At 59.8% G+C, this 57,126-nt stretch carries 54 protein-coding genes and 3 pseudogenes (1 of these 57 only partly in view); 3 read left to right on the top strand and 54 right to left on the bottom strand.

Annotated elements, in window-relative coordinates:
- The 8 genes from AC0ZWN_RS25015 to flhA form a co-directional block, all read right to left on the bottom strand.
- Positions 1–444, bottom strand: the start of a protein-coding gene (locus AC0ZWN_RS25015; protein WP_093439790.1) for a protein-glutamate methylesterase/protein-glutamine glutaminase. The gene continues 705 nt to the left of window position 1, outside the view; 444 of the gene's 1,149 nt are visible here — the first part of the coding sequence; the start codon lies at positions 442–444; its stop codon lies off the left edge, out of view.
- 49 nt (positions 445–493) lie between these two features.
- A complete protein-coding gene (locus tag AC0ZWN_RS25010; RefSeq protein ID WP_476337004.1) occupies positions 494–2,743 on the bottom strand; it encodes a chemotaxis protein CheA in 2,250 nt (749 codons plus the stop codon).
- Positions 2,744–2,797: 54 nt separating this feature from the next.
- The gene (locus AC0ZWN_RS25005) at positions 2,798–3,586 is read right to left on the bottom strand and encodes a protein phosphatase CheZ (protein WP_007920000.1); all 789 of its coding nucleotides are present in this window, start codon (positions 3,584–3,586) and stop codon (positions 2,798–2,800) included.
- A gap of 18 nt (positions 3,587–3,604) precedes the next feature.
- Positions 3,605–3,976 (bottom strand): chemotaxis response regulator CheY, encoded by a 372-nt coding sequence (locus AC0ZWN_RS25000; protein ID WP_161986607.1) that lies wholly within the window; start codon positions 3,974–3,976, stop codon positions 3,605–3,607.
- 166 nt (positions 3,977–4,142) lie between these two features.
- Positions 4,143–4,883 carry an RNA polymerase sigma factor FliA gene (gene fliA / locus AC0ZWN_RS24995; protein ID WP_093439777.1) on the bottom strand — a complete coding sequence of 247 codons (741 nt, stop codon included), beginning with the start codon at positions 4,881–4,883 and terminating at the stop codon, positions 4,143–4,145.
- The gene (gene fleN / locus AC0ZWN_RS24990) at positions 4,880–5,710 is read right to left on the bottom strand and encodes a flagellar synthesis regulator FleN (protein WP_003222917.1); all 831 of its coding nucleotides are present in this window, start codon (positions 5,708–5,710) and stop codon (positions 4,880–4,882) included. The genes fliA and fleN overlap by 4 nt, the downstream gene beginning before the upstream one ends.
- A gap of 116 nt (positions 5,711–5,826) precedes the next feature.
- Positions 5,827–7,167, bottom strand: coding sequence for a flagellar biosynthesis protein FlhF (flhF, locus tag AC0ZWN_RS24985; RefSeq protein ID WP_476337002.1), 1,341 nt, complete (start codon positions 7,165–7,167; stop codon positions 5,827–5,829).
- 11 nt (positions 7,168–7,178) lie between these two features.
- Complete coding sequence (flhA, locus tag AC0ZWN_RS24980) at positions 7,179–9,308, bottom strand: flagellar biosynthesis protein FlhA (RefSeq protein WP_093439768.1); 2,130 nt, start codon at positions 9,306–9,308, stop codon at positions 7,179–7,181.
- A 589-nt stretch (positions 9,309–9,897) separates the two neighbouring features.
- Between flhA and AC0ZWN_RS24975 the strand changes: the two are divergent.
- A pseudogene (locus AC0ZWN_RS24975) lies at positions 9,898–10,257 on the top strand (DUF6124 family protein).
- A gap of 228 nt (positions 10,258–10,485) precedes the next feature.
- Here the strand turns inward: AC0ZWN_RS24975 and AC0ZWN_RS24970 are convergent.
- On the bottom strand, positions 10,486–11,154 hold the full coding sequence (locus tag AC0ZWN_RS24970) for a hypothetical protein (protein ID WP_476337000.1): 669 nt from the start codon (positions 11,152–11,154) through the stop codon (positions 10,486–10,488).
- A gap of 264 nt (positions 11,155–11,418) precedes the next feature.
- Between AC0ZWN_RS24970 and AC0ZWN_RS24965 the strand changes: the two genes are divergently transcribed.
- Positions 11,419–12,531 (top strand): hypothetical protein, encoded by a 1,113-nt coding sequence (locus AC0ZWN_RS24965; protein WP_175559664.1) that lies wholly within the window; start codon positions 11,419–11,421, stop codon positions 12,529–12,531.
- 34 nt (positions 12,532–12,565) lie between these two features.
- Here the strand turns inward: AC0ZWN_RS24965 and AC0ZWN_RS24960 are convergent.
- A pseudogene (locus AC0ZWN_RS24960) lies at positions 12,566–12,649 on the bottom strand (hypothetical protein); the annotation flags it as partial.
- Positions 12,650–13,192: 543 nt separating this feature from the next.
- Here AC0ZWN_RS24960 and AC0ZWN_RS24955 point away from each other — a divergent pair.
- A pseudogene (locus tag AC0ZWN_RS24955) lies at positions 13,193–13,551 on the top strand (DUF6124 family protein).
- A 200-nt stretch (positions 13,552–13,751) separates the two neighbouring features.
- Here the strand turns inward: AC0ZWN_RS24955 and AC0ZWN_RS24950 are convergent.
- The 44 genes from AC0ZWN_RS24950 to rfbF all read right to left on the bottom strand — a co-directional run bounded on the left by AC0ZWN_RS24950 (position 13,752) and on the right by rfbF (position 56,428).
- Complete coding sequence (locus AC0ZWN_RS24950) at positions 13,752–13,988, bottom strand: hypothetical protein (protein ID WP_476336998.1); 237 nt, start codon at positions 13,986–13,988, stop codon at positions 13,752–13,754.
- Between the two features lie 139 nt (positions 13,989–14,127).
- Positions 14,128–15,267 carry a flagellar biosynthesis protein FlhB gene (flhB, locus tag AC0ZWN_RS24945; protein WP_093439755.1) on the bottom strand — a complete coding sequence of 380 codons (1,140 nt, stop codon included), beginning with the start codon at positions 15,265–15,267 and terminating at the stop codon, positions 14,128–14,130.
- A gap of 3 nt (positions 15,268–15,270) precedes the next feature.
- Positions 15,271–16,056 (bottom strand): flagellar biosynthetic protein FliR, encoded by a 786-nt coding sequence (fliR, locus tag AC0ZWN_RS24940; RefSeq protein WP_093439752.1) that lies wholly within the window; start codon positions 16,054–16,056, stop codon positions 15,271–15,273.
- A gap of 3 nt (positions 16,057–16,059) precedes the next feature.
- Positions 16,060–16,329 carry a flagellar biosynthesis protein FliQ gene (gene fliQ, locus AC0ZWN_RS24935; protein ID WP_038363854.1) on the bottom strand — a complete coding sequence of 90 codons (270 nt, stop codon included), beginning with the start codon at positions 16,327–16,329 and terminating at the stop codon, positions 16,060–16,062.
- Positions 16,326–17,084, bottom strand: coding sequence for a flagellar type III secretion system pore protein FliP (fliP, locus tag AC0ZWN_RS24930; RefSeq protein ID WP_095050183.1), 759 nt, complete (start codon positions 17,082–17,084; stop codon positions 16,326–16,328). Before fliP ends, fliQ begins: the two co-directional genes overlap by 4 nt.
- A complete protein-coding gene (gene fliO / locus AC0ZWN_RS24925) occupies positions 17,084–17,536 on the bottom strand; it encodes a flagellar biosynthetic protein FliO (RefSeq protein WP_093439747.1) in 453 nt (150 codons plus the stop codon). Before fliO ends, fliP begins: the two co-directional genes overlap by 1 nt.
- The gene (fliN, locus tag AC0ZWN_RS24920) at positions 17,537–17,986 is read right to left on the bottom strand and encodes a flagellar motor switch protein FliN (RefSeq protein WP_008077656.1); all 450 of its coding nucleotides are present in this window, start codon (positions 17,984–17,986) and stop codon (positions 17,537–17,539) included. It lies immediately after the preceding gene.
- A gap of 55 nt (positions 17,987–18,041) precedes the next feature.
- Positions 18,042–19,010, bottom strand: a complete 969-nt coding sequence (gene fliM, locus AC0ZWN_RS24915) for a flagellar motor switch protein FliM (RefSeq protein WP_003222890.1) — start codon at positions 19,008–19,010, stop codon at positions 18,042–18,044.
- Positions 19,011–19,019: 9 nt separating this feature from the next.
- A complete protein-coding gene (fliL, locus tag AC0ZWN_RS24910; RefSeq protein ID WP_007920033.1) occupies positions 19,020–19,523 on the bottom strand; it encodes a flagellar basal body-associated protein FliL in 504 nt (167 codons plus the stop codon).
- 621 nt (positions 19,524–20,144) lie between these two features.
- Positions 20,145–21,515 carry a flagellar hook-length control protein FliK gene (locus AC0ZWN_RS24905; RefSeq protein ID WP_476336993.1) on the bottom strand — a complete coding sequence of 457 codons (1,371 nt, stop codon included), beginning with the start codon at positions 21,513–21,515 and terminating at the stop codon, positions 20,145–20,147.
- Positions 21,516–21,619: 104 nt separating this feature from the next.
- Positions 21,620–21,967 (bottom strand): Hpt domain-containing protein, encoded by a 348-nt coding sequence (locus tag AC0ZWN_RS24900; RefSeq protein ID WP_093439737.1) that lies wholly within the window; start codon positions 21,965–21,967, stop codon positions 21,620–21,622.
- Between the two features lie 31 nt (positions 21,968–21,998).
- Positions 21,999–23,702, bottom strand: coding sequence for an ATP-binding SpoIIE family protein phosphatase (locus AC0ZWN_RS24895; protein ID WP_476336990.1), 1,704 nt, complete (start codon positions 23,700–23,702; stop codon positions 21,999–22,001).
- Positions 23,703–23,707: 5 nt separating this feature from the next.
- Positions 23,708–24,013 (bottom strand): STAS domain-containing protein, encoded by a 306-nt coding sequence (locus tag AC0ZWN_RS24890; RefSeq protein WP_095050179.1) that lies wholly within the window; start codon positions 24,011–24,013, stop codon positions 23,708–23,710.
- 158 nt (positions 24,014–24,171) lie between these two features.
- Entirely contained in the window at positions 24,172–24,621 is a 450-nt protein-coding gene (gene fliJ, locus AC0ZWN_RS24885; RefSeq protein ID WP_093439724.1) for a flagellar export protein FliJ, read from the bottom strand.
- Positions 24,622–24,627: 6 nt separating this feature from the next.
- On the bottom strand, positions 24,628–25,986 hold the full coding sequence (gene fliI, locus AC0ZWN_RS24880) for a flagellar protein export ATPase FliI (protein ID WP_093439720.1): 1,359 nt from the start codon (positions 25,984–25,986) through the stop codon (positions 24,628–24,630).
- The gene (fliH, locus tag AC0ZWN_RS24875; RefSeq protein ID WP_476336987.1) at positions 25,976–26,782 is read right to left on the bottom strand and encodes a flagellar assembly protein FliH; all 807 of its coding nucleotides are present in this window, start codon (positions 26,780–26,782) and stop codon (positions 25,976–25,978) included. Before fliH ends, fliI begins: the two co-directional genes overlap by 11 nt.
- Positions 26,783–26,786: 4 nt before the next feature.
- A complete protein-coding gene (gene fliG, locus AC0ZWN_RS24870; RefSeq protein WP_016771079.1) occupies positions 26,787–27,806 on the bottom strand; it encodes a flagellar motor switch protein FliG in 1,020 nt (339 codons plus the stop codon).
- Positions 27,799–29,586 (bottom strand): flagellar basal-body MS-ring/collar protein FliF, encoded by a 1,788-nt coding sequence (gene fliF, locus AC0ZWN_RS24865; RefSeq protein ID WP_095050177.1) that lies wholly within the window; start codon positions 29,584–29,586, stop codon positions 27,799–27,801. Before fliF ends, fliG begins: the two co-directional genes overlap by 8 nt.
- 15 nt (positions 29,587–29,601) lie before the next feature.
- A complete protein-coding gene (fliE, locus tag AC0ZWN_RS24860; RefSeq protein ID WP_007920044.1) occupies positions 29,602–29,931 on the bottom strand; it encodes a flagellar hook-basal body complex protein FliE in 330 nt (109 codons plus the stop codon).
- Positions 29,932–30,059: 128 nt separating this feature from the next.
- Positions 30,060–31,451 carry a sigma-54-dependent transcriptional regulator gene (locus AC0ZWN_RS24855; RefSeq protein ID WP_476336984.1) on the bottom strand — a complete coding sequence of 464 codons (1,392 nt, stop codon included), beginning with the start codon at positions 31,449–31,451 and terminating at the stop codon, positions 30,060–30,062.
- Between the two features lie 5 nt (positions 31,452–31,456).
- On the bottom strand, positions 31,457–32,650 hold the full coding sequence (locus tag AC0ZWN_RS24850; protein WP_175559666.1) for a sensor histidine kinase: 1,194 nt from the start codon (positions 32,648–32,650) through the stop codon (positions 31,457–31,459).
- 125 nt (positions 32,651–32,775) lie between these two features.
- The gene (locus tag AC0ZWN_RS24845) at positions 32,776–34,251 is read right to left on the bottom strand and encodes a sigma-54 dependent transcriptional regulator (protein ID WP_007920053.1); all 1,476 of its coding nucleotides are present in this window, start codon (positions 34,249–34,251) and stop codon (positions 32,776–32,778) included.
- A gap of 172 nt (positions 34,252–34,423) precedes the next feature.
- The gene (gene fliT, locus AC0ZWN_RS24840; protein ID WP_016984299.1) at positions 34,424–34,720 is read right to left on the bottom strand and encodes a flagellar protein FliT; all 297 of its coding nucleotides are present in this window, start codon (positions 34,718–34,720) and stop codon (positions 34,424–34,426) included.
- Positions 34,721–34,731: 11 nt separating this feature from the next.
- The gene (gene fliS / locus AC0ZWN_RS24835; RefSeq protein ID WP_093439698.1) at positions 34,732–35,130 is read right to left on the bottom strand and encodes a flagellar export chaperone FliS; all 399 of its coding nucleotides are present in this window, start codon (positions 35,128–35,130) and stop codon (positions 34,732–34,734) included.
- A gap of 129 nt (positions 35,131–35,259) precedes the next feature.
- Positions 35,260–36,702 (bottom strand): flagellar filament capping protein FliD, encoded by a 1,443-nt coding sequence (fliD, locus tag AC0ZWN_RS24830; RefSeq protein WP_095126505.1) that lies wholly within the window; start codon positions 36,700–36,702, stop codon positions 35,260–35,262.
- 82 nt (positions 36,703–36,784) lie between these two features.
- Positions 36,785–37,141, bottom strand: a complete 357-nt coding sequence (locus AC0ZWN_RS24825; protein ID WP_007920057.1) for a flagellar protein FlaG — start codon at positions 37,139–37,141, stop codon at positions 36,785–36,787.
- Between the two features lie 72 nt (positions 37,142–37,213).
- Positions 37,214–38,065, bottom strand: a complete 852-nt coding sequence (locus AC0ZWN_RS24820) for a flagellin domain-containing protein (protein ID WP_007920059.1) — start codon at positions 38,063–38,065, stop codon at positions 37,214–37,216.
- A 242-nt stretch (positions 38,066–38,307) separates the two neighbouring features.
- Positions 38,308–38,574 carry a hypothetical protein gene (locus AC0ZWN_RS24815; protein WP_476336982.1) on the bottom strand — a complete coding sequence of 89 codons (267 nt, stop codon included), beginning with the start codon at positions 38,572–38,574 and terminating at the stop codon, positions 38,308–38,310.
- Positions 38,571–39,860: a motility associated factor glycosyltransferase family protein gene (locus AC0ZWN_RS24810; RefSeq protein ID WP_476336981.1), complete on the bottom strand. Its 1,290-nt coding sequence runs from the start codon at positions 39,858–39,860 to the stop codon at positions 38,571–38,573. Before AC0ZWN_RS24810 ends, AC0ZWN_RS24815 begins: the two co-directional genes overlap by 4 nt.
- An 87-nt stretch (positions 39,861–39,947) precedes the next feature.
- Complete coding sequence (locus AC0ZWN_RS24805; RefSeq protein ID WP_034153282.1) at positions 39,948–40,874, bottom strand: ketoacyl-ACP synthase III; 927 nt, start codon at positions 40,872–40,874, stop codon at positions 39,948–39,950.
- A gap of 226 nt (positions 40,875–41,100) precedes the next feature.
- On the bottom strand, positions 41,101–42,153 hold the full coding sequence (gene pseI / locus AC0ZWN_RS24800; protein WP_476336980.1) for a pseudaminic acid synthase: 1,053 nt from the start codon (positions 42,151–42,153) through the stop codon (positions 41,101–41,103).
- Positions 42,146–43,651: a UDP-2,4-diacetamido-2,4,6-trideoxy-beta-L-altropyranose hydrolase gene (pseG, locus tag AC0ZWN_RS24795; RefSeq protein ID WP_476336978.1), complete on the bottom strand. Its 1,506-nt coding sequence runs from the start codon at positions 43,649–43,651 to the stop codon at positions 42,146–42,148. Before pseG ends, pseI begins: the two co-directional genes overlap by 8 nt.
- Positions 43,648–44,343: a pseudaminic acid cytidylyltransferase gene (gene pseF, locus AC0ZWN_RS24790; protein WP_476336977.1), complete on the bottom strand. Its 696-nt coding sequence runs from the start codon at positions 44,341–44,343 to the stop codon at positions 43,648–43,650. The genes pseG and pseF overlap by 4 nt, the downstream gene beginning before the upstream one ends.
- Positions 44,340–44,960 (bottom strand): pseudaminic acid biosynthesis-associated methylase, encoded by a 621-nt coding sequence (locus tag AC0ZWN_RS24785; RefSeq protein ID WP_476336975.1) that lies wholly within the window; start codon positions 44,958–44,960, stop codon positions 44,340–44,342. The genes pseF and AC0ZWN_RS24785 overlap by 4 nt, the downstream gene beginning before the upstream one ends.
- A 31-nt stretch (positions 44,961–44,991) precedes the next feature.
- Positions 44,992–46,149, bottom strand: coding sequence for a UDP-4-amino-4,6-dideoxy-N-acetyl-beta-L-altrosamine transaminase (gene pseC, locus AC0ZWN_RS24780; protein ID WP_476336974.1), 1,158 nt, complete (start codon positions 46,147–46,149; stop codon positions 44,992–44,994).
- Positions 46,146–47,147, bottom strand: coding sequence for a UDP-N-acetylglucosamine 4,6-dehydratase (inverting) (pseB, locus tag AC0ZWN_RS24775; protein ID WP_194936415.1), 1,002 nt, complete (start codon positions 47,145–47,147; stop codon positions 46,146–46,148). The genes pseC and pseB overlap by 4 nt, the downstream gene beginning before the upstream one ends.
- Before the next feature lie 23 nt (positions 47,148–47,170).
- Positions 47,171–50,086 (bottom strand): TIGR00180 family glycosyltransferase, encoded by a 2,916-nt coding sequence (locus tag AC0ZWN_RS24770; protein ID WP_476336971.1) that lies wholly within the window; start codon positions 50,084–50,086, stop codon positions 47,171–47,173.
- A 54-nt stretch (positions 50,087–50,140) separates the two neighbouring features.
- Positions 50,141–50,878, bottom strand: coding sequence for a cephalosporin hydroxylase family protein (locus tag AC0ZWN_RS24765; protein ID WP_093439633.1), 738 nt, complete (start codon positions 50,876–50,878; stop codon positions 50,141–50,143).
- 17 nt (positions 50,879–50,895) lie between these two features.
- Entirely contained in the window at positions 50,896–51,966 is a 1,071-nt protein-coding gene (locus tag AC0ZWN_RS24760) for a class I SAM-dependent methyltransferase (protein ID WP_476336969.1), read from the bottom strand.
- Positions 51,963–52,814, bottom strand: a complete 852-nt coding sequence (locus AC0ZWN_RS24755) for an NAD-dependent epimerase/dehydratase family protein (RefSeq protein WP_476336967.1) — start codon at positions 52,812–52,814, stop codon at positions 51,963–51,965. The genes AC0ZWN_RS24760 and AC0ZWN_RS24755 overlap by 4 nt, the downstream gene beginning before the upstream one ends.
- Positions 52,811–54,037 carry a methyltransferase domain-containing protein gene (locus AC0ZWN_RS24750; RefSeq protein ID WP_476336965.1) on the bottom strand — a complete coding sequence of 409 codons (1,227 nt, stop codon included), beginning with the start codon at positions 54,035–54,037 and terminating at the stop codon, positions 52,811–52,813. Before AC0ZWN_RS24750 ends, AC0ZWN_RS24755 begins: the two co-directional genes overlap by 4 nt.
- Complete coding sequence (locus tag AC0ZWN_RS24745; protein ID WP_476336963.1) at positions 54,034–54,594, bottom strand: dTDP-4-dehydrorhamnose 3,5-epimerase family protein; 561 nt, start codon at positions 54,592–54,594, stop codon at positions 54,034–54,036. Before AC0ZWN_RS24745 ends, AC0ZWN_RS24750 begins: the two co-directional genes overlap by 4 nt.
- Positions 54,591–55,673, bottom strand: coding sequence for a CDP-glucose 4,6-dehydratase (rfbG, locus tag AC0ZWN_RS24740; protein ID WP_095050161.1), 1,083 nt, complete (start codon positions 55,671–55,673; stop codon positions 54,591–54,593). Before rfbG ends, AC0ZWN_RS24745 begins: the two co-directional genes overlap by 4 nt.
- A complete protein-coding gene (rfbF, locus tag AC0ZWN_RS24735; protein ID WP_186624419.1) occupies positions 55,655–56,428 on the bottom strand; it encodes a glucose-1-phosphate cytidylyltransferase in 774 nt (257 codons plus the stop codon). Before rfbF ends, rfbG begins: the two co-directional genes overlap by 19 nt.
- Between the last annotated feature and the right edge of the window lie 698 nt (positions 56,429–57,126).

The raw sequence follows: 57,126 nt of genomic DNA, 5'->3' as shown, positions 1-57,126 counted from the left end.
TGGTGCTGCAACCGGCGCAGGCGCGCTGTAGGCACTGAAACGACGATTACTGCGCGAGATGCTATGGACCTTCTCGCACAGCAGTTGCTTGACCTTCTCGGGGTTGCGCGAGATGTCTTCGAAATTCTTCGGCAGGAAATCCACCGCGCCGGCGTCCAGCGCATCCAGGGTGACCCGGGCGCCTTCGTGCGTCAGCGAGGAGAACATCAACACCGGGGTCGGGCAGCGCTGCATGATGTGCCGCACTGCCGTGATGCCGTCCATCATCGGCATCTCGTAGTCCATGGTGATCACGTCCGGCTTGAGTGCCAGGGCCTGATCAATCGCCTCTTTACCGTTGGTTGCAGTGCCGACCACCTGAATGCTCGGATCCGCAGAAAGAATTTCCGAGACGCGGCGGCGGAAAAAACCCGAATCGTCCACCACCAGGACTTTGACTGCCATAAACACTCCATTAGGTGCAGCGGGACGTTGTCGCCCCGCCGCCCCGGATTCAAATACGCCGTGCGGCGTAACGCTTGAGCATGCTTGGAACATCGAGAATCAGCGCGATGCGGCCGTCACCGGTAATGGTGGCGCCGGACATGCCCGGAGTGCCCTGGAGCATTTTGCCCAATGGCTTGATGACCACTTCTTCCTGACCGACCAGTTGATCGACGACGAAGCCGATCCGCTGGGTGCCCACCGAAAGGATCACCACGTGGCCTTCACGCTGCTCTTCGTGAGCGGCGGAGCTGACCAGCCAGCGCTTGAGGTAGAACAACGGCAGCGCCTTGTCCCGCACGATCACCACTTCCTGACCGTCGACGACGTTGGTGGTCGACAAGTCGAGGTGGAAGATTTCGTTGACGTTGACCAGCGGGAACGCAAACGCCTGATTGCCGAGCATGACCATCAGGGTTGGCATGATCGCGAGGGTCAGCGGTACCTTGATGACGATCTTCGAGCCCTGGCCCTTGGTCGAGTAAATGTTGATCGAACCGTTGAGCTGGGAAATCTTGGTCTTCACCACGTCCATGCCGACACCGCGGCCGGACACGTCGGAGATCTCGGTCTTGGTCGAGAAACCCGGGGCGAAGATCAGGTTGTAGCACTCGGTATCGCTCAGGCGATCGGCTGCGTCCTTGTCCATCACGCCGCGCTTTACCGCGATGGCGCGCAGGACGTTCGGGTCCATGCCTTTGCCGTCATCGGAAATCGACAACAGGATGTGGTCGCCTTCCTGCTCGGCGGCCAGAACAACACGACCGCCACGGGCCTTGCCCGATGCCTCGCGCTCTTCCGGCGACTCGATGCCGTGGTCGACCGCGTTGCGCACCAAGTGGACCAGCGGGTCGGCCAGGGCCTCGACAAGGTTTTTGTCGAGGTCGGTTTCTTCGCCCACCAGTTCCAGGTTGATCTCTTTCTTCAGCTGACGAGCCAAGTCGCGAACCAGACGCGGGAAGCGCCCGAAGACCTTCTTGATCGGCTGCATCCGCGTCTTCATCACCGCGGTCTGCAAGTCAGCCGTGACCACGTCGAGGTTCGACACGGCCTTGGACATGGCTTCGTCGCCGCTGTTGAGGCCCAGGCGCACCAGACGGTTACGCACCAGCACCAGCTCGCCGACCATGTTCATGATTTCGTCGAGACGCGCGGTATCAACCCGTACCGTGGTTTCCGCTTCGCTCGCCGGTTTTTCTGGCGGCGGTGCGGCGGCAGCACGGGCCGGAGCCGGTGCAGCAGCGGCAGCCGGTTTCGGCGCTTCGGCTTTCGGCTCAGGCTTGGGAGCTGCCTTCGGTGCTGCAGCCGGAGCGGCCGCAGCCTTGGCGGCCGGCGCAGCCACCGTGGAAGCAGCGCCGGCAGTCGCGGCGCCAACGTCAGTGAACTTGCCTTTGCCGTGCAATTCGTCGAGCAGCGATTCGAACTCGTGATCGCTGATCAGATCGCTGCCGGCAGCCGGTGCCGAGGCGATCGCCGATTCCAGTGCTTCAACGGCAAAGTTGCCCTTGCCATGCAGTTGATCGAGCAGGGCTTCGAATTCGTCGTCGGTGATATCCGAGCTGTCGCCCGCCGCCGGGGCTGCTGGAGCCGCTGCGGTCGGTGCCACGGCATCCGCCGCGAACTGGCCTTTGCCATGCAACTGATCGAGCAACGACTCGAACTCGGCGTCAGTGATTTCGTCGCTCGCGGCTTCAGCGGCCGTTTGCGCAGGTGCAACAGCGGCCGGGGCTTCAGCTTCAGCCTTGACGGCGTTCAGCGAGTCCAGCAGTTGTTCAAATTCGTTATCGGTGATGTCGCCCGACGCGTCGCCTTCGACGACCAGGTCTTCGATCATCTCGGCTACCGGCGATGCCGGGGCGGCATCCGCCGATTGCGGTTCGGCCAGACGCGCCAGGGCGGCCAGCAGTTCCGGGGTAGCGGCGGTGATCGGTGCACGCTCACGGACTTCGCTGAACATGCTGTTCACCGCGTCCAGTGCTTCGAGGACAACGTCCATCAGTTCTGCATCAACGCGACGCTCACCCTTGCGCAGGATGTCGAACACGTTTTCGGCGATGTGACAGCACTCCACCAGCTCGTTGAGCTGAAGGAAGCCGGCGCCCCCTTTTACAGTGTGGAAACCGCGAAAAATTGCGTTGAGCAGATCTGCGTCATCCGGACGGCTTTCCAGCTCGACCAGTTGTTCGGACAGTTGCTCAAGAATCTCGCCGGCCTCAACCAGGAAATCCTGAAGGATCTCTTCATCGGCGCCGAAGCTCATTAATGGGGTGCTCCTACAGGTCTAAAAACCCAAAAAACCTAAAATTCCACAACTCTAGAATCCGAGGCTGGATAACAAATCGTCCACATCGTCCTGACCGGACACAACGTCTTCTCGTTTATCGGCATGAATCTGCGGACCTTCACCCTGCGAGAGATGTTTTTGTGGATCTTTTTCTGCAAGCATCGCGGCGCGGTCATGTTCGATGCCCGCAAAGCGGTCGACCTGACTGGCCATGAGCACGAGTTTGAGCAAATTGCTTTCGACTTCGGTGACCAGTTGGGTCACACGCTTGATCACCTGACCGGTCAGGTCCTGGTAATCCTGGGCCAGCAGGATGTCGTTGAGATTGCTCGACACCGCACGGTTGTCCGTGCTGCTGCGTGACAGAAAACCGTCGACCCGGCGCGCCAGCTCGCGGAACTCTTCAGCCCCGACCTCGCGACGCATGAAGCGACCCCAATCGGCGCTCAAGGTCTGCGCTTCATCAGCCAGACTGTTGACCACCGGCGTGGCGCTTTCCACCAGATCCATGGTGCGGTTGGCCGCGGCTTCTGTCAGCTTGACCACATAGCCCAGGCGTTCGGTGGCGTCGGTGATTTGCGACACTTCCTCGGCCTGCGGCATGTTCGGATCGATCTGGAAGTTGACGATCGCACTGTGCAGTTCACGTGTGAGCTTGCCGACTTCCTGGTACAGGCCACGGTCACGGGTCTGATTGAGCTCATGGATCAGTTGCACAGCGTCGCCGAACCTGCCTTTTTCAAGGCTTTCGACCAGTTCGACCGCGTGTTTTTTCAGGGTCGACTCGAAATCGCCCTGTGAAGATTCGTTATGCTCCATAGCTCCCCCGCGCGTTCATCAGCCGATGCGTTCGAAAATCTTCTCGATTTTGTCTTTCAACGCCTGAGCCGTGAAAGGTTTGACTACGTAGCCGTTTACACCAGCCTGAGCGGCTTCAATGATCTGCTCGCGCTTGGCTTCTGCAGTCACCATCAGCACTGGCAGGTGCTTGAGTTTTTCATCGGCACGCACATGGCGCAGCAGGTCGATACCGGTCATGCCCGGCATGTTCCAGTCCGTTACCAGAAAGTCGATGCTTCCGCTGTTGAGCACTGGAATGGCAGTCACGCCATCGTCAGCCTCGACGGTGTTGGTGAACCCAAGATCACGCAGCAGGTTCTTGATGATCCGCCGCATCGTTGAGAAGTCATCAACGATGAGGATTTTCATGTCTTTGTTCAATTCGACCTCCAAGCAGTCTTAAACGCGCCCAGCACCTGGACGCGCCACTTCAATCAATCGGCGCAGCACTCGAAGACTGTCTGGAGCACAACAGAGCAAGACCGGTGCCGTTCATCACCGCACCAGCCTCGTTCGCAGTGTCCCCACACTGCCTTCAGCGCGCTCGCCACTCCCCCAAACGCCCCCGCAAACGGGCCGCGCACTGGCTGTGTAACTGGCTGACCCGCGATTCACTGACGCCAAGGACTTCACCGATCTCCTTGAGGTTCAGCTCTTCGTCGTAGTACAGCGCCAACACCAGTCGCTCACGCTCCGGCAAATTGGCAATCGCGTCCGCCAACGCTGCCTGGAAACGTTCATCTTCCAGATCGCGTGACGGCTCCATATGAGCACTCGCGCCATCCTCGTGCAGCCCTTCGTGTTCGCCGTCCTGCAACAGGTCGTCGAAACTGAACAGGCGACTGCCCAAGGTGTCATTCAAAATCCCGTAGTAATCGTCGAGACTCAATTGGAGTTCGGCCGCAACCTCGTGATCTTTAGCATCACGGCCGGTTTTAGCTTCAATTGAGCGAATCGCGTCGCTGACCATACGGGTATTGCGGTGAACCGAGCGTGGCGCCCAGTCCCCTTTGCGCACTTCGTCGAGCATCGCGCCGCGGATTCGTATGCCCGCGTACGTTTCGAAACTGGCGCCTTTGCTGGCGTCGTATTTGGTCGAGACTTCAAGCAGGCCGATCATCCCGGCCTGGATCAGGTCTTCGACCTGCACACTCGCCGGCAAGCGCGCCAGCAAGTGGTAGGCAATGCGTTTGACCAGTGGCGCGTAACGCTCGATCAACTCGTACTGCGCGTCACGTGCCGACTTCTTGTAGTAGTTCATACCGCTTGCGGTCATAGCACGGGCCCTGCCGTTTGCTGCACGAGGCGCTCGACGAAAAACTCAAGGTGGCCACGCGGGTTGGCGGGCAGCGGCCAGGTGTCGACCTTCTGCGCGATCGCCTTGAACGCCAGCGCGCACTTGGAACGCGGAAAGGCTTCGTACACCGCGCGCTGCTTCTGCACCGCTTTACGCACGCTTTCGTCGTAAGGCACGGCGCCGACGTATTGTAGGGCCACGTCAAGGAAGCGATCCGTGACCTTGGTCAACTTGGCGAACAGGTTGCGCCCTTCCTGCGGGCTCTGCGCCATGTTGGCGAGGACGCGGAAGCGGTTCATGCCGTAATCGCGGTTGAGCAGTTTGATCAGCGCGTAGGCGTCAGTGATCGAGGTCGGCTCATCGCAGACCACCAGCAACACTTCTTGCGCGGCGCGAACAAAACTGACTACCGAGTCACCAATACCCGCAGCGGTATCGATCACCAGTACATCGAGATTGTCGCCGATGTCGCTGAACGCCTGAATCAGGCCGGCATGTTGCGCCGGGCTCAGGTGCACCATGCTCTGGGTGCCGGACGCCGCCGGCACGATGCGAATGCCACCGGGGCCTTGCAACAGCACGTCGCGCAGCTCGCACCGGCCTTCGATGACGTCGGCCAGCGTGCGTTTAGGGGTCAGCCCCAACAATACGTCAACGTTCGCCAGACCCAGGTCGGCGTCCAGCAGCATGACCCGACGGCCAAGCTCTGCCAGCGCCAGCGACAAGTTCACTGACACGTTAGTCTTGCCGACGCCACCTTTGCCGCCGGTCACCGCGATCACCTGTACGGGATGCATGCTGCCCATGTTATTTCTTTACCTTGTCTTGCATAGACGGAGGCCACATTACTGGCTGCGCGTTCACAACCGGAACAATGCATGGCAGACCATCGATGTAGGTACAAAAACTGTTCATGAATACCTCAGCCTACCTGCTTGGTCGGGCTGTGATAGATATCAGCGAACATGTCAGCCATGGCTTCTTCGCTGGGTTCTTCCTGCATTTGCACGCTGACGGCGCGGCTGACCAGTTGATGACGGCGCGGCAGATGCAAATCATCCGGAATCCGTGGGCCATCGGTCAGGTACGCGACCGGCAATTCATGACTGATCGCCAGGCTCAACACTTCGCCAAGGCTGGCCGTTTCATCCAGTTTAGTCAGGATGCAGCCGGCAAGCCCGCAACGCTTGTAACTGTGATAAGCGGCGGTTAGAACCTGTTTCTGGCTGGTGGTTGCCAAGACCAGATAATTTTTTGAACGAATGCCACGCCCGGCCAGACTTTCCAGCTGCATGCGCAGGGCCGGATCGCTGGCTTGCAGGCCGGCAGTATCGATCAATACCACGCGTTTGCGCAGCAGTGGATCCAGCGCTTGCACCAGCGATTGGCCCGGATCGACGTGGGTCACTGGCACATTGAGAATGCGGCCCAGCGTCTTCAGTTGTTCCTGAGCGCCGATACGGAAACTGTCCATGCTCACCAGCGCGACATTCTGCGCGCCGTATTTCAGCACATAACGCGCGGCCAGCTTGGCGAGTGTAGTGGTCTTGCCCATGCCGGCAGGACCGACCATGGCAATGATACCGCCCTCTTCCAGTGGCTCGACTTCCGGTACGGCAATCATCCGGGCCAGATGCGCGAGCAGCATGCGCCAGGCCTGACGCGGTTCTTCGATATCAGTGATCATCGCCAGCAGATCGCGCGACAACGGGCCGGACAGGCCGATACGTTGCAGACGGCGATACAGGTTGGCTTGCGCCGGACGGCTGCCTTGCAGCTGATTCCAGGCCAGGGTGCCGAGCTGAACTTCCATCAGCTCGCGCAGGCTGTTCAATTCAAAGCGCATCGAATCCAGTGCACGCGGATCGATACCACCGGAGGACTGCGCAGGTGTCGGGGCCGGACGCGCCGGAGCGGCGTAAGTCGGCTCGGTCAGCGGTTCAGCGGCGGTCAGCGGCAGGCCGGCGGTCAACGGCAGCCCGGCGAAAATCTGGCGATTGCTATTGCCATCGGCTTCGCCACGCAGGCTCAACTCGGCCTGAGCGGTGACAATGCGCGACTGGGTCTTGCGCAGTTCGTCCTCGAGCTCCATGTTCGGAACCCGTGGCGCCAGCGCCGACAATTTGTAATCCAGTGCCGCCGTCAACTCGACACCGCCGGCAATGCGGCGGTTGCCAATGATGGCGGCATCAGCGCCCAGCTCATCACGAACCAGCTTCATGGCCTGACGCATATCGGCGGCAAAGAAACGCTTAACTTGCATAAACCACTACCTCAGCCGTTGGGCCCTACTGTCGCAACGATGGTCACTTGCTTGTTGTCCGGTATTTCCTGGTAGGCCAGCACATGCAGCCCAGGGACTGCGAGGCGGCCAAAGCGCGAGAGCATCGCGCGGATCGGGCCGGCGACCAAAAGGATCACCGGCTGACCTTGCATTTCCTGACGCTGCGCCGCTTCGATGAGCGAACGCTGCAGCTTCTCGGCCATGCTTGGCTCCAGCAGAACGCCCTCTTCCGAGCCTTGTCCTGCCTTCTGCAGACTATTGAGCAATATTTGTTCCAACCTTGGTTCCAAGGTGATCACAGGCAGCTCCGACTCAGTGCCTACAATGCTTTGGACGATGGCGCGAGATACGCCGACCCGCACAGCAGCCACCAGCGCGGCGGTATCTTGACTCTTCGCGGCGTTGTTGGCGATGGCTTCGGCAATGCTGCGGATATCGCGCACCGGCACGTGTTCGGCGAGCAGCGCTTGCAACACTTTGAGCAACTGCGACAACGTGACCACACCCGGCACCAGCTCTTCTGCCAGTTTCGGCGAGCTTTTGGCCAGCAATTGCATGAGTTGCTGCACTTCTTCGTGGCCGATCAGCTCGCTGGAGTGCTTGTACAGAATCTGGTTCAAGTGCGTCGCGACCACGGTGCTGGCGTCGACCACGGTGTAACCGAGCGATTGTGCCTGGGCACGCTGGCTGATTTCGATCCACACCGCTTCCAGGCCGAAAGCCGGATCTTTGGCGTTGATACCGTTGAGCGTGCCGTAGACCTGGCCCGGGTTGATCGCCAGTTCGCGATCCGGATAGATCTCGGCTTCGGCGAGAATCACGCCCATCAGGGTCAGGCGATAGGCGCTTGGCGCCAGGTCGAGGTTGTCGCGGATGTGCACGGTCGGCATGAGGAAGCCCAGATCCTGCGAGAGCTTCTTGCGCACGCCCTTGATCCGCGCCAGCAATTGCCCACCCTGGTTACGATCCACCAGCGGAATCAGGCGATAGCCGACTTCCAGGCCGATCATGTCGATCGGCGTCACGTCGTCCCAGCCCAGCTCTTTGGTTTCCATGGCGCGGGCCGGCGACGGCAGCAAATCCTGCTGGCGCTTGACCTCTTCCAACGCCACGACTTTAGCGACGTTCTGCTTTTTCCAGAACAGGTACGCGCCGCCAGCGGCCAGCGCAGCCATGCTCAGGAACGAGAAGTGCGGCATGCCCGGCACCAGGCCCATGACCGCCATCAGACCGGCGGCCACCGCCAGCGCTTTGGGCGAGGCGAACATCTGGCGATTGATCTGTTTGCCCATGTCTTCCGAACCGGAAGCACGGGTCACCATGATCGCCGCCGCTGTTGATAACAACAGTGATGGCAATTGCGCCACCAAACCGTCACCGATGGTCAGCAAGGCGTAAACCTTGCCGGCATCGCCGAAGCTCATGTTGTGCTGGAAGATACCGACGGCCATACCGCCGATGAGGTTGATGAACAGAATCAGCAGGCCGGCAATGGCGTCACCACGGACGAATTTGCTGGCACCGTCCATCGAACCGTAGAACTCGGCCTCTTGGGCGACTTCCTGACGGCGCATCTTGGCCTGGTTCTGGTCGATCAGACCGGCGTTGAGGTCGGCGTCGATCGCCATTTGTTTGCCGGGCATCGCATCGAGGGTGAAACGCGCGCTCACCTCGGAAATCCGCCCGGCACCCTTGGTCACCACGACGAAGTTGATGATCATCAGGATCGCGAAGACCACGATACCGACCACGTAGTTACCGCCGATCACCACCTCACCGAAGGCCTGAATCACCTTACCGGCAGCGGCGTGGCCGTCCTGACCGTGGAGCATCACCACCCGCGTCGAAGCCACGTTCAACGCCAGCCGCAGCAACGTCGCCACCAGCAGAATGGTCGGGAACACGGCGAAATCCAGCGGCCGCAGCGCATACACGCAGACCAGCAGGACGACGATCGACAGCGCGATGTTGAAGGTGAAAAACACGTCGAGCAGGAACGGCGGCACCGGCAACATCATCATCGCCAGCATCACCAGCAACAGCAACGGCACGCCCAGATTGCCTCGACTGAGGTCGGCAACGTTTGTGCGAGCAGTGTTGAATAACTGAGAGCGATCCACCGGTTTTCCCCGTTCCTTTAAAGCAAACTTTTGACGCCCAGAGCGGGCTCACGGCGGGTACTGCAAGAAGCTTTCCAACTTTTGCCGGGGAATGAAATAGAGGGGTTTGATCAAGGAATTTTTGCTGATTGGGCCGGCCCTTTCGCGAGCAGGCTCGCTCCCACAGGGAACCGCATTCCAAATGTCAGATTGAAATGCAATCCAAATGTGGGAGCGAGCCTGCTCGCGAAGGGGCCTTCATGTTCGGCGCAAATTTCTTCATTTAAACGAAGCTGTTTAAAAGACACCTCCAGACACGCCTTTCAGGCTACAAATCCTTGCGCCATTGCCTACAGCCAAGCCAGAATCCGCCGGCTTGTGCGCCTTGGGGGCGGGTTCTATTGTGGTCCGGTCGCTGACGAATCAGCGATCGGGTCTCGCAGCCCGTCGATCTCTGGACGCACAACACCCGCTTTTTTATGGCGGCTGTACGTGGGAGACCTTCGGGTCTGCCGGTTCTAGAGTCCCGGTCTGCGACCTGCATATAGCTGCCACCCTCATTCATCTCGCAGCGAACGTTGGCAGCTCCAATGACTCTAGGAGCTTCACAATGACCAAACCAACACCCAACTCACCCGAAACAGACCTCGCCTCCCCCTACGAATCCCTCGATTCAAAAAAACTCAACGACGCCGCCTAACGCGCGCTCGATCACTACCTCTGCCCACCCGGCTCCACGCCACCACCGCGTAAAAACCGCCGGATGTACGCCGTTACCGCAGACTTCAAAAACGAGGAACTGCTGGCCGATGCCAGTGAAACCCTCGCCTCAGCCAGAACCATCGCCCATGACTTCGCCCACCTCATCCCCGCGTCGCAACGCAGGACGCTGTTGGGGATCGCGCAACTGATCATGCTCGGCGAGCTGGCGGTGAATCGGGTGATGGATAATCTGGAGTTGCCGCAGTAGCGACACGCGATGATCGTTCCCACGCTCCTGCGTGGGAATGCCTCAACGGACGCTCCGCGTTCGGCTCTGGAAGGGACGCGGAGCGTCCCGGGCTGCATTCCCACGCAGAGCGTGGGAACGATCAATGAGACGTTGTGATTGCTCGCGAAGGCGACCTTACAACCAACGCATGTTTCAGCCATAAAAAACGCCGCACCGCGCAGTCGGGACGGCGTTTTTTAATGCCGGTTACTGCGCAGTCAAAATCTGCTTGGGTGCAATATCGCCGAAGCTCAGTTGCTTGCCGTTGACGTAGCGCGTACCCCGCAAAATCTGCTCACCTTCGACCTCAACGAAGTCCTCATCCATGTACATCAGCACGACCTTGGTCACTGGCGCAATGACTCCAGGGATCATCAGATCGGTTTGCAGCAGATTGAGCGCCCAATGAAACTGGATGGCCGGCAAATCTCCGATTTCGATCTGACCCGTGTCATCCAGCGATCTGAAGTCTCTGCGTGCAGTCACGCGGAGTTTTCGCCCGACCTGCACAAACTCCGGTTTGCCATAACGCACCTGCCGATGAGGGCCGGTCGCCCATTGATCGTTGTAATAACTAGGCGAGGTGAAGAGTTCGAACAGCGCCTGATTATCGCGGATGTTTCCCGCCGCACTGAACAGGTAGTTGTAGGAATAGTGGTTAGCCAGGCCGTCCAGTTCAGGCCTGATCGCGTTGATCGGGTTGTCGAGATAATCCGGGATATAAGCATTGGCCATCTGTTTGAAATGGGTGAAATCCAGATCCATGTCGAAAGTGACGGTGTAGCAGATGGCCCGCTCTTTCGGGTTCTGTTCCAGTCGCCCTGACACATATTCCAGGCCCATGCCCTCGAGTTTTCGGTAAATGCGCTCTGCCATGATCATGCTCTCCTGATTCGGTAAACTTGCGCCCCTATATCGATGTCATGGACAGCCGTCCGTCTACTGTAAGAGTTGACAGGTGGATGGCACTTCCAGACCAACGGTCTCTCGACGATGTAGCGAACCAAAAGAGAAGATCTGCAAAGCCACCGCTCATCGGAAATACTCGATCACCTGTCAGATCTGACAGTGGCGAGAATTCTTACTTCCTGCATCAAATGGAGCCTTTCCAGGCAATCACTCGAACGCAGGAGACACCCCATGAACTCAATTTCAGCAGTCACCGATCCAGTGGCGCCAAAAGTACTTGAGGCACACGGCTCCGCAGGGGATCAACTTGACTTCGATCATGTCTATTTCGCCCAACACGTCACCGCTCAAGTTCCGCACTACACCGGCATGGCCCGCGGCCATACGGTTCGCATCACTTGGGAAAACCCTCGGCACACCTACCACTCGGAGGTGATCACCGTGGGAACCCCTGGCACCATCGACATCCGCATTCCGCGCCTGGAGGTGATCGATAGCATTGGCCATACGGTGAAGGTCTTTTACACGGTACGTACGGCCCCGGGCACGACCTTGATTCCTTCGCGCTATTTGCTGCTGCACATTCTCCCTCAGTCATTCGATCTCCTGGCACCGACCCTGTCGAGTGATCAGGAAACTGTTAGCGTCAACTACGCAGGCATGACGACTGGCTATACGGTACGTTTGCGCGCTACCGCCAACACGCTATGGGAAAGTGATACGCGACCCGTTCAGGCAGGTGTCACGCCAGTCTTTACACTTCCTTCTGACTGGCGAACAAACAATCGCGGCGCCGATGCCCTGATCAATTACACCGTGTACAAATCGGGAAGTGGTGAGCGGTTGATGTTTTCGAAGGTGTTGAGGGTGCGGGTAGGCGAGGCGGTTCCTGAGCCGATACTCTTTGAGAATTTTGATGGCCAACCCCACAGCAGCATTACCGTTGGCCAGAGCATCAGTATCCCGAGCATGACCATCACACTCACTTCCGGAGCGGGTACAACCGGCATTCAAACTTACGGTGGTCCCATAGCAGGGATGCTCACCGGCCCAGCTATCGTGACAAACGCCGGCAATGAGCTTCCGACAGGGCAACAACTGATCACGCTTAGTCTCAAATCAGCCTACTCTCGAGTCAGATTCGCATACACCTATCAACTCAGAGCTGCGGAAATCAGCTTTTCCGACAACTCTGGAAATGTGGGATCGAGAAACCTTCCTGCAGACGCTTCCAACGGCCATAAGTGGGTTGATTTTCCTGCACCCTCCGGCAGGAAAATCACTTCAATTCAAATCGTCTCAAGGGACTGGTCTTACCTGGACCACTTTCAATTCTGGGTTTGAATACTGCCGGAGGCCTGATCCTGACACTGGGCAGTCAAGAATCGCGGCGCAGATCCGGCGGAATCGGCAGGTCGTCCTTGAGCGGATCCGGACGCTTGCCCTTGCCGGCGCAGAACTGGCAAGTAAGAAAAGAGGACGGTTTTATCTAACCAGTGATTTAAACAGCGGGGCTTGATCGAGGCTTTTTCTGCTGAGCCGGATGGCCCTTTCGCGAGCAGGCTCGCTCCCACAGGGAAACGCATTCCAAATGTGGGAGCGAGCTTGCTCGCGAAGGGGCCAGTGAAGTCAGTGAAAATTGCCTTTTAAACTCAGGTGTTTAAAAGACACCTCCAGACACGCCTTCGAGGCTACAAATCCTTGCGCCTTTGCCTACAGCCAAGCCAGAGTCCGCCGGCTTGTGCGCTTTGGGGTCGGGTTCTATTGTGGTCCGGTCGCTGACGAATCAGCGATCGGGTTTAGCGACTCGAATTCAAGTCAAAGGTGCATCGGCGTTCCAGGCTTCGTTGCGGATCTGTATTTTCGCGATTTCGTCATGGTGGCTGTATGCGGGAGACCTTCGGGTCTGCCGGGTGCCTGTGACCGGTTCGCTAACCTGCGTACAGCCTCCACCCCTCCTGTTTAGCGACAGGTTGTAGCGGCTCCACCTCAAAGGAGCTTCACCATGATCAAACCAACACCCAACCCACCCGAATCCGACTCCACCTCCCCCTACGAATCCCTCGATTCAAAAAACTCAACGACGCCGCCGAACGCGCGCTCGATCACTACCTCTGCCCACCCGGCTCCACGCCACCACCGCGCAAAACCCGTCGGATGTACGCGGTCACTGCGGACTTCAAAAACGAGGAACTGCTCGCCGATGCCAGCGAAACACTCGCCTCAGCTAGAACCATCGCCCAGGACTTCGCCCACCTCATACCCGCGTCGCAACGCAGGACGCTGCTGGGGATTGCGCAACTGATCATGCTCGGCGAGCTGGCGGTGAATCGGGTGATGGATAATCTGGAGTTGCCGCAGTAGCGACACGCGATGATCGTTCCCACACGCAGCAGCAGGAACGCATCAACGGACGCTCCGCGTTTGGCTTCGGAAGGGACGCGGAGCGTCCCGGGCTGCATTCCCACGCAGAGCGTGGGAACGATCACAGGCATAAAAAAACCGCTGCTCCGTTGAATCGGGGACGGCGGTTTTTTCGTTTCAGCAGTTTTGCAAACAGTTGCTCAATACCGAAGGATTTTCACTTTTCCATTTTTGCTTTTGGGCAATTCGAACTCGACCTCGCCGCCGACTTTAACGTTCGCCTGCAGGGCATCGGCCAATGGAATGCTGAATCGGTATTCTTTGGCGGTCAGAAAAAAACCCGTGGCTTCGGCAAAGGAAATACATCGCCCCGAGGGCTTCGGCGTGATGGTGCCTCTTCCGGTTTTTTCGTCATAGCTGCTGAAAATACCTTTCATTGCCTTGCTCCCTTGCACTCACCTGCCTGACCGCGTCAGTGCGCGGCTGCACCTTGCATCAAACTGCAAAATCACGACGAGCGCACCTGTCAGAGTTGACAGTAAAGAGGGATCTCAGACCAATGGCTGCACAGCAACATCAGGAATCGCGACGCAGATCCGGCGGAATCGGCAAGTCGTCCTTGAGCGGATCCGGGCGCTTGCCCTTGCCGGCACGGTACTGGCGGATCTGGTAGACGTAGGCCAGGACCTGCGCGACCGCGAGATACAGACCACCAGGAATTTCCTGCTCGAGTTCGGTGGAGTAGTAGATCGAACGCGCCAGCCCCGGCGATTCGAGGAGCATGACGTTGTTGGCGACGGCGATTTCACGGATCTTCAGGGCGAGGAAGTCGCTGCCCTTGGCCAGCAGCACGGGTGCCCCGCCCTTCTCCGAGTCGTACTTGAGCGCGACGGCGTAGTGGGTCGGGTTGGTGATGACCACGTCGGCATCGGGAATGGCCGCCATCATCCGGCGCTGGGACATCTCGCGCTGGGTCTGGCGGATGCGCTGTTTGACCTCCGGGCGCCCCTCTTGATCCTTGTGCTCGTCGCGCACTTCCTGCTTGGTCATCAGCAGTTTCTTGTGCGCTTCCCAGAGCTGCACCGGCACGTCGACGGCGGCGATGATGATCAGGCCGCAGGCCAGCCACAATGTACTCCAGCCAACCAGCGTGACGCTGTGGATGATCGCCATTTCAAGTGGCTCGTGGGCGATCCGCAAAAAGTCATCGACGTCCGCCGACAACACCGCCAATGCCACGCCCAAAGTGATGAGGAACTTGGCCAGGGCCTTGAGCAGTTCGACCACAGCCTTGAACGAGAACATCCGCTTCAGGCCTGCCGCCGGGTTCATCCGGCTGAACTTGGGCGCCATGGAGCCCGCTGCGAACAGCCAGCCACCGAGGGAAATCGGCCCGATCAACGCGGCGAGCAACAGAGTGATCATGATCGGCTGGATCGCCAGCAGCGCCATCTGGCCCGACTGCAACAGAAACGCGCCCATGGAACCCTGATCCATGATCACTTCGCGCGACAGCGTGAAGTTCAGGCGCATCAGCTCCATCAGGTCCTCGGCCAGCATGCCGCCAAACACCAGCAGCGCACCGGCACCGGCCATGGTCACGGCCAAGGTGTTGAGTTCTTTGGAACGGGCAATTTCACCCTTTTCACGGGAGTCCTTTTTACGTTTCTCCGTGGGGTCTTCTGTTTTGTCCTGACCGCTTTCGCTCTCTGCCATGACTCAGCGCGCCCGTGCCAGTTCGCGTAACAACTGCAAGGCCTCGGTGGCCAGCGGCTGGTACTGATTGAGAATGTCCGCCAGACCGACCCAGACGATAAACAGACCGAGCACCAGGGTCAGCGGAAAACCGATGGAGAAAATGTTCAGTTGTGGCGCCGCGCGGGTCATCACGCCAAACGCGATGTTGACCACCAGCAACGCCGTCACCGCCGGCAACACCAGCAACAATGCGGCGCCCAGCACCCAGCCGAGTTTGCCGGCCAGTTCCCAGTAATGCGCGGTCATCAGACCGCTGCCGACCGGTAGCGTGGTGAAGCTTTCGGTGAGGACTTCGAAGACCACCAGATGGCCGTTCATCGACAGGAACAGCAAAGTCACCAGCATGGTGAAGAACTGCCCGATCACCGCCACCGAGACACCGTTGGCCGGGTCGACCATCGAGGCGAAGCCCATGCCCATCTGAATCGCGACAATTTGCCCCGCGACGGCAAAGGCCTGGAAAAACAGTTGCAGGGAAAACCCCAGCACCGCACCGACCAGAATCTGCTCGGCTATCAGCAGCAAGCCACTGAGATCCAGCGGGCTGACCGCCGGCATCGGCGGCAGGCTCGGCGCAATACACACGGTGATGGCCACGGCGAAATACAGGCGCACCCGGCGCGACACCAACGTCGTGCCGAACACCGGCATGACCATCAGCATCGAGGCGACGCGAAACAGCGGCAACATGAACGAGGCCACCCAGGTACTGATCTGGGTGTCGGTCAGCTGAAGCAGCGATTGCATGGCTTAGCCGATGACCATCGGGATGTTTTTGTACAACTGGATGATGTATTCCATGAACGTCTGCACGATCCACGGACCACCGATGATCAACGTCACCAGCATCACCAGCAGACGCGGGAGGAAGCTCAGGGTCTGTTCGTTGATCTGCGTAGCGGCCTGGAACATCGCCACCAGCAAGCCGACCAACAGGCTCGGCACTACCAGAATCGCGACCATCAATGTGGTCAGCCAAAGGGCTTCACGAAAGATATCGACCGCAACTTCCGGCGTCATGGCGAGACACCTCCAAAACTGCTGGCCAGGGTGCCGATGATCAGCGCCCAGCCATCAACCAGCACGAACAGCATGATTTTGAACGGCAGCGAGATGATCAGCGGCGACAGCATCATCATACCCATCGCCATCAGCACACTGGCCACGACGAGGTCGATGATCAGGAACGGAATGAAGATCATGAAGCCGATCTGGAACGCGGTTTTAAGCTCGGAGGTGACGAACGCCGGCACCAGAATGGTCAGCGGCGCCTGATCCGGCGTGGCAATGTCGGTGCGCTTGGACAAGCGCATGAACAGCTCCAGATCGCTGGTGCGGGTCTGGGCGAGCATGAAGTCCTTGATCGGCACCTGGGCCTTTTCGACCGCTTGCTGGGCGGTAAGGGTTTCCGCCAGATACGGTTGCAGCGCGTCCTTGTTCACCCGGTCGAACACCGGGGCCATGATGAACATGGTGAGGAACAGCGCCATGCCGGTGAGGATTTGGTTCGACGGCGTCTGTTGCAGACCGAGGGCCTGACGCAGGATCGAGAAGACAATGATGATCCGGGTGAAACTGGTCATCAGAATCACGGCCGCTGGAATGAAGCTCAGGGCAGTCATGATCAGCAGGATCTGCAGACTGACCGAATACTCCTGCGCGCCATCGGCGTTGGTGCCTAGCGTGATCGCCGGGATCGACAACGGATCGGCGGCGAATGCCAGCGGCGCGGCCAGCAACAGGGCCAGCGTCAAGACGATGCGTAACGCACCCATTACTTCTTATCCTTCTGATCCTTGCCGAGAATCTTCAGCAGATGCTGGGCAAATTCCGGGGTCGCTTTCTCGCTGGTATTCGGCACCTCGACCGGCTCTTTGAGCACATGCAGCGCGGTGATGGTGCCGGGGCTGAGGCCGAGCAGAATCTGCTCGTTGCCGACCTGCACCAGCAGCAAACGGTCACGCGGGCCGAGCGCGCGCGAACCGATCAGCTCGATCACCTGGCCCTTGCCTGCCGGACCTGCCTGCTGCACCCGGCGCAACAGCCAGGCGAGGAAGAAGATCAACCCCAGCACCAGCAACAGGCCGAACACCAGTTGCGTCAGTTGCCCGGCCACGCCGCTGTTGACCATCGGCGCGGTGGCGGCTGGCACTGTGGTCGCCGTTGAAGGCTCGGCGGCCAGCACGCTCAATGGCAATGCCAGCAAAGCCCAGAGAAACCGTTTCACTCAGCGCAGCTTCTTGATGCGTTCGCTTGGGCTGATCACGTCAGTCAGGCGGATGCCGAACTTCTCGTTGACCACAACTACTTCACCGTGCGCAATCAGCGTGCCGTTAACCAGCACGTCGAGCGGCTCACCGGCCAGACGATCAAGCTCGATTACCGAACCCTGGTTGAGTTGCAGCAGGTTGCGAATGTTGATGTCGGTGCTGCCGACTTCCATCGAGATCGACACCGGGATGTCGAGAATCACGTCCAGGTTCGGGCCATCGAGGGTCACCGGGTCGTTGTTCTTCGGCACGCTGCCGAACTCTTCCATCGGCAGGCGCGAGCCGCTGGATGCGTCAGCCGCCAGCAGCGCGTCGATGTCAGCTTGACCATCACCGGTTTCTTCCAGGGCCGCAGCCCATTCGTCAGCCAGTGCCTGGTCGTCCTGGGCGTTCATATCGTCGTTCATCATTTGTCCTCGGCGGGCAAAAATTCAGTTAAATGCTTGGGGTAGGAGCGCCGTTTCAGCGACGCTCGATCGGCTCGATCACTTGCAACGCGAGGTTGCCTTTGTGCGAGCCCATCTTGACCTTGAAGGCCGGCACGCCGTTGGCGCGCATGATCATGTCTTCCGGCATTTCGACCGGGATCACGTCACCCGGCTGCATGTGCAGGATGTCGCGCAGTTTCAACTGGCGGCGCGCCACGGTGGCGCCGATGGGTACGTCGACATCGAGGACGTCCTGACGCAGCGCGTTGACCCAGCGCTCGTCCTGATCGTCGAGGTCGGACTGGAAACCGGCGTCGAGCATTTCGCGCACCGGCTCGATCATCGAGTACGGCATGGTCACGTGCAGGTCGCCGCCGCCGCCATCGAGTTCGATGTGGAACGTGGAGACCACGATCGCTTCGCTCGGGCCGACGATGTTGGCCATGGCCGGGTTCACTTCCGAGTTGATGTACTCGAAATTGACTTCCATGATCGCCTGCCAGGCTTCTTTCAAATCGACGAAAGCCTGCTCCAGCACCATGCGCACCACACGCAGTTCGGTCGGGGTGAATTCACGCCCTTCGATCTTGGCGTGACGGCCGTCGCCGCCGAAGAAGTTGTCCACCAGTTTGAACACCAGTTTGGCGTCAAGAATGAACAGCGCGGTGCCGCGTAATGGTTTGATCTTGACCAGGTTGAGGCTGGTCGGTACGTACAACGAATGCACGTATTCGCCGAACTTCATCACCTGCACGCCACCGACGGCAACGTCCGCCGAGCGGCGCAGCATGTTGAACATGCTGATGCGGGTATAGCGGGCAAAACGCTCGTTGATCATTTCCAGAGTCGGCATGCGTCCACGGACGATGCGGTCCTGACTGGTCAGGTCGTAGCTTTTGACACTGCCGGGTTCGGCAGCGTTATCGGTCTGTACCAGACCATCGTCGACGCCATGCAACAGCGCGTCGATTTCATCCTGGGACAGCAGATCCTGCACGGCCATGTCGTGTTCCTACTGCAGTACGAAATTAGTGAAAAGCAACTGTTCGATCACAACTTTGCCCAGCTCTTTCTGCGCCACTTCCTGGACGCTGGCGGTGGCCTTCTGGCGCAACATCTCCTGGCCGACCGGGGTCGCCAAGGTGGCGAAATCCTGACCGGAGAAGAGCATCACCAGGTTGTTGCGGATCACCGGCATGTGCACTTTGAGCGCTTCCAGATCGGCCTGATTACGCGCCAGCATGGTGATGCTCACCTGCATGTAGCGCTGACGGCCGTTCTGGTTGTAGTTGGCGACAAAGGCCGGCGCCATCGGCTCGAAAATCGCCGGCTGCTTGCCGACAGGCGCTGCATCAGCGGCTTCGGCAGGCTTGCTCTGAGCGCTGTGCATGAAGAACCAGGTCGCCCCCACGGACGCGCCAATGGCCAGCAGCAACGCCAGCACGATCACAATGATCAGCTTGAGTTTGCCTTTGGTTGCGGGGTCTTTCACTGCTGCTGTTTCGCTCTTCGCCATGCCAATAATCCGTCACTAATCGGGTTTTCACAGTCGCACGGCAAGGCAAGAGCAAGTGTTATGCCAGAAGTGTCGGCCGTAGCGCAGACAACGCTAAAGTCAAAGGCACCCTCACCCCAGCCCTCTCCCGGAGGGAGAGGGGGCCGACCGAGGCGTCTTGCGTTAAACATCGACCTGCAAGACCGAGTCGATTATGGATTCACAGCAGCAGTATCCGGTCGGCGCACTTCGCAAGCATCCCCCCAATCAGTCCCCTATCCCACCGGGAGAGGGCTAGGGTGAGGGTTTTCAGGGGGCCGACCGAGGTGTAAGACGTCAAACACCGACCTGAAAGACCAAGTCGATTATGGATTCACAACAGGAATATCCGGTCGGCGTACTTCGCAAGCATCCCCCAATCAGTCCCCTCTCCCTCTGGGAGAGGGCTAGGGTGAGGGTTTTCAGGGGGCCGACCGAGATGTCAGACGCCAAACATCGACCTGAAAGACCGAGTCGATTAGAGATTCACAGCAGAAGTATCAGGTCGGCGTACTTCAAGAGCATCCCCCAATCAGTCAGTCCCCTCTCCCTCCGGGAGAGGGCTAGGCGGGCGGCGTTCCGATGAGGGGCTCTTGATTTTGATCAGGCGTAATAGTCGACCGCGCTGCTGCCAATCACGCTGGTGGTTTGAGCGGCGGCTTCAGCAATGGTTGCAGGCGCCAATTCGTCATCCGCCGAATCGAGGCGACCGCCGGCCGCGCTGGTGCGACCACTCTGGCCCTGCTGCGCCTGTTCCTGACCTTGTTGCCCCTGCCAGCCACGGTTCTGGTCGGAGACATTGACGTCGACCTGACCCATGCCCTGCTGGTTGAACATTTCGCGCAGGCGATGCATCTGGCCGTCCAGCGCTTCTCGCACGCTTGGATGCGCGCTCATAAAGGTCACTTGGGTCTGCTGGTCCGGAACCATGTTGACGCGAATATCCAATCGCCCCAGTTCAGCCGGCTGCAGCTGAATGTCCGCCGCCTTCAGATTGGCACTCGACAGATACATGACGCGATTGACCACTTCTTCAGTCCAGCCGCTCTGGTGCATGGCGATCGGCTGATTCACCGGTACCGCGTTCGCTGTCTTCGGCGTGGCCGCCTGCGTCAGTGCCGCCAGACGGTTGGCGAAGTCATCGACGCGGGTATCGCTGGTCGCAGTCTTGAGATCTTTGAGGCCCTCGTCGATCAAGCCGCTGAACGCTTTGTCACCACCCTGGCTGGTGCTGTCCTTGTCGGCTTGCACGTCGAGCATACTGGCCATGCCGGCGGCGAAGGTTTGCGCGGAAGTCAATTCACCGTCGGCCTGAGCCTGAGCCGGCGACGCTTTCGGTTGCGCCTGGCTGGCGGCGGAAATGTGCCCGCCCTGCTCCATCGCCATGCGCACGGCCGGCATCGAGTCGAGCGGGTCGGCCGAAGGGTCGAAATCGCTGTCGGTGGCCGGTGCCGGATCTTTGACCGTCCCCGGCAGAGCGGCAAGCGCAGGTGTTTCGGCTTCAGGCTGGGCACTCGCGACGACCGCCGGAGTCTGCACAACTGGCGCCGTGACTACCGGCTGCACAGCGGTTGCCAATGCCGGATCAAGCGTCGGATCAACCGGCGCCGCGTCTACCACTGGCGTCTGGGCGGTGTCTGTGTTGTCGTCGCTGCTGGCGCTGCTGTCATCGGTCGCTGCGGTTTTGTCGGCAGGCAAGTCGTTGCCGCTATCGGCAACCGCCGGCTGTGCAGCGGCAGACTGATCTTTGCCGATGTCCTTTTTGCCGCTGTTGTCAGCGACCTTGTCGCGCGCCGACTTTGGCGAATTGTCAGCGGTGGCGACAGGCTTGCTCGACCCCTGATCGGCGAACACTTTAGCGAAGCTTGAGGCTTTATCCCCGGTGTCTACGGCCATAGCCGACGATTTGGCCGAGGCAGCTTGCGCCTTGGCCTGAGCGGCATTCTGAAGAAGGATGTTGGGGGTCGCAGGCATGAAACGGTCTCCGCTGCACTGGGATCGTAGGTACAGTTGCAGAGATAACTGCAAGTGCCGGGCCAGTTTTGCCCGGCGTTCGTAAAAAGCGCCGGACGGCGGGATCAGTGCGTGTGAGCAGGATGTTTTTCGCTTTCATAAACCGGGCGAACTTCAGCAAATTCGCCACTGATCTGAGCGACCAGTTTGACTATTTCCGCCGGGCTCTTATTTTTGGCTTCCGACTCCAGCTCCTGGCAGAGCGCCGCCAAACGGACAGCCCCCATGTTGCTGGCGCTGCCCTTGAAGCTGTGGGCAACTTCCGACAAGGCCTTGGCATCCACCGCTTTTCGCAGATCAACCAAGCGACTTTCGGAATCCGTCAGAAAGGTATCCAGCAGCTCTGGATAACCATCCTCCATCACATCGCGCAGTACGCTCAGCGCCTCGCGATCAATATGTGTGTCAGTCACTTGTTCACTCCTTGATCAAGAATTGCGCGAATTATGCCTCAACCTCCCAGGAAAACTCCACGCGGGCACTACGACCTTCGTCCGACCAACTGGCGTTATGCCCCAATTGCCGGACCAGACTGACGCCGCGCCCCGACAAACGGATACCGTCCAGCGGCCTTTCCATGACTCGCGCCACATCAAAACCCTTGCCGCTGTCCTCAACGCGAATCACCAGCCGGCCGCCCTCGCCTTGTGGCTGCACCTGCAGATGCACACGGACAAAGCCATCCTGCAGCGCCTCCAGCCGATCGTTGCGCTGCTGATAATAGCGAGCAAAACCCGCCGCATCGCGCTTGAGGCTGGAGTCCAGACCCAGCACGCCATGTTCCAGTGCATTGGAATACAACTCGGCCAGCACGCTGTACAAAGCACCACTCTGCGCCCGCAACCCATGCACCTCAAGCAGCAACTGCAACAGGTACGGCAACGGATTGAAGCGCTTGAGCGTGGCGCCACGAAACTCGAAGCTCACCGACCAGTCGAGCGGACACGACTGGCCGCTGTCGGAATACACCGGCGCCGACGGTTTGACCTGCGCCGGCTCCAGCAGGCTGACCTCGACCATGCTGACATCGTCGCGCGCCTCGCCGCGAAAATCCCGCAGCGCCTGCTCGATATCCTCGAACAAGCGATCCGGCTCGCGGTTGGCGGCGAACACCTGCTGCAAACGCTCTACGCCGAACAGTTGATCACTGGCGTCACTGGTGTCGATCACCCCGTCGGACAACAGAAACACCCGATCACCGACAGCCATCGGATGCACTTCCGTACGATCATCGAACGCCTGTGCACTGAGCACCCCCAACGGCAAGTGCCGCGCGGCCAGCGGCACACGCTCACCACTGGCGATCCGATGCAGATAGCCGTCAGGCATGCCGCCGTTCCACACTTCGACCGAACGCCGCTGAAAACTCAGGCACAGCAACGTGGCGCAGCAGAACATGTCCACCGGCAGGATGCGTTTGAGCTTGGCGTTCATCTCGCGCAGGGTTTCCGCCAGGCCGTAGCCCTTGGCGGTCATGCCATAGAACACCTCGGCCAGGGGCATCGCCCCGACGGCTGCCGGCAGGCCATGGCCAGTGAAATCGCCTAACAGCACATGCATGTCACCTGCCGGCGTGTAGGCCGCCAGCAGCAGGTCACCGTTGAACAAGGCATAGGGCGATTGCAGGTAGCGGATGTTCGGCGCACTCAGGCAACCGGAATGCGCCACTTTGTCGAAAACGGCTTTGGCCACACGTTGTTCGTTGAGCAGGTAATCATGGTGTTTGGCGATCAGGTCGCGCTGCTGCAGCACGGTTGCCTGCAAGCGGCGCAAGCGATCCATCGCCTTGATTTTGGCGGCGAGGATCACCTGGTTGTAAGGCTTCGCCAGAAAGTCGTCGCCACCGGTCTCCAGACAACGGGCCAGCGCTTCGCTTTCGGTCAGCGACGTGAGGAAGATGATCGGCACCAGCGTCTCGCCCGCCAGCGCCTTGATCTGCCGCGCGGCTTCGAAGCCGTCCATGACCGGCATCATCGCGTCCATCAAGACCAGATCGGGTTGCTGCCGGCGAAACAGATCGACCGCTTCGGCACCGTTGGCCGCCGTCAAGACGTTATGGCCCTGACGACGGACGATGGTCGACAGCAACAGGCGATCGGCGGCGCTGTCTTCGGCGATCAACAGGGTCAGCGGCTCTTGCGCCTGCATGGCCGTCAACTGATGTCGAAGAGTTTGTCGAAATTGGAGATGGCGAGGATCTTGCGCACATCGGAGTTGCTGTTGACGACTCGCACGTCCGAATTATCGCCACCGGCGTGATCCCGCAGCAGGAGCAGCATGCCCAGTGCGGAACTGTCGAGGTAGGTGGCCTCTTTCAGATCGACCACGATGGACTCAGGTTTCTTTTGGAGTCGCTCATAGGACTCGCGAAACTCCTGATGGCGCCCGAAATCGAACCGCCCCCTGACCGAGATCGTCAGTTTGTGACCATCCGGAGAGACTTCTGTAACGACTGACATTGACTGGCTTCCTTGTCATTGACGAACCTGTACAAGGTTTAGCACTTGCACAGGGTTGCGGCAAGGTTAGAAGACAGATCAAAAGATCGCAGCCTTCGGCAGCTCCTACACTGATCCTCTGTAGTAGCTGCCGAAGGCTGCGATCTTTTGATCTTGCTTTAAAACGGATTCTGTCGCGGCAAACGCTGTGACAATTCATCGAGCAACTTCTGCTCGCGCTTGTCTTCGAGACGTTGCGCCTCTTCGCGATAACGCTGCACCAGTTTGCGCAAACCTTCGACCTTGGCGAACGCCTGTTGCCATTCCTCACGCGCCTTGTCGAGTTTGTTCTGGTGCCAGACCAGACTCTGGCGCTGCTGGTCGACGGCGGTGTCGAGTTGCGCCAGAAAGCCCTGAAAACCGAGCAGCCATTGCCCGCTCACGCCAGTGCTGCCGCGCACGATCCATTGCTGCGAGTAATCCAGACGAAAGGCATTGAGGTCGGCGAGTTTGCTTTCTGCGACTTTGACCTGTCCCTGAAAATAGCCCAGCCGTTGCACGGCGGTTTTCTCGGCCTGTTCGGCCATGTCCACCACCGGAGCCAGGCGCGCAGCGCGGCTGACGGCCATGGCCGGTTACCCGCCCGCCGCAGGGGCGAACAAGGTCTCGAGATAGGCCTGGCTTTCACCCATGTTGATTTTGTCGTTGAGGCCCTGACGCTGGTAGCGCACCAACTGCGGTTGCAGGGAAATCGCCAGATCGGTCTCGCGGTCGCCGCCGGCAACGTAGGCGCCGACACTGATCAGATCGCGGCTCTGCTGATAACGCGACCACAACTGTTTGAAGTACTGCGCGCGCTGCATGTGTTCCGGCGAAACCACCGCAGGCATTACCCGGCTGATCGACGCTTCGATGTCGATGGCCGGATAGTGCCCTTCCTCGGCCAGACGCCGGGACAGCACGATATGACCATCAAGTACGCCTCGAGCCGAGTCGGCAATCGGATCCTGCTGGTCATCGCCTTCGGACAACACCGTATAGAACGCGGTAATCGAACCACCGCCCTTCTCCGCATTACCGGCACGCTCAACCAGTTTCGGCAATTTGGCGAACACCGACGGCGGATACCCCTTGGTTGCCGGCGGTTCGCCGATGGCCAAGGCGATTTCCCGCTGCGCCTGGGCGAAACGGGTCAGCGAATCCATCAGCAGCAGGACGTTCTTGCCCTTGTCGCGGAAATACTCGGCAATTCGCGTGCAATACATGGCGGCGCGCAGGCGCATCAGCGGCGCATCGTCCGCAGGGGATGCGACGACCACGGAACGCTTGAGACCTTCTTCACCGAGGATGTGCTCGATGAATTCCTTAACTTCTCGACCCCGCTCACCGATCAGGCCAACGACGATAATGTCGGCCTCGGTGAAGCGGGTCATCATGCCCAGCAACACCGATTTACCGACACCGGTACCGGCGAACAGCCCCAAACGCTGGCCGCGACCGACCGTCAGCAAACCGTTGATGCAACGGATACCAACGTCCAGCGGTACGCTGATCGGGTCACGGTTGAGCGGGTTGATCGTCGGGCCGTCCATTGGCACCCAGTCTTCGGCCTTCATCCCGCCCTTGCCGTCCAGCGCACGACCGGCGCCGTCGAGCACGCGCCCGAGCATGCTCATGCCCATCGGCAAGCGACCGGTATCAGCCAGTGGCACCACACGGGCGCCCGGGGCAATACCAGCGACGCTGCCGACCGGCATCAGGAAGACTTTGCTGCCGGAAAAGCCCATGACCTCCGCTTCGACCTGGGACGGGTGATAGCTGTCGTCATTGATTACCAGGCAACGCGTGCCCATGGCGGCGCGCAGGCCTTCGGCTTCGAGAGTGAGGCCGACCATGCGCAGCAGGCGACCTTCAAGAATCGGCGCGCCGGCAATCTCGGTGGCCTCAGCGTAAGTGCTCAGGCGCTTGGCGAAACTGGTGCGTTCAAGGCGCATCGGGTTCGTCCGCGAGCGGCTCTTCAGGCGAGGCCGCCGGTTTTACGTCTTCGGGAATGTCCAGAGTCAGATCCGCCTCGGCCGGGTGCAACGCCTGCTCGTGCAACTGATCGAACAGTTTAGCCATGACCTGAGCGACACGGGTTTCGATGCTGGCATCGATGCGGCTGTGCTCGGTTTCAACCCGGCAGCCACCCGGCAACAGCGCTTCGTCTTCGACAATGCGCCAGGTTTCCTCATGACGTTCGCGCAAAGCCTTGGCCTGCTCGAAGTCCTGCGGATTGACGTACAGGCGCACATTGTCGACGCCCAGCGGCAACAGCTTGAGCGCATCGCGCATGACGTGTTCGATCTGGCTGGAATCGATGGCCAGCTCACGCTTGATCACCTGTTTGGTGATGTGCTGCACGAGGTCGACCAGTGATTTCTCAATCTGGGTGTCTTGCTCGGCGATCGGCTCGAACAGGTTCGCCATCAGTTGCTCAAGGCTGGCCAGCTTCGCCGCTAACGCCACTTCAGCTTCCTGACGAACCTTGAGCGTGGCGCTGTGAAAGCCTTCTTTCTCGCCGATGCCGAAGCCCTCGTTGTAAGCCTCCTGACGGATGCTTTCGAGTTCTTCCAGGGTCAGTGGCTGGACTTCTTCCAGCGGCACCTCTTCCATTTCCGGCGGTTCGGGTTCCGGCTCTGGCTCGGGTTCCGGTTTCGGCGGATCGAAGCTGGGCATGGCCCAGGATTCGAAACCACGGACATCGCGGGCACGGATCAGATCCGTCACATCGTCGTCGTGCTTGTCCATGGGCTTAGATCATTTCCTCGCCACCTTTGCCACCGAGTACGATCTCGCCGGCTTCGGCCATACGACGGGCAATGGTGAGGATTTCTTTCTGCGCGGTTTCGACATCGCTGACGCGCACCGGGCCTTTGGCCTCGAGGTCGTCGCGCAACAGTTCGGCAGCACGTTTGGACATGTTCTTGAAAATCTTCTCTTTGACGCCTTCGTCCGAACCCTTGAGGGCCAGCACCAGCACGTCCGAGGACACTTCGCGCAGCAACGCCTGAATGCCACGGTCGTCGACATCGGCGAGGTTGTTGAACACGAACATGAGGTCTTCGATCTGACCGGACAGGTCTTCGTCGACTTCGCGGATCGAATCCATGAGCTGGCCTTCGATCGAGCTGTCGAGGAAGTTCATGATGTCTGCCGCACGCTTGATGCCACCCAAGGTGGTGCGCGAGGCATTCGAGTTGCCGGAGAACTGCTTCTCGAGAATCTGGTTGAGCTCTTTCAGTGCTGCTGGCTGTACGGTGTTCAATGACGAGACGCGCAGGATGATGTCCAGACGCACCTTGTGGTCGAAGTTGCCCAGCACTTCACCGGCCTGATCCGGGTCGAGGTACGCCACCACGATCGCCTGAATCTGCGGGTGTTCGTAACGGATCACGTCGGCAACGGCGCGCGGCTCCATCCATTTCAGGCTGTCGAGGCCACTGGTGTTGCCACCGAGCAGGATGCGGTCGATCAGGCCGTTGGCCTTGTCTTCACCCAGGGCCTGGGTGAGCATTTTGCGCACGTAGTCGTCGGAACCGACGCCGAGGCTGGTCTGGTCGCCGACGATATCGACGAACTCGCTCATGACCTGCTCGACCTGCTCGCGATGGACGTTGCCCATCTGGGCCATGGCCACGCCGACACGCTGAACCTCTTTCGGGCCCATGTGGCGCAGCACTTGTGCGGCGTCGGTCGAACCCAGGGACAGCAGCAGAATCGCGGCTTTGTCGACCTTGGTCAGTTTGACGGTAGCGGCTCGGTTATCACTCATCTGCGTTAATCCACTCTTTCACGACCTGAGCCACGCGACCCGGATCCTCGGCCACCAGACTCTTGATTGCATTCAGTTGCGCGTCATAACCCTCACTTGGGCTCGGCAACAGAATGCTCTGCGGACCACCGAGGCTTACGCGGTCGTTGGCCAGGTCGCCGTCCAGGCCGCCCATCCCACCGAGTTCCACGTCGCTGCCAAGACCGGCCAGCTCCTTGCCTTTGCCGCCGCCGGTGATGTTGTTGAGCACCGGACGCAGCACACCAAACACCAGCACCAGGATGAACAACACACCCAGCACTTGTTTGACGATGTCCCAGAACCATGGCTGGGAGTAGAACGGAATATCGGCAATCACTTCGCCGCGCTCGGCGGAGAACGGCATGTTGATCACGCTGACGCTGTCGCCACGGCTGGCGTCGAAACCGACGGCGTCCTGGACCAGACGGGTGAAACGCGCCAATTCGTCGGCGCTCCACGGCGCGCGTGTGGTTTCGCCGTTGGCCGCGTTGACCTTGACCTGATCGTCGACCACCACCGACACCGACAGACGATTCAGGCGACCCTGCTGCTGTTTGGTGTGGCTGATGGAACGGTCGAGCTCGAAGTTCTTGGTCGATTGTTGACGCTTGTCTGCCGGGTATGGCGCGAGCATCGGCTGGCCGGTGGCCGGGTCCATGATCTGCTGACCGTTGGCATCAACCAACGGCTGGCCTGGCTGTACCATAGCGGCCGGCGCTGCGGCGCCACCGGTGGTTTGCGGCGCCGAGGCTGGCGACGGCGGCTGGTTGCTCAGGGCACCTGGCACACCTTGCGGGCCATTGCTGGCGGTGCGTTGTTCGTTGACCGACTGCTCGCTGCGCAACGCCGGTTGATCCGGGTTGAACTGCTCGGCAGTCGACTCGACGGCATTGAAATCGATGTCGGCCGAGACCTCAGCCTTGTAGCGATCATTGCCCAATACCGGCTGCAGAATGTTGTGCACGCGCTGGGTGAGCATGCTTTCCATGCGGCGGCTGTAATCGAACTGCTTGCCGGCCATGGTCATTTCGGAGTTCTCCGCCTGATCAGAGAGCAGGTTGCCCTTCTGGTCGACGACGGTGATCTGCGACTTGCTCAATTCAGGAACGGAGGTGGCCACCAGGTTGATGATCGCCACCACCTGACCCGGCTCCAGCGAACGACCGGAATACAACTCGACCAAAACCGAAGCACTTGGCTTGCGTTCATCTCGCACGAACACCGAACTCTTCGGAATCGCCAGGTGCACGCGGGCGCCCTTGACGTTGTTCAGGCTGGAGATGGTCCGCGCCAGTTCACCTTCGAGGCCACGACGGTAGCGCGTCGCTTCCATGAACTGGCTGGTGCCCAGCCCCTGTTCCTTGTCGAGGATTTCAAAACCGATGTTGCCGTCGCTGGGAGTGACACCAGCAGCGGCGAGTTTCATCCGCGCACGGGACAGGTCATCGGCCTTGACCAGCAAGGCGCCGGAGTTCGGTTCGACGGTGTAAGGAATGTCAGCAGAGGCCAGGGTGTCCATGACCTGCTTGGCGTCCATGCCGGCAAGGCTGCCGTACAACGGACGGTAATCCGGCTGCTGCGACCACAGCACCACGGCAAAGCCAATCGCCACGCTCGCAGCCAGGCCGACCAACAGGCCCACCTGACGCAGCATGGTCATCTCGGAGAGGTTTTCCAGGAAGGACAGGCCGAACAGCGGCGGTTTGCCGTCTATCGGGGTGGCCTTGGCCGGAACGTTATCGGCGACTGCTTCTGCCATGACTCAATCTCGTCCTTAAACCGGCATCTGCATGATGTCTTGATAAGCCTGAACCAGCTTGTTGCGCACCTGGGTCAGAGCCTGGAACGACACGCTGGCTTTTTGCGAAGCGATCATCACGTCCGTCAGATCGACGCCGCTCTTGCCCACTTCAAAGGCGTTGGCCAACTGAGTCGACGCGGTCTGGGTATCGCTGACCTTGTTGATCGCCTGACCGAGCATGTCGGAAAAGCTGCTGCCTCCCAACTCAGGGACAGCGGTCGTCGATTTCGGCGCAGACATGGCATCCAGCTTCATGGCCTTCATGTCTGTCATCAACCGATTAAATTCAATACCTTGGCTCATGGTCTACTCTCTTGGGCGGCCCGCAATTTTTTGACACTCACTCGGCGGGTACACAGGTATTAGCAACAAGGGTGCCAGCTCATGGGCACCCCTTTCAGAAAAGCGTTTTCAAATCGTTGCGCCAGACGTCAGGTGGCGAACAGATAACCTTCGACGTCCATCCCGGCATCGCGCATTTGCGCCAGCTTGTAGCGCAGGGTGCGCGGGCTGATACCGAGCTTTTCCGCCGCTTCCTTTCGTCGGCCGCGCTCGGCGCGCAGGGTGTCGATGATCATCTGAAACTCCCGGCGCCGCAGGTCATCGCCCAGTGCACCGGCGGAATCCGCTTCGATTTCCACCTCGCGAAGCAGCGCTGAGGTCGGCGCGGCGACGGGCATCGCGGTGTACGTCACGGGACCGGCCAGACAGAAATCCTGCGGCTGAATCAAACCGCCCTGCTGCAAGATCAGCGCACGCTGAATGGCGTTATCCAGCTCACGCACATTGCCCGGCCACGGGTAAGCGGTCAGGCAAGCTTGCGCGTCAGGCGAGAGTTTCGCCGCCGCGTGCTTCATTTTATTGACGTGTTTGGCCAGCAACCTTTCGGCCAGCGGCAGGATATCGGCAGTGCGCTCGCGAAGTGGACGCCAGGCCAAGGGGAAAACCGACAAACGGTAAAAAAGATCCTCACGGAAACGCCCCGCCGCCACTTCGCCCGCCAGATCGCGGTTGGTGGTAGCAACCACGCGAATATCCAGGGCAATCGGTTTACGTGCCCCGACGCGCTCGACCTCGCGCTCCTGCAACACGCGCAGCAGTTTGGCTTGCAGGCCGAGGGGCATTTCGGAGATTTCGTCGAGCAACAGCGTGCCACCGTCTGCCTGCTCGAACTTGCCGGCTTGTGCGGCAATGGCGCCGGTGAACGAACCCTTCTCGTGGCCGAACAACGTGGCTTCGAGCATGTTGTCCGGGATCGCCGCACAGTTGATCGCAATGAACGGCTGGCTGGCGCGATGGGATTGCTGGTGAATGTAGCGCGCCAACACTTCTTTACCGGTGCCGGATTCGCCGGAGATCAGCACTGTCGAATCGCTGCGCGCCACCCGCGCTGCCAGCTCCAGCAACTGCGCACTGGCCGGCTCGACGGCCACCGGACCGTCGCCGTCGCTCGTGCCAATACTGCCTAGCGCATGCCGCGCCACCAGATCCAGCAAGGCCTTGGGTTCAAACGGCTTGACCAGATAGTCGGCCGCGCCCTGGCGCATCGCATCGACCGCACGCTCGACCGCGCCGTGCGCCGTCATCAGCAACACCGGCAATTGCGGTTGGCGGGCCCGCAACAGCGAGAGCAACTGGTGACCGTCCATGCCCGGCATGTTGACGTCGCTGACCACCAGATTGAACGCCTCACGCGCCACCGCCGTCAGCGCGTCTTCAGCGCAGCCGACCGCGTGGTAATCGTGCCCGGCCAGCAACAACGTATCGGCCAGCGCCTCGCGCAATGAGCGGTCATCCTCGACCAGCAAAACCTTGATGCCCATGTCTTTTACTCAGCTCCGTGTACAGCGGAAAACAGCGGCAGGATCACCTGCGCGCACGTGCCGCGCCCAACCCGCGAACGCAGCAGCAATTCTCCCTGATGCGCACGGGCCACAGCCTTGACCACGGTCAGGCCGAGGCCGGTGCCGGTGACTTTGGTGGTAAAAAATGGCTCGCCGAGCCGCGCCAGAACCGCAGGCTCGATGCCGCTGCCACTGTCGCTGATACTCAGATGCAGGTTGTTGTCACGGGTGTAGCAATGCACTTTCAGGCGGACGTCGCCGACACTGGCCTGAATGGCGTTTTCGATCAGGTTCAGCAGCGCTCCGACCAGCGTGTCGCGGTTGCACAGCAGCTCGCCGGCATGACTGTCGCACTGCCAGCGGATGGGCAGATCCTGGACGTGCGTCAGCGCCGCCGCTTGCAGTGCCTGCATTAAGGTATTCGGGGTCAGGCGATCGGTCAGCGGCAACTCGCCGCGAGCGAACACCAGCATGTCGCGCACCTGGTGCTCCAGCTCGTGCAGGCGCTCTTTCAGGCGCCCGGCGAAACGCTGCTGGGTAGCGACCGGCAATTGCTGCTCAGTCAAATGACTGGCATAGAGCAAAGCAGCGGATAGCGGAGTGCGGATCTGATGGGCCAGCGAGGCGACCATGCGCCCCAGTGAGGACAAGCGCTCGTGGCGTGCCAGTTGATCTTGCAGATGACGGGTTTCTGTCAGGTCATTGAGCAGCACCAGCTGCCCCGGCTCGGCATCCAGCGAACGGGTGGCGATCGACAGGCGTCGACCATTTTTCAAGGAAACTTCATGACCGTCGTCTTCACGCGGGGCAAAGCAACGCGCAATCACATGGCGCCACAGCTCGCCCTCGAGCGGCAAGCCGAGCAGTTCGATAGCGGCAGGATTAGATTCGCGCACCATGCCGTGACCGTCGATGACGATGACGCCACCGGGCAACAGATCAAGGAGGTTTTGCAGGCGGTTGGCCAAGCGTTCTTTTTCCGCCAGCTCCTGCATGCGCTGGGCACTGACGACTGCGAGCTCACCCTTGAGCTCGGTTACCCGTGCCTCAAGCATGCTGTAGGAGTCCGTCAGTTGGCTGGACATCTGGCTGAACAGCTCGAATGCCTGCTCCAGGCCCTGTCGGCTTGCCTGCTCTACGGAGGACGGCTGCCCCTCGGGACTGGAGGCAGTAGACATCTGGGCGTGGGGCATTGTGCTTTCTCGCTTGGCTGACCGTCAGTTAAACGGAACGTTGCGAGGGCTGTAGCAATACCCGTGCCTAAAAAAAACTGCTTATAAATGAAGCAGTTGAAAAACAGGCGTCAATCCTCCGCCTGTTCATCTCCATCGCGCCGGCTCATGCCGTACTTGCGCATCTTCTCCACCAGGGTGGTGCGACGGATACGCAGGCGTTCAGCCGCACGCGCCACAATGCCATTGGCATCGTCCAGCGCCTGCTGAATCAGGCCTTGCTCCAGACCACCGAGGTAGTCTTTCAGGTCCAGGCCTTCCGGCGGCAGCATGGCGTTGGCGGTGAAGTCCGGCGTATGGCCGTTGATCGCTACGCGCTCTTCGAGATCGCTGCGCAGGCTGTCGACCATTTGCTCGTCTTCGTCGTCGACGTAGCGGAATTTCTTCGGCAGCTCGACCACGCCGATCACCCCGTACGGATGCATGATCGCCATGCGCTCCACCAGGTTGGCCAGCTCGCGGACGTTGCCCGGCCAGCCGTGACGGCACAGCGACATGATCGCTGCCGAGTTGAAGCGGATCGAACCGCGCTTCTCGTGTTCCATGCGCGAGATCAGTTCGTTCATCAGCAAAGGAATGTCTTCGACGCGCTCACGCAGCGGCGCCATCTCGATCGGGAACACGTTCAGGCGATAGTAAAGGTCTTCGCGGAAGGTGCCGATCTCGATCATGCTTTCGAGATTCTTGTGGGTCGCGGCGATGATGCGCACATCGACGCTCTGAGTCTTGTTGCTGCCCACGCGCTCGAAGGTGCGCTCCTGCAGGACGCGCAGCAGCTTGACCTGCATCGGCAGCGGCATGTCGCCGATTTCGTCGAGGAACAGGGTCCCGCCATTGGCCAGTTCGAAGCGGCCGGCACGGCTGGTGATCGCGCCGGTAAAGGCGCCCTTCTCGTGACCGAACAATTCGCTTTCGAGCAGCTCTGCCGGGATCGCCCCGCAGTTGACCGGCACGAATGGTGCGTCGCGGCGCTTGGAATGGTAATGCAGGTTGCGCGCAACCACTTCCTTGCCAGTGCCGGACTCACCGAGGATCAGTACGCTGGCATCGGTGTCGGCGACTTGCTGCATCATCTGGCGCACGTGCTGAATCGCACGGCTGGTGCCGACAAGACTGCGGAACAGATTGGGTTCGCGATGACGACCGCGCTCGCGTGCCTGGTCGTACATCTCGCGATAGACCTGGGCACGGTGCAGGGAGTCGAGCAATTTGCTGTAGCTGGGAGGCATTTCGAGGGTCGAAAGCACTCGGCGACGCTGGTCTTCAGGCAAGTCAACGGAAGAATTATCGCCCATCAACAAAACCGGAAGGAACTCATCCCAGGTTGAGAGTGTCTTTAGCAAGCCCAAAAGCGCACCAGGAGCATTAACGGTCCCGATCAGTACGCAAATGACCTCACGACTAGACGACAAAGAGCCGACTGCCTGCTGCCAGTCATGGCTGCCGCAGGGTAAATTTTCTTCGCCAAGAAAATTTAGAATCACCGCCAGGTCGCGGCGGCGGACGCTATCGTCATCGATCAGCAGAATTTTGGTTTCACGCCACATGCAATAGCAACTTCCCTAGTCAACTCAATGCCCAAAATAAGGGGCAAGCGAGACGCTTGCAGGACACCATGTGCCTGTAGACGCCTGAAATCTGAAAACAGCCACTAGTTAAGTCAAAAAACCGTGCACAGTCAAATTTATGGCGCACATGTCTGGATTAACTGGGGGTTAATTAACCAAACAGATGGTAAACCTTTGCCGCCTTTTGCGCTTGGGTGATCTGCGACATCTCGTTGGCTATCGCCTGCCGCTCACCCATGGCCACCTCGAGAAGCTCCTTGTAGACGTGGAGCAACTCCTCAAGGTTGTCGCGCAACGCGACCTCGTCCAGCGCAGCCTCAGCCATGACGTCTTCCATGCAGGAACGGCAAGCCAGATCCAGTTCACCAATGGCTTCCCAATTGCGTTCAGCGAGGGCAGTAACCAACGCTTCTCGGGTATCGGCGATTCGCTGCAATACAAGACTCATGACGATCTCCTTTAAAACTGCGGAGCAGGCACAGGGGCAATAGCATCCCAGCCTTCCTTGACCGTGCTCAGCAAGCCGGCAACCTCATCAAGAATGCGCAGGTCGCTGCTGATGTTCGCCTCGGCGAGGCGCTTCATCATGTAGATATACAGCCCATCCAGATCAGCCAGGGTATCTGCGCTGTTTTCCAGATCAAGGCCTTCACGCAGACCGCTGACAATGCCAATCGCCTTGCTGATCGAAGTGCATTTGCCAGGAATGTCCTTGCGCTCGATGGCGCCTTTGGCCTGAGCGATACGGGCCAGACCACCTTCCATCAACATTTGCACCAGACGGTGCGGGCTCGCTTCGGATGTCTGAGCGTGTGCGCCGACTTTCTGATACTGCCGAAGGGCTAACATCGGATTCATGTTCTACCTCATTGCCACAATGACTCGTATAACCAGTGTATCGCCAACGAATCACAGAACTTTAGATCAAAAGACAAAAACCCGGCGCACGCCGATGAAGCGTAGCCGGGTTTTTGTCGTGCCCGCCTTTTACTTCGCGGACTGCTGAGCGTTCAGCGAGCTGAAGAACGACGTAATGTTGCTCGCCGTAGCCTTCATCTGCCCTACCAGCAAGTCCATGGCGTTGTACTTGGCAGTCAACGTCTTCGTCAGGTTGGCGACACGCAGATCCAGCGCCAACTGCTGCGACGTGAGGCTGCGGGTGTTGTTGTTCAGAATGGTCATACGCTGATCAAGCAGACCGCTGGTGGTTTTACCATCAGCAGAAGCTTTGAGGTACGGATCGACCGCTTTGCTCATTCGCGCCAACAGACCGTTTTTGTCGTCGGTGCCGGAGAACAGCTGCTGCACCTGACCAGTCATGCCTGGCTGAGACATGGCCTTGTTGAAAGCCGTCGCGTCCAGCGTCAGCTTACCGGTGTCGCGATCGGTCATGACGCCGATCTGCGACAGCACACCCAGCTCGCCAGGCGACGAAGTGGTCAATTGGGCACGAATGTCCGCAATCAACGTCCGCGGCAGAGAATCACCGGTAAACGCGGCCTGCACCGTCAACTTGCCATCTTCGTCCGGCGTTGCCTTGGACAGGCTATCGATAGTGGTCTTGAGCGTGTTGAAAGCGTCGACGAATTGCTGAACCGAAGCCTGCAAACCCTTGGTGTTGGTATCGACAGAGACCTTGACCGCGGTGGGGCTGGCTTCCACCAGGTTCATGGTCAACCCACTGATCGCGCCGCTCACTGTGTTGCTCTTGCTGGTAACGGCAAGACCATCAATGGTCAGCTTCGCATCCTTGGCAATATCGCCCACAGCCCCCGAATCACCAGCGGCCGGGGTCGCAGACATGACCTTGGTGCCATCGATTTCCAGACCGGCAATACCACTGACCGTCAGGTCGGAGCCCGCGCCCGTCTTGTTGGAGCTGATCACCAGACGCGAAGCGCCCGAGCTGTCGGTCACGATGTTGGCGGAAACACCGTTGACACCCTGCGCCTTGTTGATGGCATCACGGGTAGTCTGCAAGGTGGCATTGGCCGGAATATCGACATTGTAATCAGTGCCATTCTGACTGATTTTCAGGGTACCACTCGGAATGGCACTGGCCGCGCCGCCGGCAAAGGATGCACTGGCTACTTTCGAGCCGGTGGCCAAGTTATTTACCACGACACTGTATGTGCCCGAAACAGCCGTGTTATCGGAAGTAGCGGTCAGCGTTGTCGGGGTAGACGAGGTCGCCGCGTAACCGGCAAACGCAGGGTTGGTCTTACTGCCCAGATCGGTCATTGCCTTCTGGTAGGCCGCCAATGCGTTTTTCAGCGCACCGACACCGGAAATCTTCAGGGTGTTGGTTTTGGTCGCAGAATCGATCTGCGTCTGCTTCGGCGACTTGTCGGCGTTTACCAGCGCGGTCACGATCGCGCCGATGTCCAGACCGGAACCCAGTCCGGAACCCGGTAGAATTGGACTTGCCATGTGCATCTCCCTTCAGATTGTTGCCATTCTTTTGACCGTTACACGCATCTTGAGAACGGACAAACATAATTCATGCCAGCTATCAGACTTTGGCGTCAAACAATACGTGACTCGCATTGGCGAGGCTGTCTGCCAGCTTGAGGGCCTCTGCGGAGGGAATCTGTCGTACGACCTCACCCGTCTCGCTTGCGATCACCTTGACGATGACCTTTCCAGAGTGTTCATCGATGGAAAACTCCAGATTGCGCTTGATCGACTGTACAAACTTTTCGATCTCCTGCACCGCCAGTTTCAATTTGGCGTCGTCCGAATCCTGACTCTTGGCAGCGACCGGCGCTTCAGTCTTGGCAACTTTAGGCGTCTCTGACGGTTTGTCAGCAACCGGCGTTACTGGCTTGGGAGCCGGATAAGACACGTTAAGCTTTACGCTCATGTCCATGCTCATCACCTCCTAACGAAAAAAGCGAGAGAGCGCGACCAGCGCACTCCCCCGCTCAAACTCATTCCGAAATTACTGAAGCAGCTTCAGTACAGCGGAAGGCAGTTGGTTGGCTTGAGCCAGTACGGAGGTCGAAGCCTGTTGCAGGGTTTGCTGCTTGGTCAGGTTAGCAGTCTCTGCGGCGAAGTCGGTATCTTGTACGCGACCTTGTGCAGCAGTGGTGTTCTCGGTGATGTTCTGCAAGTTCTGGATGGTGCTGGTCAGACGGTTTTGCGAAGCACCCAGGCTGGCACGAGTTGCACCGATGGCAGCGATTGCAGCGTCGATCGCGGTGATCGCGTTGTCGATGTTCTGCGAAGCGCCAGTTACGGTAGCACCGGTCAGGGACAGAGTACCGCTACCTACCGACAGGCTTACTGCGTCGAACTTGGAGCTCAGTACCAGGTCGATGTGGTTAGCCGAACCGGTGTTTGCGCCCACTTGCAGGGTCACAGTACCAGCCGAACCGTCCAGCAGGTTTTTGCCGTTCAGGTTGGTCGAAGCCGAGATACGGGTGATCTCGTCGGACATCTGAGCGAATTCAGCGTTGGTAGCGGTCTGGTCAGCAGTGCCGTTGGTACCGTTACGTGCTTTAACAGCCAGTTCACGCATACGCTGCAGGATGTCGGTAGTAGCTTGCAGAGCGCCTTCAGCGGTCTGGGCAACGGAGATACCGTCGTTGGCGTTCTGGATGGCTTGGGTGTTACCACGGATCTGCGAGGACATACGGTTCGAGATCTGCAGGCCAGCGGCGTCGTCTTTAGCGCTGTTGATTTTCAGGCCGGAAGACAGGCGCTGCATCGAAGTCGACAGAGCGTCGGAAGCGCGGTTCAGGTTTTTCTGAACGTTCAACGACGTGGTGTTGGTGTTTACTGTTAAAGCCATGACGAATTCCTCGTTGGTTGGGTACTGCGGCTTCCGGCCCTGGCAACCGCCGGGTATGGCCTAGAGAACCTTCGTAATAGTTATCGTCGGGTTTGCAGGTTGCTTGAGGGCTTTTTGAAAAAAATTTGCCATCACCCTGCCACCCCCGAGAAAACAAAGACTTAGCAGTACGTCAGCCGCGAAAAAATGACGTCATAAAACCGACTGCCGCGCAAAGCTGCGGGCCAGTGCTGTCGGCCTGCTCAGACCGGAACACTTTCCAGCAACTCGATCAATTCGTACTCCATATAATCAGCCAGCCCCAACCAGTCCTGGCGCTCCTGACAATCGAGCATTTGCATTAACAGCTGCGCCCACACCTGCTGAACCTCTGCCGGGGCAGACGCTAAACATTGCTGGGCCTTTTCAAACACATCGACCATCGTCAGCGCCGCCTCGACATCGCGCCCGAGGCGAAACAAACCCGCACACTGGCGACATTCATCCTTACAGAGGCTCAGCGTACTCATTGCACAAACTCCGGGTTGAAGTCGGTTCCGGCGATCAGCGCCCCGGAGCGGCTGCTGTTGAGAAATTCGACCTCTGGATGTGCAGCGATATAGCGCTCCAGCACACACAAATAACCGCGAAAGTTGAGCTGTGTGGTCACCCGCTGACCCTGCCCATCGCGCACCCAGTGCCGCGCCTGATTCACACCCGGCCCCAGATCGCCATCGCTCCAGCCCGCGTGAGTCTTGTTCATCGGGAAGGCGAAATCGGCGCCAAATAGCGTGATGCGAGACGCGCCCATTTGCACCGCCAGATCGACCGCCGGATGGATCACGCTGCCGCCGACGTGCAGCAGCGCGCGCGGATGCTGTTCACGCAACCCGGCGTACACCGGACTGGCCGAGTAACCGCCATAGCGCTTGCCCTTCCAGGCCCGCAGAACCTCGGGATCGCTCACGGGCAAATACACCAGCGGGATACCGTCAGACGCCTCGAACGGCAAATGACGGAAGCTGATGCGCTGATCAATGGTCACCACCAGATCCGGAACGATCCCGTGCTCAATCAACGGCCGATACGCCGTGTCGACACAGATGAACAGCGGGCGCTGAGCCTGATTCCGGAGCGCTGCCAATCGTTCAAAGTGCCCTTCCAGAGTCGGCCCGGTAGCGATCACGTAGATCTCGCGATCGGTGCAGGTACCAAACAACTGCGCCACATCGTCATCACCCAGCAGCACCGGCAAGCAGTCCTGCAAGCGCTGTTGAATGAACGGCGACTGCGCGTCGAATTCGCGATTGTTAAAACTCAGATGGACTTCATTGACCAGCCGATCGCGAATCTTCGCGTTGTAGTCATCGGCCAGCAACATCTCGGCAGGCAGGGCAAAAAACGGCGTGAACAAGTCCGGATGATCGGCAGCGTAAAACAACTCAACCCGCGGGTCTTCCAGCCACTGACGCTGATCGAGCAGTTGCACCACCAGCGCAAACAGCGCGCCATTGAGGATGTGCACGTACAAGCGTTGCAATCCCGTCCGCTCAAGCAGCACACCGGGCAAATCACCGAGACCGGTGCCATAGACGTGCAGTTGCGCCTTGTCCGGCAGGCTGGCCGCCTGAATCTGCGCTTCATGGAGGCGATCGTGACGACTGGTGAGCTGGATGCCGTTGATGCTCAGCGTCGAGCCTAGCCCCTCAACCAATTGAGCCGCAATGGCCGTACTGTCTTGCGCCATCAGTCGTTCGAACAGCGCCGGCCAGCGCCGTTGCAACACCTCGGCATTGGCTTGAAAAAACTCGCTCATGGCGCCTCGCGCTCCCTTCCAGGCAAAAAAATAGCGTTCAAGGTTAACCTTGAACGCTATTTTTGTATCCGCCGTTTTTGCTCGGACTCAAGGGCGATAGATGATCGCCGAGCCCCATGACAGACCGACACCAAAACCGCTCAGCGCAATACGCTGCCAATCGGAATCGATGACGTGTTTCTCCAGCAGCAACGGAATGCTCGACGACACGGTATTCCCGGTCTCGACCATGTCCTTGATGAACTTCTCCGGCTCGCCTTCGAAACGCCGCGCCACGGCATCGACAATCGCCGCACTGCCTTGGTGAATGCAGAAGGCATCGATGTCATCGGCTTTCAGACCGGAATCGTCGAGCAGTTCGTGCAAGTGTGCCGGGACTTTGAGCAGCGCAAAGTTGAAGACCTGACGACCGTTCATGAAGAACACGCCATCGGTGACTTTCAAGTGCGGTGCACCGGAGCCGTCGGTGCCGAACTTGGCTTTGCCCAGTGCCCAGGTCGGCTCTTCGCCCATCCACGTAGCCGTCGCGGCATCGCCGAACAGCATGGTGGTGTTGCGGTCTTCCGGATCGACGATTTTCGAGTACGGGTCAGCGGTAATCAGCAGGCCGTTCTTCAGGCCGGCAGCTTCCATGAAGCCCTTGATCGCGTAGATGCCGTAGACATAACCGGAGCAGCCCAAGGAAATGTCGAAGGCCGCCACGTTGGTCGGCAGACCGAGTTTGTCCTGCACGATGGCGGCGGTGTGTGGCAGGCCTTCTTCGTCACCGTTCTGGGTGACGACGATCAAGGCGTCGATCGATTCACGTTTCAGATCCGGGTTGCTGGCAAACAGCGCATTGGCCGCTTCCACGCACAGGTCGGAGGTTTCTTGTTCAGCGTCTTTGCGCGGCAGGAATGCCGAACCGATCTTGCCAAGGATGAATTCTTCATCCTTCTCGAATTTTGCACCTTGTGCGTAATTGTCCACGCCGGCTACAGGAACGTAGCTCGCAATGCTTTTTATGCCAATCATTACGGCTTCCCAATAAAAAACAGCCCAAGACCACCGCTCGCAAGGATTTCGAGGGGCGCCGACAAACAGAAAACGGCCGCCACAAAGGGCAGCCACGGGGAGCGCAAAGGGCTATCACTGGAATCGAAAACGAGCCAGGCGCCATCTCCCCGATCAATACAATACAGTGAAGATGCGCGTTATGACTCGCAGGTCACGCTATTTTGCCGAATCGGTGCAGATCGGGTTATTCGACCAACGACCAGTCCAGCGGCGTGCCGCGCTTGATTGGCGCGCGCGCGCGGCGGCCGAGGACGGCTTCGGTGTGCTTGGGCGGCAGACCGAGGCCGGGGCGAATGGCGCGCAGATTGTCCCCGGTAAAGGTGTCACCGGCGGCCATGTCGGCCGTGACATACAGCGAACGGCGATAGACCAGCGACTTGCGCTCGGCCTCGGTAACGCCGTAATGCACCTGGCCCATGGCTTGCCAGGCGCGCTCGGTTTCCACCACCAGGCTGGCCATTTCCGCCGGTTCCAGGGAGAAACTCGCATCGACGCCCCCCGCTGAACGGTCGAGGGTGAAGTGTTTTTCCACCACCGTCGCCCCCAGCGCCACCGCAGCCACCGACACGCCTACGCCCATCGAGTGGTCGGACAGCCCCACCTCGCAACCGAACAGTTCCCGCAGATGCGGGATCGTGCGCACGTTGCTGTTGAGCGGTGTCGCCGGGTAGGTGCTGGTGCATTTGAGCAAGACCAGATCCTTGCAGCCGGCTTCACGCGCGGCGCGCACGGTTTCATCCAGTTCAGCGATACTGGCCATGCCGGTGGAGATGATCAGCGGTTTGCCGGTGGCGGCCACACGACGGATCAACGGCAAGTCAGTGTTTTCGAAACTGGCAATCTTGTAGGCCGGCACATCAAGGCTTTCGAGAAAGTCCACGGCGCTGTCATCGAACGGTGTCGAGAACGCGAGCATCCCCAGTTCCTTGGCACGAGCAAAAATCGGCGCGTGCCATTCCCACGGTGTATGGGCCTTTTCATACAAATCGTAGAGCGAAGTGCCGGCCCACAGACTGCCCGGATCCTTGATGAAGAATTCGCCTTCAGCCAGATCCAGGGTCATGGTCTCGGCGGTGTAGGTTTGCAGCTTCAAGGCATGCGCCCCGGCCTTGGCCGCTGCGTCGACGATTTGCAGGGCCACGTCCAGCGACTGGTTATGGTTGCCGCTCATCTCGGCGATGATGAAGGGCGGCGCATCGGCACCGATCAAGCGGTTACCAATCTTGAAACTAGTCATCGGGGTGATCCTTCAAAACACGGGTGAACGTACAGGCACTCTGAGTGAACCCGGCGTCATGAAACACATTCAACGAGGCACGATTGCCCGGCAGTACCTGAGCGGTAATGGCGGTCAATTGCGGCCAGTGCCGGGTGACGAACGCTTCGCCCCGCGTCAGCAGCGCCTTGCCCCAACCCAGGCCGAAACGTCCCTCAAGCAGGTAGATCGAGACTTCGGCTTCAAACCCGCGCAGGTCATAACGCACAACGCCGACCGGGCCGTCATCGGCTTCGGCGATCAACAGTAAACGCTGCGGATTACGCAGACTGGCGGTCAGCCAGTTGACGTGCTGCGACCAGTCGATTTCAGCGCTCGCCAGCGACCAACGCCGCACCGGTTCGGCATTGCGGCCATCGAACAACAGCCGTGCATCCTCTAACGTGGCGGGACGTATGGCGAGCACTGCGCCGGCCAGAGCGGCAGCAACGCGCAGCGCTCCGCGTCCGTCGACCAGTTGCCGCGAACGTTCGGCCAGGCCCTGTCGCAAATAATAATTGTCGGCGACGAAGCCGACGGCGTCGCGCAACTGCTCGACACTGACCTGCTCACGGGCGCCCATGAAAACATGTGCCCCCGTTACGGCCATGACTTCGCCGTTGGCCTGCTGGTTGTTCGACACGGCAATGCAAATTGTCGGCAAGCCCAACGCCGCGCGCTCCCAACTGGTGCCGCCACCGGCGCCGACAAACAGGTCGGCTTCGCTCATGCGCTGGTAGAAATCGCTGACAAAACTGTGCAGACGCCAGTTCGGCCGTGTCTCGGCCAATGCCTGCATCTGCGCCCACGCCGGATTATCGGCGCCAGCGACGAAGTCCACCTGCAGCTCGGTGAAATCCGCCAGGGCCAGCATCGCGTGGTGGGTTTGCATTGCGGCATCGAATCCGCCGAAGTTAACCAGTACCCGGCGCGCCTTGGGCTTGATCTCGATGGCAGGGCAGTTGAATTCTTCGCGCAACAGCGCATAACGCGGCCCGAGCAACGTGCGACAACCTTCGGGCAGCAACGGCGCATAGTTTTCACTGAGGCCGGAAAGATTCTGATTGAGCAACAAATCGACGCTGTAGCGCCGGGTGGCAAGATCATCCACCGCTGCAATTCGGTGCGCCCAGCGCCGCGCTGCGGTTTGCCAGTGATGATCGAGACCGTAGTGGTCGACGATGATCCAGTCAAACTCGGCCTGACCTTCAAGCTGCGAGCCCAGCGCATCAATGTCGGCCTGCCACGGCAGCATCGATTCGATGGCTTGCTGTGGATCTTCATTGGCGTAGCGCTCAGGCAGCGCGAACGTTTCGAATCCCTCGGCGCGCAATGCCTCCAGACGATGTCCCGGCAACCGTCGACAGGCGAAGGCGACATGACTGCCCTGCGCGCGCAGCACTCGCGCCAGCGGCAGGCAGCGGGCGATGTGCCCGCTGCCGATGGTCGGCGAGGCGTCGGCACGAATCAGCACTCTCATTGCAGCTCTCCACCAGCCTTGAGCGCGGCGTATAGGTATTCGGCGCGCTTCCAGTCTTCAAGGGTGTCGATGTCCTGCACCAGATGCCGGGGCAGAATCACCGGCAGGCTTGCTGGCGAATAGAGCACCTCGCCGCGCAACCACGCCTCACGACGACCCCAATAAAACTGACCGGCATCCTGAAAAGCTTTGGGCAAATCCTGCGAGCGGGTGTTGCGGAACTCGGGATACAACGCGCGCAAGGCGCCCTGCTCGTCCAGCGTCAATGCCCGTTGCACCGGAAAGCCGAAATCGCAAACGGAGAACGCAAACGACTTGTCTGCATGCCGTTCCAGCAACTCCAGGCCTTCACGTAGATAACGCACCTGCAACAGCGGTGCCGTAGCGTAAATGCAGCAAGCGAAATCGAAGGATGGCAGTTGCTCCAGCGCATGCACGATCACTGCCGCCGTGCCGGTGAAATCATCGGCCAGGTCTACCGGGCGCAGAAATGGCACCTGCGCGCCATGGGCTCGCGCCACATCGGCAATTTCGGCATCGTCGGTGCTGACCACGACCTGATCGAACAAGCCCGATTCCAGCGCGGTGCGGATCGAACGGACAATCATCGGCACGCCGTCGAACGGCAAAAGGTTCTTGCGCGGGATGCGTTTGCTACCGCCACGGGCCGGGATGATTGCGACGTTGCTCAAGGGCGCTTTTCCAACAGGAACCAAGTGATGTCGTCCACAGGAAACTGCGGATCGCGGTGATAGACGAAACCATAATCCAGCAAGTGCAAATCGGCATAGCGATCGAGCATTTCACCGGCAAAATCGCGCTTGAACAGCTTGCCGCTGTTGCCACGATAGGACACCTCCACCGGTGCCGGATTGTAATACTCGGCGATCAGGATGTAGCGCTGGCTCAACGCGTACAACTGCGCATAAGCGGTCGGCAACAGCTCCGGGGCCAAGTGAATCAGCACGCCTTTACTCAGGGTCAGGTCGTAGCGGCGCTCGCGCGGGAAATCGAACAGCGAGCCATGCCAGATCTGCGCAATGTCCAACGCCCGTGCCTGAGCACAGGCGCTGTCGTTGATCTCGACGCCGAACAGTTCACAACGCGGCAGCAGTTGATGCAACGCCTGCAAATTGTTGCCGGCATTGGTGCCCAGCTCGACCAGACTCTCGATACCTGTAGCCCGGCTCAGCGCTTTGGCAAACAGCGCCAGGTTCGCCGCCACTAGCGGCTGACCGACATTGCGCGCGACGTACTGGTTGCCGAAGTCGCCCTGCCAGAACTTTTCCTGCTCACTCAAATGACGCATTGCAGATACTCATCCTTTGCCTCAGCGGCAATTATTCGGTCAGCCGACGCAATTGCTCGACCACGTAATCCTGTTGCGCATCGCTCAACAGCGGAAACAGCGGCAGGCTGATCGCCTCGGCGTAATAACGCTCGGCCTCGGGGAAATCGCCCTCGGCGAAACCCAGGTCGCGATAGTACGGCTGCAGGTGCACAGGAATGTAGTGCAGATTCACGCCAACACCGGCAGCACGCAAGCCTTCAAACACCTGACGATGACTGAGGCCGATGCGGTCGGTCTGCAGCCGAATCACATACAGGTGCCAAGCCGATTGCGCCTCAGGCTGAGGGCTGGGCAACGTCACCGGCAAATACGCCAGCAAGCGATCGTATCGCGCCGCGAGTTCACGACGTCGGGCGATGAAGTCGTCGAGTTTGCTCAGTTGCGACAAACCCAGCGCGGCTTGCAGATCGGTCATGCGGTAATTGAAACCCAGCTCGATCTGCTGGTAGTACCACGGGCCGTGGCTCGGTTCGCTCATCTGCTGCGCATCGCGGGTCATACCGTGGCTGCGCAAACGCTGCAGGCGCTCGGCCAGTTGCGGCCGATTGGTCAGCACCATGCCGCCCTCGGCGCTGGTGATGATTTTCACCGGATGAAAGCTGAACACCGTCATCGCTGCGAATTCACCGCAGCCGACCGGCCGCCCGGCGTAGGACGCACCGACCGCGTGAGACGCATCTTCGATCACGGTGAAGTTGTAGCGCTCGGCCAGTTCGGCAATCTTGCGCATGTCGCAGCTCTGCCCGGAGAACGCCACCGCTACTAGCACTTTGGGCAAAGTGCCGTCCTGCTCGGCCTGATCGAGTTTCGCTTCGAGGGCGAACGCATCAAGGTTCCAGGTCAGCGGATCAATGTCGACGAAGTCAACTTCGGCAGCGCAATAACGTCCACAGTTGGCCGAGGCAAGAAAGGTGTTCGGCGTCGTCCACAAACGATCACCCGGCCCCAGGCCTGCGGCCAGACAGGCAATGTGCAGCGCCGCTGTGGCGTTGCACACCGCGACGGCGAAGTCAGCCTGGCAACGCTCGGCCATTGCCTGCTCGAAACGCTCGATGCTCGGCCCTTGGGTCAGCCAGTCCGACTGCAGCACTTGGACGACGGCATCGATGTCTGCCTGATCGAGGCTCTGCCGACCGTAGGGAATCATGCCGAGAGCTTCGCGTGCAGATCAGCGATCTGCCCGACCGAAAGGAAATGCGGATTGGTGTCGGAGCGGTACTCGAAATCCTCGCTCACGGCACGCCCCTGCTCGCCGAGTTTGTCGACGGCAAAATCAACATCGACGCTGGTAAAGCGAATCGACGGCTGGATGGTGTAGTGATCTTCGAACTCGAGGGTCATCCGCGCATCGTCCAGCGGCACCATCAATTCATGGAGCTTCTCGCCGGGACGAATGCCGACGTTCTTGTGCGGCAGGTGTTCAGCCATGCCGCGCGCCAGATCGACAATGCGGATCGATGGAATCTTCGGCACAAACACTTCACCGCCGTGCATCCGCGCAAAGCTGTCGAGGACGAATTGCACGCCGTGGTCGAGGGTGATCCAGAACCGCGTCATGCGCTCGTCAGTGATCGGCAGTTCCTGTGCGCCATCGGCGATCAGTTTGCTGAAGAACGGCACCACCGAACCACGGGAACCGGCCACGTTGCCGTAGCGCACCACGGCAAACCGCGTTTCCTGCTCGCCGGCAATATTGTTGGCAGCGACGAACAATTTGTCCGAGAGCAACTTGGTCGCGCCGTACAGGTTGATCGGGCTGGCGGCTTTGTCGGTCGACAGCGCCACAACCTTTTTCACGCCATTGTCGATGGCGGCGGCAATGATGTTTTCCGCGCCATTGACGTTGGTGCGGATGCATTCGGTGGGGTTGTATTCCGCCGCCGGCACTTGCTTCAACGCCGCGGCATGCACCACGTAGTCGATGCCGCGCATGGCCTGACGCAGGCGATCGGCGTCGCGCACGTCACCAATGAAATAGCGCATGCACGGCGCGTTGAACGTCTGCTGCATTTCGTACTGCTTCAGCTCGTCACGGGAGAACACCACCACGCGCTTGGGCTGGTATTGCTCGAGCAGGCGCGTGATGAATTTGCGCCCGAACGAACCGGTGCCGCCGGAGATGAAAATCGATTTACCGTTGAACATATGCTGATTCCTGTCCGGCGCGCTTAAGCGAGCAACTGTGCCCAGTTGATCGAGGCATTTTCACCCAGGGTGAAACCTTTGCCGCTCAGCGCCAGGTTGGCGTTGTAAGCCGGATCCTGCGCGAAGACGCCGCTCCATTTCTCACGCAGTGCCGCCAGTGCTTCTGGCGCCTGCGGCAACTCGCCGGTATGCAGTACCTGCACCAACGGCGTCCACACGGTGAGGTAGCCGGCCTGACTCGCCTTGAGGCACAGATCGACATCGGCATAACCCTCGACGAACGTCACTTCATCCAGCCCGCCAAGCGCGTTGAACAGCTCTTTGCGCACCATCAGGCAGACCTTCGACACGGCCGAGTAATTCTGCTCGACGGCCAAGCGATGCATGTAGCCGTCTGCTGCGTGACTTTCGCCGATGAAGGCCGAACCCACGCCGTCGTTCAGGCCAAGAATCAAGCCGGCCTGGGCCACCTTGCCGTCACGGTCGACCAATTTCGCACCGACGATGCCCACTTCCGGACGCTGGGCGTGGTTGAGCAGCGAATCGATCCAGTTCGGGTTGACGACTTCACTGTCTGCGGCCAACAGCACCAGATACTCACCTTGAGCCTGCTCGCTGGCGGCGTTGTACAGCGCGACTTCGCTCAGCGGCTGATCGGCACGCAACACATTGACTTTCGCGTGGCGCAGCGTGCCCAGCCAGTCGTTGACCGCTGCCGATTGATTGGCGTTTGCCGCCAGCAACACTTCATAACGACTGTAACGGGTTCTGAGCAACACGCCTTCCAGGCAGCGGCGCAGCACTGGCAGATCATCGATCACCGGCACAATGATCGAAACCAGCGGCTGCTCGGTGTGGCGGTAATCGATTTGCCAGGTGCCCGGCGCCGTCGACGTGACCTTGGCCTTGTAGCCGCGATTGCCCAGATGACGCAGCAACGCCTGACGTTCGTGGGCGTTTTCTTCGAGCTCTGCCGCCTGGGTGATCAGCAACGGCTCGTCGAGATGCGCCAGACCGTCGAGGCCACCCTGCTCGATGATGCGCAACAGCAGGTCGAATTCCAGCGCTTTGCTGAAGTCAGCCTGATATCCGCCGGCTTCAAGCAACACTTCGCGGCGGATCAACCAATGGCGCGCCATCAGTGCCGGCACGCTTTGCAGCAGATCCAGGTTGAAACCCGGACGGAACACGTCAACCAGCGCGCCATTGTCCTTGCGCTGGATTTCATCGGTGGCCACCGCACGCACACCTTCGGCCGACATCAGCTCCAGACTGGCGCGCAACAGGCCGCTGGCGGTGAACTGGTCACCCGCCTCACCCAGCAGCAACCAATCGCTTGGCGACTGCTGAGCGCTCTGGTTGAGCTTGTCGACAAAGTTGCTTTGGGTGACACGAACAAAGTGCAGGGTGTTTTGTGCCGTCGTCGCCGCCGGTGCTTCGCCGGTGGTGAACACGACAATCCTGAACGCTTTGCAGTGACCTTCCAGCAGGCTGTCGAGCGACACCTGCAACTTGTCGATGTCGTTGTCCAGATCAAGCAGGAAAATGCCGAATTGCGGGCCACCGCCCTCAGTCGCCAGATGTTGGCCTATCGACTCGAGTTGTTCGATCGCCGGCGCGCGAGCCGCCAGCCACTGCAACAGGCGACCGGACTTCATTTTGCCGAACACTGGCTGATGATCTTCGACCAATAGCGCTTCGAGACGGGCGATCCACTCGCGCATGGCTTGCGCAGCGCTTTCGTCGCCGACGATGTCCAGTTGGGTCGCCAGACGTTTGACCACGGTCAGGTTGAACGCATTCAGATCATGGGCCTGCCATAACCGGTCAACCACACTTTCCGCCGTGTCGTTATTGCGCGCCTGCAACAGGTGCGCTTGCCGGGCCCACACGCCTTCCAGTCCTTCCAGTTGCATGCGACCGGCCGGCAGGGTGTGCAACATGAATTCGAACTGCTCCAGACGCTCAAAGAATGCCTGGTTGTAGAACGGCATTTCAACGTACTGCAGCGGGCCAAAACGACGATCCGGCGCCTTCAGTTCCTGGTTCCAGGTCGATTCGATAATCAGCTCGGCAGTCAGCGCCCGCCCGGACTTCAGGCTGTCGGCCATTGCCTCGAAACTCTCCAGGGCAAAGGCCTTGGCCTGCCCGGCATCCAGCCCTTCGATAGCGGTAGGCAGCGAGACGAGAAACTCGGCAAACGCCTCTCGTTCGGCGACCGATTTGGCGTCGACGTAGGTCAGCGAGTGATACACATCGGTATTGTGCTCGGAGACACCGTAGTTGATCTCGCGCACCACGTACGGAATCGGCAGGATGCGGGCCTTGGCACTGGCCAGCAGGTAGTAGACGTGGCCGATTTCCTGCCACTGGAAATTGGTCCCCGGCGGCAACGCCGAGTGCCAGTTTTTCATCAGATCAGTACGGGTTACCGCGTAGAACGGCGGGATGTACTGGTTCATGTAATCGAGGACGCGCTCCTGCGCCCGCTCGGACGCATAGTCTTCCTGGACTTTCTTGTCGCGGCGGTAGTAGTTTACGCCATGAGCCAATGACAGGTACATCAGGCAATAGCCGTGACACATGCCGTAATCCGGATTGGCGTGCAGGAAACCCACGGACTCGGCCAGCGAATCGTGCAGGATGAAATCGTCGTCGGCCGCCAGCACCATGTATGGCGTGGTCAGTTTCTCCACGCCATACGCCAGTTTGGCCTGCATGCCCCAGTACGCGAACTGCGGCACATGGTGGTAATCGACGGCGTCAAAGTCGCCTTCAGGTCGTTCGAGTGTCGAATCGAGCACCATGATTCTGCAGGGCAAGCTGCTGTAATACTTCACCGCCCGGCGCAAAAACGCCGGCCGATTGTGAGTAATCAGGACGACGGTCAATAGCTCTTCGAGCGGTAGCGCCAGTTCAGAACTGTACTTGCCTTGCATAACTTCTCTCCACAACCGGCGACTCGCCGAAACAACGCTTGGTGATGTTGCGAATTAACGGACGCGACGCAGATAGCCGTCCGGCGCCACGGTGATCAACAGCTTGTTCTGCAACTGCTGGTCGATCTCGAAATCCTGGTTCTCTTCCAGGTATTTCCACACGGCGGTTTTCGGGTTGTCGCCCGGGCCCCACGGACGATCCGGGAAGAAATCGGCCGGCATGTCTTCAACCACGGTGTCCATGACCACGCAGTAGCTGTCGACCGACACCAGCGGTGCGTACAGACGCAGCTCTTCCAGTACGTGATCGTGGGTGTGGTTGGAGTCCAGAACCAGAATGACTTTCTTGCCTTTGGCCGCAGCCTGCACCTGGGCAGCAATGCCGGCGTCGATGCTCGAGCCTTCGATCATCTTGATACGCTTGGCCATCGGGTGGCTTTCGATCGCTTCGCGGTTGTGCGGGCGAATGTCGAGGTCGATGCCCAGTACTTCGCCGTGGCCCTGCAGCTCCAGCAACGAGGCGTAGTAGATGATCGAACCGCCGTGGGCGATGCCGCACTCGATGACCAGATCCGGTTTGACCTGCCAGATGATCTCCTGCATGGCCATCATGTCTTGTGGCAACTGGATGATCGGACGGCCCATCCACGAGAAGTGGTAGCTGTATTTGTGCTTGGCCGATTCATTGAAGAAATCGCGGGCCAGCCCGGTCAGTTTCTGGTCGTCACCCTGCTGGGCAATCTGTTCCCGGCACTCGGCTTCGAAGGCTTGGTTGATGCTGTTGTCGGTCATTTTAATAATCTCAAGGGTCACTGAAACGAAGCGCTGTCGACGGCGTGATAGACGTAGCGTCCACCGGTCATCCGCTTGATCTCTTCGAGGTAATTGGAATTCATCACAAACAGGTTGGCGCCTTCGGGCAACGCGTCCATGGCCTCTTGCGGCGAGGACACCCGCGCGCCGCTCAACGGCAGATAACGCCCCTGTTTGGCCGGGTTGATATCCACCACACGGTCCACCGCCACACCGGCACGTTGCAGGAACAGCGAATAGATCACGCCTTTGGACGAAGCGCCCCAGATCGCCGAACCCTGCTCGGGGGCGGACTGAATGATCTGCACGGCGCGATCGAGGCTGGCGGTGAAGCCGTCAGGCAGGGCCAGGCGCGGCACCGGTTGATCCGGAGTCAGGCGCAAGGTCGACAGGTCGGCGACGATGTACAGGTATTGGCCACCGAACAGGTGACCGGCCTCGTGCACGGTGCCGAACATCCGGCGCAGGTCATCGAGACGGAAATAATTGACGTGTTCGTAGAACAGGTCGAACCAGGCTTTGTGCTCGAGGATCCAGTCAAAGCACGGCACTTCGATGTAGATCTGTCCGCCCTGATTGGCGTTGGCCATTTCAGCGAGGAAACTGACCGGATCCTGAATATGCTCCAGCACATGGCGCAGGACGATGGCGTCCGCTTCCAGACCCAGGCCCCGTGTGAAAGGTGCCTTGATCACGTCGGCATTCTCGCCTTCGTACGCCGGATCAATGCCGGTGATCGAATAGCCGAGGCCCTTGAGCAATTCCAGGAAATAGCCTTTGCCACAGCCGACTTCGATCAGCTCCTGGCCTTTGAAGTGCTTGGCGATGATGCCTTCGACGTCACTCAAGTGCTTCTGGAACTGGCCGGAATGCGCCTGCTCGTTCTGGTAATCGGCGTCGTAGCTGAGCTTGTCGGCGTCGAACGCCGCGTTGAAGATCAGACCGCTGCGCTCGTCCTGCACCAACAGCATGTCGGCACTGGCCGAGGCCTGCGCCGACGCGGGATCGGCAAAGGTGCGATTCTGCAGCACCGGCAGGTCGGTGACCCGGTACAACTCGTGCCTCATTGCGGCTCTCCCAATAACTGTTGCAAGCGCTCGGTCACCGCCCAGAACGCCAAGGGCTCGTGGGTCGGATACGGGTAGTGGCCGAGGTTCAGATTCAGTGTCGCGCCACGTTCGCGCAGGCGCTGTTCAACCAATGAACGCACCGACACCGGTTGGCCGCTGGCGCAATTGATCACGCCGTCGAAGTCGTGTCGTTGCAGGATCGCGGCGAGGTAGCCGGCAGCGTTTTCAATCGGCAGAAAATCACGCAACTGCTCGCCGGCCGACATGTTGAACGACGCCTCACCGGTATCGATCGCCCGGTCCAGAGCCGCCAACAGGCTGTTGGGGTTCTGCCCTTCGCCATGCAGATAGAACAAGCGCGCCCACTGCAACGTGAACGGCAGTTCCTGCTGCAGGTTTTGCAAAAACAGGTGCAGCGTGTGCTTGGCCAGACCGTAAGGGTTGCTCGGCTGCGGCGCGGAGCTTTCGCTGAGCGGACCGCTTTGCATGCCGTATTCGAAACAGGTGCCGGTGACCAGCACCTGCTGCACGCCCGCCTCGACCGCGCTTTTGATAAAGCGGTAATCGGCCATCAGGTTGTGCTCGAAATGGAACAGCGCCCGATAGTTCGGCAAGCCCGGCCAGGCCAGATGCGCCAGCGCATCGATACCAGCGGTCAACGCAGCGAAATCGAGATCGGCGGCGTGAATATCCGCGCTCACAAACTCGACGTCGTTGATCCACGGCATGCCTTTCGCGATTTCTACGTTGCGCGCCACGGCGCGGATCTCGCAGCCACGGGCCAGCAACGCCGCAACCAGATGGCGGCCGACAAAACCGGTAGCGCCGGTAACCAGTACCTTCACAGCACTTTCAACTCGGGCACGGCGATCACAAAGCGGCCGTCCCACTGACGCACTTGCGCCAGTTGCTGACTGACTTCGTGCAGCAGGTTCCACGGCAGCACCAGCACGTAGTCCGGTTTTTCGATGTCGATCTGCGCGGGCGCAACGATCGGAATGCGACTGCCCGGCAGGAATTTGCCCTGCTTGTGCGGGTTGGCATCAGCCACCCAGGCGAGCAGGTCCGGTTTGACCCCGGCGTAGTTGAGCAAGGTGTTGCCCTTGGCCGCAGCGCCGTAACCGACTACCCGCTTGCCGTCGGCCTTGGCCTGCAACAGAAAGCGCAGCAAGTCATGCTTGATGCGTTCAGCGGCAGGCGCGAGGGTTGCGTAGTACTCGACGGTTTTTACCCCGGCCTCGAACTCGGCCTGCAACTGTTGTTGCACCGCTGGTTGAACCGCGCGGTGCTGGCCGTCCTTGCGCTGGACGAACACCCGCAGCGAACCGCCATGGGTGCTCAGTTGGCTGACGTCGAAGACTTCCAGACCATTGCGCTCGCACAGGGTCTGCACGGCGGTCAGCGACAGGTAGGAATAGTGTTCGTGATACAGCGTGTCGAACTGCGCGCCAGCCATCAGCGTCAGCAGTTGCGGGAATTCGAAGGTGGCGACGCCGGTCGGCTTGAGCAGCGTCGCGAAGCCTACAAGGAAATCGTTGATGTCCGGCACATGGGCGAGCACGTTGTTGGCCGCCATCAGGTCAGCGCCCCAACCTTCGCTTTTCAGTTGCGCAGCAGTGTCGCGACCGAAGAACAGCTCACGGATCTCCAGGCCTTTTTCGCGTGCCGCTTGTGCAGTGCTGCGCGTCGGTTCAACGCCCAGGCAGGCAATGCCGCGAGCGGCGACGTATTGCAGCAGGTAACCGTCATTGGCGGCGACTTCAACCACACGGCTGTCGGCGGTCAGGCCGAAACGCTCGACCATCTCGGCGACATAGCGCTCGGCATGGGCCAGCCAGGTGCTGGAGAACGAACTGAAGTAGGCGTACTCGGCGTCGAACAGGCTATCGGCGCTGGTGTAATCCTCGGTCTGCACCAGCCAGCATTGCTGACACACCGCGACCTTCAGCGGCACCCATTGCTCGGCCTGCTCCAGGCGATCAGCGTGGACGTAGGCGTTGGACGGTGGCGAGGTGCCGAGGTCGATCAGCGGCAGGCTCAGCGGTGCGGCGCACCCACGGCAGTTCATAGACGCACTCCAGCAAAGTGTTGATCGAGCGCGGGATGGCTGGAGTCACGCGCTGACAAATTATTGACAGGCAACGGCCAGGCAATCGCCAGCCGTGGATCATTCACCGACAGCCCGCCCTCGTGCTCCGGCGCGTAATCGGCGCTGTGCAGGTAAAGCAATTCGGCGTCTTCGGTGAGGGTCTGGAAACCGTGGGCAAAGCCGGCCGGTATCAACAGGCTGCGGCCGTCGCCAGCCTTCAGATGCTCGGCGTGCCAGTGCAGAAAGGTCTCGGAGTCTGGGCGCAGATCCACCGCCACGTCCCACACTTCACCGCGCAGGCAAGTGATCAGTTTGGCTTCCGGGGCATTGGCATTCTGATAATGCAGACCGCGCACACTGCCCTTCTCACGGGTGCAGGAATGGTTGATCTGACGAATATGGAACTCACTGCCGAACGCACTCAGGCTGCCTTCGCAGAACAGCCGGGCAAAGTGTCCGCGCTGATCTTCGAAACGTTTGTGCTGGACGTTGAACAGTCCGGCCAGCGGCAACGCCTTCAGGGAAAACTCGCTCACAGCGCGCCTCGGTACAGGTTCAGTTGGCCGAGGGTGACGTTGCGCATGTCATCGCCGTTCTGCCACGCCAGATGCCAGTCGAGGGTCTGGGCCAGACATTGTTGCAAGGTCCAGCGCGGATGCCAGCCAAGTACTTGGCGTGCGCGGCTGCTGTCCAGACGCAGCAGGCCGGCCTCGTGCAGTTCGCTTTTTTCGATGCGCAAACCGCACGCCTGCGGCCAGCGGCTGGCGAGCAATTCGACCACTTCGCCGACACTGCACATGTCCGCTTCACCCGGGCCGAAATTCCACGCCCCGGCGTATTCCGGGCCTTGTTCGTAGAGACCTGCGGCCAGTTGCAGGTAACCGGCCAGCGGCTCCAGCGCGTGCTGCCACGGGCGCACGGCTTGCGGATAACGCAGGGTCACCGGTTCGTCGGCGCTCCACGCTTTGAGCACGTCAGGAATCAGGCGCTCAGGGGCAAAATCGCCGCCGCCCAGGACGTTGCCAGCGCGCGCGGTGGCCAGGGCCAGACCGTGCTCGGCGTACTTGTCCGCCGGGAAAAACGACGCGGCATAAGACTGTGCGAGCAATTCACAGCAAGCCTTGCTGCTGCTGTAAGGATCGTGGCCACCGAGGGCTTCGTCTTCGCGGTACGGCCACAGCCATTCCTTGTTGGCGTAGACCTTGTCGGTGGTCACCAGCACACAGGCGCGCACGCAGCCGACCTGACGAATCGCTTCGAGCAGGTTCAGCGTGCCCATGACGTTACTGGAGTACGTGCCGAGCGGATCGCGATAGCCTTCGCGCACCAACGGCTGAGCCGCCAGGTGCAGAACGATTTCAGGCTCGGTGTCGGCGATGATTTCCAGCAAGGCACCGAGATCCCGCAGATCACCGCGCTGATCGTTGATGCCCTCATGCACCCGCGCCAGTTCGAACAAGCTCGGCTCAGTCGACGGATCCAGGGAAAAGCCGCTGACTTGCGCGCCGAGGCTTTGCAGCCACAGGGTCAGCCAGCTGCCTTTGAAACCGGTGTGTCCGGTGACGAGGACGCGTTTGCCGCGCCAGAAATCCGCACTCAGGCCCATTGCTTCCATGGGGCCTCCCCGCTCTGCCACAACGCTTCGAGATGGTTCTTGTCGCGCAGGGTGTCCATCGGATGCCAGAAGCCTTCGTGCTCGAAGGCTTTCAACTGTTCGTCAGCGGCCAGACGCGCCAGCGGTTCGGCTTCCCAAGTGGTGGCGTCATCGGCGATGTACGGCAGCACTTTCGGCGAGAGCACGAAGAAGCCACCGTTGATCCAGCCACCGTCACCGCGAGGCTTTTCGGTGAAGCCCAGCACTTGATCACCCTGACGCTCAAGCGCGCCGTAGCGGCCCGGCGGTTGCACGGCAGTGACGGTCGCGAGACGGCCGTGGGCTTTGTGGAAATCCACGAGTTGAGCAATGTTGATATCGGAAACGCCGTCGCCGTAAGTGAAGCAGAACGCCTCTTCATCCTTGAGGTAACGGCCGGCACGCAGCAGACGACCACCGGTCATGGTTTCCTCACCGGTGTCGATGAGCGTGACGCTCCACGGCTCGCTGTAATTCTGGTGCACGTCCATGCGGTTTTCACGCATGTTGAAGGTGACATCAGAGGTGTGCAGGAAGTAGTTGGCGAAGAAGTCCTTGATCGCATAGCCCTTGTAGCCGAGGCAGATCACGAAGTCGTGAATTCCGTGGGCGGAATACTGCTTCATGATGTGCCAGAGAATTGGCTTGCCGCCGATCTCGATCATTGGCTTGGGCTTGAGGTGCGACTCTTCACTGATGCGCGTGCCGAGGCCACCCGCCAAAATAACTGCCTTCATCGTCTCCCCTCTTGTTCTTCACCGGGCTGCGCATGGCTTTGTTGAGCGCTGCGGGCCGTCTGGCTAAACCTTTTGCCGCTCCGGGCGCCGCTGGAGTGACCGCGAGCGCTCGTTTTATGGCGATTTACAGGGGACTTGCAGGAAACGCGCCAGCTCCACAAGCCCCCTCACCCTAACCCTCTCCCAAAGGGAGAGGGGACTGACCGAGGTGTTTGGGAGAGCTACGCCGACGTGAAATACCGAGTCGAACTCAGGTTTTGAAAGTCCGAAATCGACTCCCTCTGGAACAAGGGGAAAACCCACCACAAATCCAAAGCCGACCACGCCCCGCTCCTCACCACTCAACAGGATGAGCGTTAGCTCGGCTGCAGCTCTTGATCTTGATCCACGAGCGACGTCGGAAGGCTGAGCGGAGGGATTGATCCGGGGGGGGGAGCGCAGCGACCGTTTGGCGAAGCCAAACACAGCGAGAGGAGGTGCAGCGAAGCAAACCGTAGGCGCTGCGCCCGGATCGATCCCGCAGCGAAGGAACCCCGAGCCCCAGCGAGCGGGCCGTACGCAGGAGCAAGCGTTAATGAGATGGTCAGCCCGGTGAGATCCTCGGCGGGTCTAAACTTGCCGAGGCTCTCTTTTTACCGAAGGAGGATCTCTCATGAATACCATCACGCTTTTGGGTATCGACATCGGCAAACACACTT

It is taken from the genome of Pseudomonas sp. 3B-A001-10F (assembly GCF_056313565.1).
This window is presented reverse-complemented; position numbering and strand designations above follow the sequence as displayed.

Excerpts from the sequence above, each read along its gene's own strand:
- rfbF (WP_186624419.1), bottom strand. The coding sequence starts at position 56,428 with ATGAAGGCAGTTATTTTGGCGGGTGGCCTCGGCACGCGCATCAGTGAA.
- AC0ZWN_RS24850 (WP_175559666.1), bottom strand. The coding sequence starts at position 32,650 with ATGTCTACTGCCTCCAGTCCCGAGGGGCAGCCGTCCTCCGTAGAGCAG.
- AC0ZWN_RS24770 (WP_476336971.1), bottom strand. The coding sequence starts at position 50,086 with ATGCAAGGCAAGTACAGTTCTGAACTGGCGCTACCGCTCGAAGAGCTA.
- AC0ZWN_RS24965 (WP_175559664.1), top strand. The coding sequence starts at position 11,419 with ATGAACTCAATTTCAGCAGTCACCGATCCAGTGGCGCCAAAAGTACTT.
- pseI (WP_476336980.1), bottom strand. The coding sequence starts at position 42,153 with ATGACTAGTTTCAAGATTGGTAACCGCTTGATCGGTGCCGATGCGCCG.
- AC0ZWN_RS24750 (WP_476336965.1), bottom strand. The coding sequence starts at position 54,037 with ATGAACTGCCGTGGGTGCGCCGCACCGCTGAGCCTGCCGCTGATCGAC.
- fliI (WP_093439720.1), bottom strand. The coding sequence starts at position 25,986 with ATGCGCCTTGAACGCACCAGTTTCGCCAAGCGCCTGAGCACTTACGCT.
- AC0ZWN_RS24805 (WP_034153282.1), bottom strand. The coding sequence starts at position 40,874 with ATGATTGGCATAAAAAGCATTGCGAGCTACGTTCCTGTAGCCGGCGTG.
- AC0ZWN_RS24905 (WP_476336993.1), bottom strand. The coding sequence starts at position 21,515 with ATGCCTGCGACCCCCAACATCCTTCTTCAGAATGCCGCTCAGGCCAAG.
- fliF (WP_095050177.1), bottom strand. The coding sequence starts at position 29,586 with ATGGCAGAAGCAGTCGCCGATAACGTTCCGGCCAAGGCCACCCCGATA.
- fleN (WP_003222917.1), bottom strand. The coding sequence starts at position 5,710 with ATGGGCAGCATGCATCCCGTACAGGTGATCGCGGTGACCGGCGGCAAA.
- flhB (WP_093439755.1), bottom strand. The coding sequence starts at position 15,267 with ATGGCAGAGAGCGAAAGCGGTCAGGACAAAACAGAAGACCCCACGGAG.
- AC0ZWN_RS24760 (WP_476336969.1), bottom strand. The coding sequence starts at position 51,966 with ATGAGGCACGAGTTGTACCGGGTCACCGACCTGCCGGTGCTGCAGAAT.
- AC0ZWN_RS24890 (WP_095050179.1), bottom strand. The coding sequence starts at position 24,013 with ATGTCAGTCGTTACAGAAGTCTCTCCGGATGGTCACAAACTGACGATC.
- AC0ZWN_RS24820 (WP_007920059.1), bottom strand. The coding sequence starts at position 38,065 with ATGGCTTTAACAGTAAACACCAACACCACGTCGTTGAACGTTCAGAAA.
- fliS (WP_093439698.1), bottom strand. The coding sequence starts at position 35,130 with ATGAATCCGATGTTAGCCCTTCGGCAGTATCAGAAAGTCGGCGCACAC.
- AC0ZWN_RS24825 (WP_007920057.1), bottom strand. The coding sequence starts at position 37,141 with ATGGACATGAGCGTAAAGCTTAACGTGTCTTATCCGGCTCCCAAGCCA.
- rfbG (WP_095050161.1), bottom strand. The coding sequence starts at position 55,673 with ATGGAAGCAATGGGCCTGAGTGCGGATTTCTGGCGCGGCAAACGCGTC.
- fliA (WP_093439777.1), bottom strand. The coding sequence starts at position 4,883 with ATGACCGCAAGCGGTATGAACTACTACAAGAAGTCGGCACGTGACGCG.
- AC0ZWN_RS24785 (WP_476336975.1), bottom strand. The coding sequence starts at position 44,960 with ATGCGTCATTTGAGTGAGCAGGAAAAGTTCTGGCAGGGCGACTTCGGC.
- AC0ZWN_RS25010 (WP_476337004.1), bottom strand. The coding sequence starts at position 2,743 with ATGAGCTTCGGCGCCGATGAAGAGATCCTTCAGGATTTCCTGGTTGAG.
- AC0ZWN_RS24810 (WP_476336981.1), bottom strand. The coding sequence starts at position 39,860 with ATGAGCGAGTTTTTTCAAGCCAATGCCGAGGTGTTGCAACGGCGCTGG.
- pseC (WP_476336974.1), bottom strand. The coding sequence starts at position 46,149 with ATGATTCCCTACGGTCGGCAGAGCCTCGATCAGGCAGACATCGATGCC.
- fliL (WP_007920033.1), bottom strand. The coding sequence starts at position 19,523 with ATGGCGAAGAGCGAAACAGCAGCAGTGAAAGACCCCGCAACCAAAGGC.
- pseG (WP_476336978.1), bottom strand. The coding sequence starts at position 43,651 with ATGAGAGTGCTGATTCGTGCCGACGCCTCGCCGACCATCGGCAGCGGG.
- fliM (WP_003222890.1), bottom strand. The coding sequence starts at position 19,010 with ATGGCCGTGCAGGATCTGCTGTCCCAGGATGAAATCGACGCGCTGTTG.
- AC0ZWN_RS24845 (WP_007920053.1), bottom strand. The coding sequence starts at position 34,251 with ATGTGGCGTGAAACCAAAATTCTGCTGATCGATGACGATAGCGTCCGC.
- fliQ (WP_038363854.1), bottom strand. The coding sequence starts at position 16,329 with ATGACGCCGGAAGTTGCGGTCGATATCTTTCGTGAAGCCCTTTGGCTG.
- AC0ZWN_RS25005 (WP_007920000.1), bottom strand. The coding sequence starts at position 3,586 with ATGGAGCATAACGAATCTTCACAGGGCGATTTCGAGTCGACCCTGAAA.
- AC0ZWN_RS24815 (WP_476336982.1), bottom strand. The coding sequence starts at position 38,574 with ATGAGTACGCTGAGCCTCTGTAAGGATGAATGTCGCCAGTGTGCGGGT.
- AC0ZWN_RS24950 (WP_476336998.1), bottom strand. The coding sequence starts at position 13,988 with ATGAAAGGTATTTTCAGCAGCTATGACGAAAAAACCGGAAGAGGCACC.
- AC0ZWN_RS25000 (WP_161986607.1), bottom strand. The coding sequence starts at position 3,976 with ATGAAAATCCTCATCGTTGATGACTTCTCAACGATGCGGCGGATCATC.
- flhF (WP_476337002.1), bottom strand. The coding sequence starts at position 7,167 with ATGCAAGTTAAGCGTTTCTTTGCCGCCGATATGCGTCAGGCCATGAAG.
- AC0ZWN_RS24895 (WP_476336990.1), bottom strand. The coding sequence starts at position 23,702 with ATGCAGGCGCAAGAGCCGCTGACCCTGTTGATCGCCGAAGACAGCGCC.
- AC0ZWN_RS24765 (WP_093439633.1), bottom strand. The coding sequence starts at position 50,878 with ATGACCGACAACAGCATCAACCAAGCCTTCGAAGCCGAGTGCCGGGAA.
- AC0ZWN_RS24970 (WP_476337000.1), bottom strand. The coding sequence starts at position 11,154 with ATGGCAGAGCGCATTTACCGAAAACTCGAGGGCATGGGCCTGGAATAT.
- fliG (WP_016771079.1), bottom strand. The coding sequence starts at position 27,806 with ATGAGTGATAACCGAGCCGCTACCGTCAAACTGACCAAGGTCGACAAA.
- fliH (WP_476336987.1), bottom strand. The coding sequence starts at position 26,782 with ATGGACAAGCACGACGACGATGTGACGGATCTGATCCGTGCCCGCGAT.
- fliN (WP_008077656.1), bottom strand. The coding sequence starts at position 17,986 with ATGAACGACGATATGAACGCCCAGGACGACCAGGCACTGGCTGACGAA.
- pseB (WP_194936415.1), bottom strand. The coding sequence starts at position 47,147 with ATGTTCAACGGTAAATCGATTTTCATCTCCGGCGGCACCGGTTCGTTC.
- fliR (WP_093439752.1), bottom strand. The coding sequence starts at position 16,056 with ATGCAATCGCTGCTTCAGCTGACCGACACCCAGATCAGTACCTGGGTG.
- fliP (WP_095050183.1), bottom strand. The coding sequence starts at position 17,084 with ATGGGTGCGTTACGCATCGTCTTGACGCTGGCCCTGTTGCTGGCCGCG.
- fliT (WP_016984299.1), bottom strand. The coding sequence starts at position 34,720 with ATGAGTCTTGTATTGCAGCGAATCGCCGATACCCGAGAAGCGTTGGTT.
- fliJ (WP_093439724.1), bottom strand. The coding sequence starts at position 24,621 with ATGGCCGTCAGCCGCGCTGCGCGCCTGGCTCCGGTGGTGGACATGGCC.
- fliE (WP_007920044.1), bottom strand. The coding sequence starts at position 29,931 with ATGAGCCAAGGTATTGAATTTAATCGGTTGATGACAGACATGAAGGCC.
- fliD (WP_095126505.1), bottom strand. The coding sequence starts at position 36,702 with ATGGCAAGTCCAATTCTACCGGGTTCCGGACTGGGTTCCGGTCTGGAC.
- AC0ZWN_RS24855 (WP_476336984.1), bottom strand. The coding sequence starts at position 31,451 with ATGGGCATCAAGGTTTTGCTGGTCGAGGATGACCGCTCATTGCGCGAG.